Here is a 49801-nt window from a genome sequence, read left to right as displayed (position 1 = left end):
TAACTGACAATATGCGGAAGTGGCGGAATTGGTAGACGCACCAGATTTAGGTTCTGGCGCCGCAAGGTGTGAGAGTTCAAGTCTCTCCTTCCGCACCATTCTCTCTAGTTTGTGAAAGTCTTGTGTAAACAAGCGCTGTAGGTCTATCGCCAAGCGGTAAGGCAGCGGCTTTTGATGCCGCCATTCCCTGGTTCGAATCCAGGTAGACCTGCCATTATTTAAGATTGATTGTCTCGACGATTAATCATGCGGAAGTGGCGGAATTGGTAGACGCACCAGATTTAGGTTCTGGCGCCGCAAGGTGTGAGAGTTCAAGTCTCTCCTTCCGCACCATACACTAGAAACCCACTCTTTGAGTGGGTTTTCTTTTATCTAGCGATATATTATTAGATAAAGAAAAAGCCGATAGATCATGTCTCTCGGCTTTCTGCATTTCGTTATAAAAATAGCAAAATCTTTAACTAAAGACCCATCGCGTATTTCAATACTTGTTTTTTAATGCCGCCAGCCCCATCAGCTAAACGAAGTCCTGCATTACGAATAAACTTTAATGGCGTGATGTTATTACTAAATGTCACATAGAAAAAATCCATCCCTGTTTGCATTATAAGGTTATCAGGACGACGACGACGTTGGTACTTATCAAGTACCGAACTTTCCGCCCAATGCTCACCTGCCGCTTCTATTTCTTGAAGTAAAACATCAACATCTTTAAAGCCAAGATTCACACCTTGGCCTGCTAATGGATTAATCGTATGAGCAGCATCACCTAATAAAACGACATTTGGCTTGTAATAGGTTTGTGCGTGACGACGCGTTAATGGAAAAGATCCATGATCAACCACACTGAACTCACCAAGCTCTTCAGGAAAAACGGCAGAGATCTCTGCATGCAACTGTTCGGTAGTCATATGTGATAGGCGTCGAATACGTTCAGGGCTGTCATACCATACTAATGAACCTTGATGTCCTGGCAACGGTAAGAATGAACGAGGGCCTGCTGGCGTAAACTGCTGCCAAGTAATATCTTGTTGCGGCAATGCTGTTTCTATATTAATGAGCATGCAGTGTTGACGGTAATCCCACGCAGTAATACCAATACCGGCTTGTTGGCGTACTTGAGAATTAGCACCATCGGCACCAATTAATAATCGACACTGTAGCTGTTGAGTATTTTCTAGCTCAACGATATAGCCATTTTCAATCGATGTTGTTGAAACCATTTTTGATGGGCAATATAACGTCAAGTTCTCGATATTGTCGAATTGCTGCCAAAGCGCAAGTTGCAACAGGCGATTTTCAACAATATAGCCTAGTTGATCTAATCCCATATCATCAGCATTAAAGCGTGTACGACATTCTGGATTTTCCCATGTTTCCAATCGTTTAAAAGGACACAAACGCATGTTGAGCACCTCATTCCATGCGCCTAACCGATCTAATAATGCAACGGAATGAGGAGAAATTGCGGAAACACGTAAATCCATCGGTTGTGTGTTTGCAAAAGGTCGAGGGGCAAAGCCTTCTAATACAGCAACATCTAAACCTAACTTCGCTAAGCCAAGCGCGGTTGCAGCCCCAACCATACCGCCACCCGCAACGATGACATCATACTGCTTCATTATTTACCTACCTATTACGTTCAGGCTCATTATTTGGTTATAATCCAATAAACCATCATAGTAACTCGAATTGTATAAAAAATTTTAATATATAAGGAATGTCACTAAGATAAACATTCTTTTATTGTGCAATCACTTTGATAATCAGGAAACAGTCTTACCATGCTAAAACGTTTTTTTACTAAATTTCTTTTATTTGTACTTTTGTTTCCTATATTTCTCGTGATTATTTTTAAGTTTATTAATCCACCATTTTGGGGATGGGAGATTAGCCGAACACTATTTCCACCTCAAGGTTACCCTGCGCACACTCAACATCAGTGGGTTAATTTAGATGAAATATCAAAAAATATGCAGTTAGCGGTGATTGCTTCAGAAGATCAAACCTTTCCTGAGCATCACGGCATTGACATACAAGCGACACTGTCAGTGTTAAGACACGAAGGTAAAAATGGGCCTGTACGTGGAGCCAGTACGATTAGCCAGCAAGCGGCTAAAAATATGTTTCTATTCCCAATTCACTCATATATTCGTAAAGGTATCGAATTATACTTCTCTTTATTGATGGAAATAGTTTGGGGAAAAGAACGTATTCTTGAAGTTTACCTAAATATTATTGAATTCGGTCCTGGTATTTATGGTGTAGAAGCAGCAAGTGAACACTTTTTCCATATACCTGCCAGCCAACTAAGTATCCAACAGGCTGCACAGCTTGCTGCGGTATTACCAAACCCATATAAGATAAAAGCATCACCAATGAGTAATTACGTCTATCAACGTACTCTATGGATCCGCCGTCAAATGCACCAACTTGGTATGGTAACGCTCGATAAAGTCTATAATGAACAATCACTTTTTAAATCATTCCATCTTTACCCATAGCTTGGAATAAACCCACAATTTATTCAGGGTGGTGATGATCTGGTCAGAGCGAGTTTAAAGCAGTACAATACGCGGCTTGCTACAGGCGATGACTATCATGTCCCCTGTCAGCCCGTAATCTGAATGTAATGAAATCAACACTACGAGCGAAGAGTTAGAGATGGCGAAGAAACTGCTGATCAAAACCTGGGGCTGCCAGATGAACGAATACGATTCATCTAAAATGGCAGATCTTCTTAATGCAGCTAATGGCTTTGAGTTAACCGAAATCCCAGAAGAAGCAGATGTTGTGCTACTTAACACCTGCTCGATCCGTGAGAAGGCACAAGAGAAAGTTTTCCATCAGCTAGGGCGTTGGAAAAAATTAAAAGATAATAAGCCTGATCTTGTGATCGGTGTCGGTGGTTGTGTAGCCACGCAAGAAGGTGACTCGATTCGTAAACGTGCACCGTATGTTGACGTAATCTTTGGTCCGCAAACACTGCACCGTTTGCCAGAGATGATTAAGCGTTCACAATCAAATGAAAAAACCGTTATGGATATCTCCTTCCCTGAAGTTGAGAAATTCGATAGCTTGCCTGAGCCTCGTGCTGAAGGCGCAACAGCATTTGTATCTATTATGGAAGGTTGTTCTAAATACTGTACTTACTGCGTAGTACCTTATACTCGCGGTGAAGAAGTGAGCCGTCCACTAGATGATGTACTGTTTGAAATTGCACAACTTGCAGAACAAGGCGTTCGTGAAGTCAATCTACTTGGACAAAACGTAAATGCTTATCGTGGTCCAATGCACGATGGAGAACTAGCAAGCTTTGCCGAGTTACTGCGTTTAGTCGCTGCGATTGATGGTATTGACCGTATTCGTTACACAACTAGTCATCCTATTGAATTTACTGATGACATTATTGATGTGTACAAAGATACACCAGAATTAGTGAACTACTTACACTTACCAGTACAAAGTGGTTCAGATCGTATTCTGACGATGATGAAACGCCCTCATACGGCAATAGAGTACAAATCTAAGATTCGTAAATTGCGTAAAGTTCGCCCAGATATCACAATGAGCTCAGACTTTATCGTCGCGTTCCCTGGTGAAACGGATCAAGATTTCGAAGATACGATGAAGTTAATTCGTGAAATCGACTTTGATATTAGTTACAGCTTTATCTTCTCTCCACGTCCAGGTACACCAGCAGCTGATTACCCTTGTGATTTGTCTGAAGAAGTGAAGAAAGAACGTTTATACGCACTACAGCAACAGCTAAACAGCCAAGCAATGCGACATGCGCGTCAAATGTTAGGTACAGAACAACGTATCCTTGTTGAAGGTCCTTCACGTAAAAACGTGATGGAACTGCGTGGCCGTACTGAAAACAACCGAATCGTAAACTTTGAAGGTTCTGCTGATTTAATTGGTCAATTCGTCGATGTGAAAATTGTTGATGTATTTACCAACTCCCTACGTGGCGAATTAGTACGTACTGAAGCAGAAATGGATCTACGTGTTGCAATGTCACCATCTGAAATGATGGCAAAAACACGTAAAGAAAATGAATTGGGTGTAGGCGTATTTACACCAGAGTAAACCGTTAGCTCTTGCTCTACATTGGTAGGCATGTACGTTTTACCTGAGTACGTCTCCTGCCCTGAACCTATGGCCGTCATCATGGCGGCCTTAATGAGAGGCAAACCTTGAGCAAAATAATTACTGTAGAATTTCAACTAGAGCCGGCTGATAACCAACGTTTATCTAGTCTTTGTGGCCCTTTCGACGATAATATCAAACAATTAGAACGTCGATTAGGGGTTGAAATTAATCACCGTAGCAATAACTTTAGCGTAGTTGGAAAAAACTATTCCGTAGAGGCTGCGACAAATATCATCAAAGATCTCTACGTTGATACGGCGCCAGTTCGTAACGTTATTCCTGATATCGAACCAGATCAAATCCACCTTGCGATCAAAGAATCTGGCATATTAGAGCAAACAACAGAATCTTCTATCCCATACGGTAAAGAAATTCACATCAAAACCAAAAAAGGTGTAATTAAACCGCGTACCCCTAACCAAGCGCAATATATTGCTAATATGGTAACGCATGATATTACCTTTGGTATTGGTCCTGCTGGTACTGGTAAGACTTACCTTGCGGTTGCTGCTGCCGTTGATGCATTAGAACGTCAAGAGATCCGTCGTATTCTATTAACACGTCCAGCAGTAGAAGCTGGGGAAAAGTTAGGTTTCCTTCCTGGCGATCTAAGCCAAAAAGTCGATCCTTACTTACGGCCTCTCTATGATGCGCTATTTGAAATGTTAGGTTTCGAGCGTGTTGAAAAATTAATTGAACGAAATGTGATTGAAGTTGCCCCATTAGCATATATGCGTGGACGTACCCTTAATGATGCATTTATTATCCTAGATGAAAGCCAGAACACCACGGTGGAACAGATGAAAATGTTCCTTACTCGTATTGGTTTTAATTCTCGTGCCGTGATCACAGGTGATGTGACGCAAATTGACCTACCTCGTGGTGCACGTTCAGGGCTACGTCATGCTATTGAAGTATTGTCTGAAGTTGATGAGATCAGCTTTAATTTCTTCTTAGCCGATGATGTCGTTCGACATCCTGTGGTAGCACGTATTGTTCAAGCTTACGAAGTATGGGAAAGCGAAGACCAAAAACAACGTAAGCTTGCAGAGCAACGCCGTCGAGCAGAGCAGGAAGCAAAAGAAGCGGCATTAGTTGCCGTCGCTACTGCGGCAAAGATAGAATCAGAAAAGAGTAATTAATGGCTATTTACCTCGATTTACAACACGCCACTGAGAGCCTGGACGGGTTACCGACAGAAGCTGAGTTTCAACAGTGGTTAAATGCAGCCGTTATCCCTTTTCAAGCTGATGCAGAAGTCACGATCCGTTTAGTTGATGAAAAAGAGAGCCATGCACTAAATCTCGAGTACCGTGGTAAAGATCGTCCAACAAATGTGTTATCTTTCCCATTTGAAGCGCCTCCTGGCATGGAATTGGAACTGCTTGGCGATTTAATTATTTGTCGTCAAGTTGTAGAAAAAGAAGCCGTTGAACAAAATAAGCCCCTAAAAGCACACTGGGCACATATGGTTGTACATGGCAGTCTCCATCTGCTAGGTTATGATCATATTGAAGATGAAGAAGCTGAAGAAATGGAAAATTTGGAAACAGAGATCATGCAAAACATGGGATTTGTTGACCCTTATATTTCTGAGAAGCTGTAATCATTTATATCGCGATTCATCCAACGATGAATCGCATTTCCGTGGCATCGTCCACTTAGCTGACAAGCTATTTGCTGAAAGTAAATAATGAACGAAGATAACTCTCCAACATCTGAAGGTCCGAGTAGAAAGTCCTTCTTTGAACGTATTGGCCAACTATTTCAAGGTGATCCACAAAACCGTGAAGAATTGGTTGAAGTTTTTCGAGATTCAGAAGAAAACGATCTAATCGACCATGACACTCGCGATATGCTTGAGGGTGTTATGGAAATTTCTGAAATGCGTGTTCGTGACATCATGATCCCACGTTCGCAAATGATCACGATTGAACGTTCTCAGAAGTTAGAAGATCTGATTGATTTAATTGTTGAAGCCCAACACTCTCGTTACCCAGTTATCAGTGATGATAAAGACCACGTAGAAGGTATCTTACTTGCTAAAGATCTCCTGCGTTATCTGCTTCCTGATAGCGAGCCTTTTGATATGGATAAAGTGCTGCGTCCCGCCGTTGTGGTGCCGGAAAGTAAGCGCGTTGACCGACTATTAAAAGAGTTCCGTGAAGAACGTTACCACATGGCTATTGTGGTTGATGAGTTTGGTGGTGTTTCAGGCGTTATCACCATTGAAGATATTCTTGAACAAATCGTTGGCGAAATTGAAGATGAATTCGATGACGAGGAAGAGCAAGATGTCCGTCAGTTAAGTAAACATACTTTTGCGGTAAAAGCACTGACAACCATTGAAGATTTCAATGAACTATTCCAAACCTCATTCTGTGATGAAGAAGTCGATACTGTCGGCGGACTTGTGATGATGAACTTTGGTCACCTACCAACACGTGGTGAAGTTGTTGAAGTTAATGGTTACTCGTTTAAAGTGACTTCTGCCGATAACCGTCGTGTTATCCAGTTACAAGTAACGGTACCTGACGAAGCATTTCAACCGACTATTACTTCTTAAAGAATGACAAAAAAATCATTATTATCGTGGGGACAGCTGCTTGCAGCTGTACCTGCGGGTGCAATTGCAACACTTTCTTTTGCACCTTATAACTACTGGCTTCTCGCGCCATTATCTCTCATCGCTTTTTTCTTTTTACTCCAACATAAAACAGCCAAACGTTCAGCCCTAATCGGTTTTCTTTACGGTTTAGGTATGTTTGGTACTGGCATCAGCTGGGTACACGTGAGTATAGATAACTTTGGTGGTATGCCAAAGATTGCAAGTGTCTTCTTAATGACACTGCTGATCAGCTACTTAGCACTATACCCTGCGTTATATGGCTATCTCTACAATCGCTTTAATCGTACTCGCCCTTTCCACCAGCTACTGTTAACAGGCCCTGTGATCTGGTTAATTTTAGACTGGATACGTGGTTGGCTATTTACCGGCTTCCCATGGTTATGGATGGGTTACAGCCAAATTGATACTCCCTTGGCTGCTATTGCGCCAATCTTCGGCGTTGAGGGTATTACCCTTGCCTTAGTGCTTATTTCCGGTGCGATTGTTGCTGCGATAACCTACCGTAATTGGAAACCATTACTGATCCCTATTGTCATTATTGGTTTGTCTTTATGGGCAGGAAAAGCACAATGGGTGAAACCTGATCATAAACACAGCGTGTCTGTCGCTTTAATTCAAGGCAATATTCCTCAAGACCAAAAATGGCTACCGAGCCAACGTTGGCCAACCTTGATGAAATATATGGATCTCACCCGTGAAAACTGGGGATCCGACCTTATTATTTGGCCTGAAGCTGCAATCCCTGCACTCGAAGCACATATTCCTGTTTTTTTACAAGGCTTAGATAATGCAGCCCGTGCCCATAACAGTACAGTGATCACCGGTATTCTTGATCAAAAACCTGATGGTCAGTTCTTCAATAATATCTTAACTCTCGGTGTGGATGCTGATGGTCCGTATAACTACGACACAGCAACACGATACAGTAAGCATCACTTACTCCCATTTGGTGAGTTTGTGCCGTTTGGCAATTTATTGCGCCCTATTGCACCGTTGTTTAACTTGCCAATGTCATCATTTAGCCGTGGTGCTTATATACAACCGAATATTCAAGCCCATGGCTATTCAATAGCACCTGCATTATGTTATGAAGTGGCATTTAGTGAGCAAATGCGTGAGAACATAACCAAGCACACGGAAATGCTACTAACGCTTTCTAATGACGCATGGTTTGGTCACTCTATTGGTCCTTTCCAACATATGGAAATAGCCCAAATGCGCGCATTAGAATTGGGGAAACCACTCTTACGTGCAACTAATACAGGTATTACAGCGGTCGTTGATTATAAGGGGATGATCACTAAAAAATTACCTCAGTTTGTCACTGGAGTACTAAAAGCAACGGTGATCCCAACGATAGGTATGACACCTTATACTACCATGGGTAGTTGGCCTTTATATTTCTATAGCTTCTGGGCTTTCGCGTTATCTTGGATCCTTATCCGCCGTCAACGTGGACATTTCCGTGACACAAGGCAATTAGAAACAGAATAAGATACTCAAAAAGGTGAAGCTTTAAACTTCACCTTTTTTTTCAGCTCATGGTATGTTGAGTTGAATAACAAAATAAATATAGAAAGAACACTTAATAATGAGAACCTATGATTCGTAAGGCTTCCCTTGGTACTTACGCAACCCACAAGGATCGGATAATGAAAGCGATACATAAACTATTTGTAACCTTATGTGCCTGTGCCGTAATGCTGAGTTCAACGTCTGTGTTTGCACAAGATAGCGATACAAAAATCGCATTAGATCATTTTTACCAATCACCGCAAACACAACCTTTCTTTAACTCAGCCTATGGCTATGCGGTTTTTCCATCTGTCGGTAAAGGTGGCTTCTGGGTTGGTGGTGCTTATGGTAAGGGCGTTGTCTTTAAAGCGAATAAAGCCACTGGATTTGCAAAACTATTTCAAGTTTCTATTGGCTTACAATTCGGGGGGCAAGCTTACAGCGAGATTCTGTTTTTCCAAGACAAACGTGCTTATGACAATTTCGTCAGCGGCAGCTTTGAGCTAGATGCCCAAGCATCAGCAGTAGCCATAGATGAAGGCGCATCTGCAAAAGCGGGAACCGCGGGTGCCGGTGCTGGCTCTAATGGTAACTATGCAACAAAAAGTTACATCAATGGCGTAGCCATTTTCACCAAAACGAAAGGCGGTGCCATGGTTGAAGCATCACTGGCTGGACAAAAGTTCACTTTCGAGCCGATGACAGAAGCAACGCGAAAAGTAAAAGGTTACGATAACGATGTTCCCCAAGGGCTTCAGCAGCCAGCAAAACAGAAACAGCAAAAACCAGCAGCAACGTTAACTCAACCCCAAGATGATTCTGCTGTTGTGGTTGATACTATCGAGCGCCCTGACGATTTTTAACGCCTAAGCGTCATGACTTATTCTAAAATAAAAAACGCAGCCTATTCGCTGCGTTTTTATTTTTTACATTAATCCCCTATACATACGAAGATTAAGGCTCTAAAGGCTGACGATTAAACTCTACGCAACCGCACTTAATGCATGGCTCAATACGAGTCACATGCGTAATGGTTTGTTGATGACCACATTTTTCACAAACTAAATGTCCAAGTCCAACCAGCTCACCTGCGCGATACACTCCTTTATGTTTAATATCATCCATCACCTCAATCCACTCTAATTGTGTTTTGTCTGTGATCTCAGCAAGGTGTCGCCATACTGTTTCACTTACTAACTTATAGAATGGACTTTCTTTAAACGGTTCAGGGCTATTTTTCACTTCATCACTGAATGTTTTTAAATCACTTTTTAAATATGCTTCGATCAGTGCAAGTTCATCTTTGGTCATATCGCTGGCGGCTTTACCATACAGTTCAGTCGTCTCAATAAACTTCTTAAGCTCGTGTGGGCTATTCTTTAATGTCTCTGTTACTTTTTCTAATAGTGCTTCGTAATGTGCTTTTTGCTGAGTCATGATGTTTCTCCTTAGCCTATATTGACTAAAAGCGTGCTGAAATACCGCCAAATAGAAGATTAAAGGTACCGAATTGCCTTCAGCTATTGTTGACACCTTTACCTTTGGTTATTCTATGTCGATTAATTTTAATGTGTTTATATTAAACTCACAAAATCCCGGATGTCATCGATGCAAGAACAATATCGTCCACAGGACATTGAACAAAAAGTTCAAGAACATTGGGACAACAAAAAAACATTTGTTGTTAGTGAAGACCCTAATAAAGAAAAATTCTATTGTCTGTCCATGTTCCCGTACCCTAGTGGTCGACTGCACATGGGTCACGTGCGTAACTACACTATCGGTGATGTTATCTCTCGCTACCAGCGCTTACAAGGTAAAAATGTAATGCAGCCAATCGGCTGGGATGCATTTGGTCTACCTGCTGAAAATGCGGCAGTAAAAAATAAGACAGCCCCTGCACCATGGACTTACGAAAACATTGAGTACATGAAAAACCAGCTTAAGCTATTAGGCTTTGGTTATGATTGGAACCGTGAATTCGCAACGTGTACGCCAGAGTACTACCGTTGGGAACAAGAGTTTTTCACTAAGCTTTACAATAAAGGCCTAGTTTATAAGAAGACTTCATCTGTTAACTGGTGTCCTAACGACCAAACTGTACTTGCTAACGAGCAGGTTGAAGATGGTTGTTGTTGGCGTTGTGATACACCTGTTGAGCAAAAAGAGATCCCACAATGGTTCATTAAGATCACTGAGTACGCGCAAGAGCTACTTGACGATCTTGACAACCTTGATGGCTGGCCTGAAATGGTTAAAACCATGCAGCGCAACTGGATTGGTCGCTCTGAAGGTGTTGAACTAACATTTAACGTTAAAGGTCAAGACGATCTAGAAGTTTATACTACCCGTCCTGATACCCTTATGGGGGTTACATTTGTCAGCATTGCTGCAGGCCACCCGCTTGCTGCAAAAGCGGCTGAAAATAACCCTGCGCTTGCCGATTTCATTCACGAATGCCGCAATAACAAAGTTGCAGAAGCCGATCTTGCAACGATGGAAAAGAAAGGCATGGATACAGGCTTAACAGCTATCCACCCACTAGATGGTCGTGAAGTACCAGTTTACGTTGCAAACTTTGTACTGATGGATTACGGCACAGGTGCGGTAATGGCAGTACCTGCGCATGATCAGCGTGACTTTGAATTTGCAACAAAATACAACATCGACATCATGGCGGTTATCAAGCCTGAAGATGGTAGCGATGCTGACATTTCTGAGGCGGCATACACAGAAAAAGGTGTACTGTTTAATTCAGGTGAATTCGATGGCCTTAACTTCCAACAAGCGTTCGATGCAATTGCAACGAAACTTGAAGCTGAAGGCAAAGGTAAAAAGACAGTTAACTTCCGTCTACGTGACTGGGGCGTTTCTCGTCAACGTTACTGGGGTGCGCCAATCCCAATGGTCACAACTGAAGATGGCGAAGTTCACCCAGTACCTGCAGATCAACTACCCGTGATCTTGCCTGAAGATGTGGTAATGGATGGCGTAACGAGTCCAATCAAAGCGGATAAAGAGTGGGCAAAAACTACCTTTAACGGTGAACCAGCACTTCGTGAAACAGATACATTCGATACTTTCATGGAATCGTCTTGGTACTACGCGCGTTACTGTTCGCCACAAGCTGACGATATTCTAGATCCAGAAAAAGCGAACTACTGGCTACCTGTTGATCAATACATCGGTGGTATTGAACACGCATGTATGCACCTACTGTACTCTCGCTTCTTCCACAAATTGCTACGTGATGCAGGCTACGTAACGTCTGACGAGCCATTCAAACAATTACTATGTCAAGGCATGGTACTGGCTGACGCATTCTTCTATACCACAGAGAAAGGCGGTAAAGAGTGGGTTGCACCAACAGATGTAACTGTTGAACGTGACGGTAAAGGTCGTATCACGTCTGCTGTTGACTCTCAAGGTCACAACGTTGAACACTCAGGCATGATCAAAATGTCTAAGTCTAAGAACAACGGTATCGACCCTCAAGAAATGGTAGATAAGTACGGTGCTGATACCGTTCGTCTATTCATGATGTTTGCATCACCTGCCGACATGACACTTGAATGGCAAGAATCAGGCGTTGAAGGCGCTAACCGTTTCCTTAAGCGTGTTTGGAAACTCGTACGTGAACATACAGCGAAAGGCGCAGCTGAAGCAGTTGATACAGCAGCACTAACTGCAGATCAAAAAGCACTTCGTCGTGATATTCACAAAACCATTGCAAAAGTAAGTGATGATATTGGTCGTCGTCAGACATTCAACACTGCAATTGCTGCTATCATGGAGCTGATGAATAAGCTGGCTAAAGCCTCTCAAGAATCAGTTCAAGATCGCGCAATTCTTGATGAAGCACTAAAAGCAATTGTTACTATGCTTTACCCTATCACGCCACATATCTGTTTCGAAATGTGGGCGGCACTGGGCGAAACTGATATTGATAATGCGCTATGGCCACAAGCTGACGAAAAAGCATTAGTTGAAGATGAGAAGCTGATCATTGTTCAAGTTAACGGTAAGCTTCGTGCTAAGTTAACAGTTGCAGCAGATACAACAAAAGAACAAGTTGAAGAATTTGGTCTAAACGATGAGAACGTCATTAAGTTCACTGATGGTTTAACGATCCGTAAAGTCATTTACGTACCGGGTAAACTGCTTAACATTGTTGCTAGCTAATTAGGTTATTTTCTCTGTTAGTGCATCTAGCAGAGCGAGTAACCTTAAGATCCCCGCTTCTGCGGGGATCTTTATAATAACCGTTCAATTTTATTTTGCGCCTAGCGCACCTTCTTTTACTTCAAGGAGCTGACTTTCGTGAAAAGTTTTTTCTCGGCCAACAGCCTAACTCGACTACTTATCATTACTCTTCTCGCGCTAACAACAGCTTCTTGTGGCTTCCACCTTCGCGGTAATTACATGCTTCCTGACGGTATTGCTAAACTATCATTAACCAGTTTTGACCCTTACGGTCAGCTAACCCGTATGGTTAGATACCAATTTAAACTCCATGGTATTAGCGAAGTTGCACCTGCGAAAAATGTGCCGAACCTAAATATAAACAGTGAGTCTCAAGGTGAGCGCACTTTATCGATTTATCAAAACAACGGTAAAGCGGAATACGATTTAACCTTAACGGTTAATTACTCAGTCACTATCCCTAATCAAGGTCAGCAAACGTATACCACCAAAGTGACTCGTACGTTCCTTGATAACCCATTAACAGCATTAGCGAAGTCTGTTGAGCAAGATGAATTGGTTAACGTTATGCGTGAACAAGCCGCGCAACAAATTATGCGTAAATTAGCGCGTCTAACCGCCGTATTTAATAAGATTGAAGAAGATAAATTAGACTCTCAATTAAAAGAAATTCTTAACGAAGAAGATAAAAAAGAATCTTCAGATGAGACAGGTAAAACGATTATTACAACGTTACCTGCTAAGCAGTCAAATACAGTTATTGAGCATGATAGTCATAACGCGCAATGAGAGTTTATCCTGAACAACTGACGCAGCAACTCAATAAGGGCCTGCGTCAGGCTTACCTTTTATTTGGTAATGAGCCACTACTTAAACAAGAATGTGGTGACAATATTAAGCAACTTGCTCAACAGCAAGGCTTTCTTGAGCGCCACCGTTTTACCATTGATAACCAGTTAGATTGGAATCAAGTTCTCGATTGCTGCCAAGCCATGAGCTTATTCTCAGCCCAGCAAATCATTGAATTAGAATTTCCAGAAACAGGGCTTAATGCTAACCAAGCAAAAGCCTTGTTAGAGATTGTTGCACACTTAAACCCTGACATTCTTTTATTACTGACAGGCCCTTATTTAAATAAGAAGCAAGAAGCGACAAAGTGGTTTAAAGCACTTGATAGCTTAGGCTTATATGTGCCATGTAATACCCCCGACGCTAAACAAATGCCGCGCTTTATTCAAACCCGCTGTCGAATGCTCGGTTTAAAGCCAGATCATGAATCGGTACAAATGCTAGCGCAATGGCATGAAGGTAATTTACTGGCGTTAGCACAAAGCTTACATAAGCTGGTTTTACTTTATCCTGATGGTGAACTAACCATTATTCGCCTACAAGAAGCATTAAGTCGCCATAATCACTATACCCCTTTCCAATTGGTTGATGCGGTATTAGCAGGACAGGCAAAACGCAGCCAACGCGTGCTTCGTCAATTGCAAGGTGAGGGAGTTGAAGCCACGATCTTATTACGTACCTTGCAACGAGAGTTAACCCAGCTCTATAAGATGCAAGAGATGGGGAAAAAAGGGACACCACTTAATATCATTTTTGAGCAATTTAGAGTGTGGCAAAACCGCCGTGAAATTTATATTGGTGCACTTCATCGCTTACCGTTGTCGCGTTTAGTAAAGATCATTCGGCAATTAACTCAACTTGAAATCCAGGTTAAAACTGATTACGACACCACACCATGGCCAGCCCTTAGTGCCCTGTGTGCTGAAATCTGCGGCTTAGAAACTCACTTACAACACACATAATTCTATATAAATACGGTCTTCAGTCATTGTTGACCGTTTTTTTTATAAAACTAACCTTAAGCGGTCGAAAAATCACCGTCTGAACCATGTCCTTTTATCGCTGTCAGATAAGAGCGTGGTATACTTCCGATCTTATTACGGTCGCAACCTTTTTACCTATCCTAGCCAGTAGTAAAATAGATCATAACGACTAAACATTTATTAAACGCTTATTGAGGGAATCCCTTTGCAAGTTCAAGAACTACACGATTTCATTGTTGATAAAATTGACGACATTAAAGCACAAGACATCGTAACAATTGATGTTCGTGGTAAATCAAGCATCACAGATGTAATGGTTATCTGTACTGGTACTTCAAACCGTCACGTGAGCTCTATTGCTGATCACGTAAACAAAGAATCAAAGTTAATTGACTTCCCTCCATTTGGTATTAGTGGCGAAGAAGAAGGCCAATGGGTGATCGTTGATATGGGTAACGTAATGCTACATATCATGCAAGAAGATGCTCGCCAAGTATACCAACTGGAGAAGCTTTGGAGCTAAGTGAGTCATGAAGCTTCAATTAATTGCTGTTGGCACAAAAATGCCTAAATGGGTTGAGGAAGGCTATAAAGAATATAGCCGCCGTTTCCCTAAAGATATGCCTCTGGAATTGATTGAGATCCCAGCAGGTAAGCGCGGAAAAAATGCAGACATTGCTCGTATCCTTCAAAAAGAAGGTGAAGCGATGTTAGCTGCCGTTGCTAAGGGTAACCGAATTGTTACTCTAGATATTCCTGGCAAACGCTGGGATACCGAGCAACTAGCAGGTCAGCTAGAAGTTTGGAAACTTGATGGTCGCGACGTCTCAATTTTAATTGGCGGACCTGAAGGCCTTTCACCAGCCTGTAAAGCAGCTGCAGAGCAAAGCTGGTCACTATCACCATTAACACTTCCGCACCCGTTAGTGCGTGTCGTTATGGCAGAAAGTTTATACCGTGCATGGAGCATCACGGCTAACCATCCGTACCACAGGGAATAACCATCGATGAGACAAAAGCGAACCCAGATCCGCGACCATCGCGCTGAGTCGGCGCTGTTTTTCCGCCGAGCTCTTGTCTCATTTATTGGAATTATCATTCTGGTCAGTGTCTTATTGTTCAATCTCTTTAATATTCAGGTTGAACAACACCAAGACTATAAGACCCGTTCTAATGACAATCGAATCAAAATTGTTCCTGTCGCACCTAATCGCGGTCTTATTTATGACCGCAACGGTGTGCTTCTGGCTGAAAATCGACCTATCTATAACCTTGAAGTCACCATTGAAAAAGTACCAGACATGGAACAAACCTATGCGGATTTAAAATCAGTATTAGGTCTAACCGATGAAGACATTGAGCAATTTAAAAAAGAGCGTCGCCGTACTCGCCGTTTTAAGTCTGTGCCGATCCTTGAGGGATTAAACGAGCAGCAAGTTGCTTTGTTTGCCGTCAACCAACATAAATTCCCAGGCGTGGAAGTTAAAGCCTATTTAAAACGTTACTATCCATATGGTGATTCGCTCACGCACGTCTTGGGTTATGTCGCGAAAATTAACGATCGTGACCTTAAAAAACTCGATAAAGCTGAGAAACTCAGTAACTACAAAGCCACACGCGATATCGGTAAATTGGGTATCGAACGTTATTACGAAGATCTACTACATGGAACTTCAGGCTACCAAGAAGTCGAAGTTAACAGCCGTGGACGTATTATTCGTACCCTTAAGTACGTGCCTCCTATCCCTGGCAAAGATATTGCGTTAAATATTGATCTTCAGCTTCAGCTTTATGTACAAGAACTACTGACTGAACGTAAGATCGATCCTAAAACGGGTGAAGAGATCATTAAACACAAGCGTGGCTCTGTCGTAGTGTTAGATCCAAAAGACGATGCTATTCTCGCCATGGTTTCTAGCCCAAGTTACGATCCCAATTTATTTGTTCGTGGGATTTCCAGTAAAAAATATCGCGAATTATTAAATAATCCTGATCGCCCATTAGTTAACCGTGTCACGCTTGGCATTTATCCACCAGCATCGACGGTAAAACCGTTAATTGCAGTCGCTGCATTAACAGAAGGTGTGATCACGCCAAAAACCACCCGTAACGATCCCGGTTGGTGGCAGATCCCTAACACGACTAGCCGTAAATTCCGTGACTGGCTACGTTGGGGACATGGACGCGTCAACATTTATAAAGCCATTGAAGAGTCAGTAGATACTTACTTTTACCAAGTCGCCTACGATATGGGGATCGATAGACTTTCAACCTGGATGAATAAATTTGGTTATGGCGTCTATACCGGTATCGATATTCACGAAGAAAGTAAGGCCAACATGCCAACACGTGAGTGGAAACAAGCACGCCATAAACGTCCTTGGTATCAAGGGGACACCATTCCTGTCGGAATTGGGCAAGGCTATTGGACAGCAACACCATTACAAATAGCAAAAGCGACATCTGTACTGGTCAATAACGGTGTAGTTCATCGCCCTCATCTTCTAAAAGATGTTATTGACGAAGAAACAGTTAAACCAGCTGAATTTAAAGATTTCCCACCGATAACAGGCGTGACACCTGAAACATGGGAGATTGCTCGTGAAGGTATGCATCGTGTGCTTTATGGCAATCGTGGTACAGCACGTAAAGCATTTTATGATACGCCATATGAAGCGGGCGGAAAGTCAGGCTCAGCACAGGTATTCGGTTTGGCTGAAAACCAAAAATATAATGCTGATGAACTTGAAGAGCGTCTACGTGACCATGCGTTATTTACTGCATTTGCGCCATTTGATAAACCTGAAGTCGTCGTTGCTATGGTATTAGAAAATGCCGGTGGTGGCTCGAGTAATGGTGGGCCAATTGCACGTCAAATTTTTGATCATATGTTAATTAAACCAATCGCTGACAGCGATCTTAAATCAAAGCCTGAACTCACTGCAACACAACCAACAGAGGTACAATAATGAGTATTATGGCGGCAACCGGTACCAAGCGAACGTTAACTGATCGCTTACATATCGATATGCCACTATTACTAGGGATCCTTGCCTTAATGGGATTTGCCCTTATCATCATGTGGAGCGCAAGCGGACAAAACATTGCTATGATGGAACGCCAGGCAATGCGCATGCTGATGTCACTAGGGATCATGGTTTTACTCGCGCAAATTGCACCACGCCATTACGAAGCATGGGCACCTTACCTCTTTGGTATTGGCTTACTGCTGTTATTCAGTGTATTAGCTTTTGGTGAAGTATCAAAAGGTGCTCAACGTTGGTTAAATTTAGGTTTTGTTCGCTTTCAGCCATCAGAACTATTAAAACTCGCTGTACCTTTGATGGTGGCAAGATTCATTGGTAATCGTCCCTTACCGCCATCGATGCGTAATATCTTTGTTGCCTTAGTATTAATCTTCACACCGACCATCTTAATTGCTAAACAACCCGACCTTGGAACCTCCATTTTGGTGGCTGCATCAGGTATCTTTGTTCTGTTTCTGTCAGGAATGAGCTGGAGACTGATTATCGGGGCGTTAGTATTACTCGGTGCGTTTATTCCTGTGTTATGGTTCTTCCTTATGCACGACTACCAGCGAACACGAGTGTTGACTTTGTTTAATCCAGAGTCTGATCCGCTTGGTGCAGGATATCATATTATCCAATCCAAAATCGCGATTGGCTCTGGTGGAATAAGCGGTAAGGGTTGGCTCCATGGTACTCAATCACAGCTTGAATTTGTTCCAGAGCGACATACCGACTTCATTTTTGCTGTAATTGCAGAGGAATGGGGATTAACCGGTGTGATTGGTTTACTAACAATGTACCTGTTCATATTAGGACGAGGTTTATGGTTAGCCAGCCAAGCACAAACTGCATTTGGGCGTATGATGGCTGGTAGTATTGTATTAAGTTTCTTTGTTTATGTTTTTGTAAATATCGGCATGGTAAGTGGCATTCTGCCTGTGGTGGGTGTTCCACTTCCTTTGGTGAGCTACGGCGGCACATCCATGATGACCCTACTAGCTGGCTTCGGTATTTTGATGTCTATCCACACTCACAGAAAAATGTTGTCTAAGGCGACCTAAATGCGTTCACTTTTTTTATTGTTCTTTGTTCTACTTGCAGGATGTAGCTCCGCGCCAGATAAACCTCAACAGGCAGAGACAAAAGCAGATCAAGCCACACCCGGTTTACTGTTTAAACCCAATACTCCAACCAATGATGATCCCAACGCGGGCCGTTATTCATTAAAAGATGACCGTGCACCAAAGGTTGTACCTGATTTTAGTAAAGTGCCGCCAGTGGTACCGCATTATGAACCTTATAGCCGTGGTGGTAATAAAGACTACACATTACGTGGTAAACGCTACCATATTATAAAAAACACCAAAGGTTACACCGAGACAGGCTACGCTTCTTGGTACGGTGAAAAGTTCCACGGACACAAAACCTCTAATGGTGAAACGTACAATATGTTTGCTATGACAGCGGCACATAAAACCTTACCGCTTCCGAGTTTTGTACGCGTAACCAATACCCTTAATGGTAAATCGACCATCGTTCGAGTGAACGACCGTGGTCCATTCCATGACGGTCGTATCATCGATTTAAGCATGGCAGCTGCCGCAAAAATTGGCGTCATTAGTCTTGGCACAGCCCCAGTTAAGATAGAAGTGATAAATGTACCCAAGCCGACAAATAAAAGTACGATGAAGAACTCTCCAATTCCTCATCACTATTTTGTCCAATTAGCGGCGGTAAATAGCTTAGCAAAAGCCGAAGAGATGAAAAAAGAGCTAAAGCGTAACTTCAATACCGATATTGATATCGAAAAAATTGAGAGTCGTGCGGTATATCGTGTGCGCTTAGGCCCCTATATGGATCACCGAGATGCTGAAATACAACTTAGCAAAGTAAAATCTCATCACTATCCAAAAGCATTTATAACCACTGTTAATAGATAATGGGAACCTAATCGACATTTAGGACTCATAACATCGGCTTGTATGTTTACTCGTTTAACGTAATGAACATACAAGCTTTATTTTGTTCACAACAATGAGGTAATCACCAATCTTTGCGCACATTACGTCCGCTTAATGTCAATAATTGGGATTCTCCCCCCATTCAACTGATAGGTAAGGCGTTATCTGCTATAGTGAGCGTCATTTCTTGTCTTAGATAAACTAAAGTTATAATAATCATGAAGAAAACAGCTGCGCTTTTCCGTTCTGTCGCCATCTCAGCCACTTTGCTGGCTTCAGCTACTGTTGCTGCATCACCAGCAGTCGTACCTGAAGCTCCACAAATTGCGGCAAAAGGCTATATCCTCGTCGACTATAACTCAGGTAAAATCCTTGCCGGTCATAATGAATATGAAAAATTAGCGCCTGCTAGTTTGACAAAAATGATGACCAGTTACGTTATCGGTCAAGAAATTAAAAACGGTAACATCTCACCAGATGACACTGTTGTCATCAGTAAAAATGCATGGGCGAAAAATTTCCCAGGCTCATCTAAAATGTTCCTTGAGGTCGGTAAAAGCGTAAAAGTTTCTGACTTAAACCGCGGTATTATCGTAGATTCTGGTAACGATGCCTGTGTCGCAATGGCTGAGCACGTTGCTGGCTCTCAAGAGTCTTTTGTTGATTTAATGAATGGCTGGGCTAAAAATCTTGGCATGAAATCAACACACTTTGCAAATGTTCATGGCCTAGATCGCCCCGATCTATACACAACACCTTACGATCTTTCAATTCTAGCGCGCTCACTCATCCGTGACTTGCCTAATGAATTTAAAATCTACTCAGAAAAATCATTTACTTACAACGGCATCACCCAATACAACCGTAATGGTCTACTTTGGGATAAGAGCATGCACGTTGACGGTCTAAAAACAGGCCATACAGATAACGCAGGTTACAGCCTCGTAAGTACTGCCACAGAAGGCAATATGCGCCTGATCTCTGTTGTGATGGGCACTGCAAGTAAAAACGCTCGCCTTGCTGAGAGCAAAAAGCTACTGAACTTTGGTTTCCGTTTCTACGAAACACTTTCACCAAACAAAAAAGATCAAACCATTGAAACTGAAAAAGTTTGGATGGGTGACACTGATACAGTAAACCTAGGTGTGGCTGAAAACACCTACGTAACATTACCTCGTAGCCAAGCTAAAGATCTGAAAGCTAGCTTTGTGCTAACTAAAGAGCTAAAGGCGCCAATCACCAAAGGTGAAGTTGTCGGTAAATTAACTTACCGTGTTGGCGATCAAGACGTTGCTGAATACCCTCTTGTGGCATTAAACGATGTAAAAGAAGGTAGCCTATTTAGCCGTATGGTCGACTACGTAATGATGCTAGTACAAAGTTGGTTTAAGTAATTTAAACCATCGACTTCATCAACGACTAAGGGGCAACTTCGGTTGCCTCTTTGTTTTCATTACTGAATACAAACATTACCTCCTATATTCCCTATCCTCTTCATCCTTCCCTTGTTTTACAATCACTGACACATTAAGATGCCTGCAATACACTACTATTAACCATAATAGTAATGATGAAAGACACATTGAAAGCGAACTTTGGAGTTCTATATGCAAGAACAAGAGCAACCAAAACTAAAAGATCTACTGGAATTCCCTTGTATCTTTACTTTTAAAGTAATGGGCGAAAACAAGCCAGAATTGCCAGATCGTGTGGTTGAAGTTATTCAGAGTATTATCCCTGGTGATTACACTCCAACAACAAAACCAAGTAGCAAAGGAACATACACTGCAGTTTCTGTTGCTGTAAACGCGACCAATGTTGAACAAATTGAAACCTTATACAAAGAGTTAGGTTCAATTGATATTGTTCGTGTAGTGTTATAAGCACTATTTTTCAGGCGGTTATAATACCGCCTGTCTTCTATTCTCTTTACCTTTCTTATAATCCTCATTTATTATCCATAACTCCTTCATCAGTCGTTAACATTACATCCACAACAAGTTTAGGTATAATGCCCTGACCTGGCCTTCTTTATGATTGGCATCTTAATTATTATCTGGGTAGTACATTGCAAACAGCTCTTATTATTAAAAACCTTGGCCGTTGCGATTACCAAGCGACGTACGATGCCATGCATGAGTTCACCAATAATCGAACTGAAGACTCCGCAGATGAAATCTGGCTGGTTGAACATTCACCTGTTTTCACTCAAGGACAGGCAGGCAAAGTCGAACACTTGCTCAACACAGGCGATATCCCTGTTGTTCAAAGTGACCGTGGCGGTCAAGTAACCTATCATGGTCCTGGACAACAAGTGGCTTATATCTTGATCGACTTGCGCCGTAAAAAATTAGGTGTACGTGAATTAGTTACGCACATCGAAAATACAGTAATCAATACTTTATCCCGCTTTGGGATTAGCTCTAACGCTCGCCCTGATGCGCCTGGTGTGTATGTGAATAACCAAAAAATATGCTCATTAGGATTACGGATCAGACGTGGGTGCTCTTTTCACGGTCTGGCACTCAATATAAATATGGATCTGGCGCCTTTTCTTCGTATTAATCCTTGCGGTTATGCTGGAATGGAAATGACACAAACAGCGTCATTAAATGGCCCAACTGAACTGACGGAAGTTCAGCCTGTACTCGTTGAAGAATTAACTAAATTACTCGATTATCCGAAAATCGAGTGGATGACGGAAAGCAATCAACCATGAGTAAACCAATTAAAATTGAACAAGGCGTCAAATATCGCGATGCCGATAAAATGGCATTGATCCCAGTTCGTAACGTTGCGAATGAAGATGCGCCAAAAGAAGTATTACGTAAACCTGAATGGATGAAAATCAAGCTACCGTCTGATAGTAAGCGTATTCAGGAAATCAAATCTGCCCTACGTAAAAACAAACTTCACTCAGTTTGTGAAGAGGCTTCTTGCCCAAATTTAGCCGAATGTTTTAACCACGGTACAGCCACCTTTATGATCTTAGGTGCCATTTGTACCCGTCGTTGCCCATTCTGTGATGTTGCTCATGGTCGTCCTCTACCACCGAATGCTGAAGAGCCTGCGCATTTAGCACAGACAATCGCAGATATGAAGCTACGTTATGTGGTTGTCACCTCTGTTGACCGTGACGATCTACGTGATGGTGGCGCACAACATTTCGTTGACTGTATTACTGAGATTAGAGCCAAAAACCCAAGCATTCATATTGAAACATTAGTGCCTGATTTCCGTGGCCGTATGGACCGTGCACTAGAAATCTTCCGTGATACTGCACCTAATGTTTTTAACCACAACTTAGAAACTGCACCACGCCTGTACCGTAAAGCTCGCCCAGGTGCTAACTACCAGTGGTCACTAGATTTATTGAAAAAATTCAAAGAGCTTCATCCTGATGTACCGACTAAATCGGGTGTAATGATGGGCTTAGGTGAAACCAAAGAAGAAATCATTCAAGTATTAAAAGATCTTCGTGCTCATGGCGTTACCATGCTGACACTGGGTCAATATTTAGCACCAAGCCGTCACCACTTACCGGTTGAGCGTTATGTTCCGCCAGAAGAGTTTGATGAACTTAAAGCAATCGCTCTCGATCTTGGCTTTACGCACGCGGCATGTGGGCCATTTGTGCGATCGTCGTACCACGCCGATCTACAAGCACAAGGTGTAGAGATTAAATAATATCTCGACATTTTTGGCAGTAAGATAAAAATTAAATATAAAAAAACCGCTTTAACTAAAGCGGTTTTTTTTATGACAGAAATAACGAATTATTTCTGGAAACTTGCAGCAAAAGCGGGAGCCGCTGATTCTAAAATTTCACCGGTCACTGGCTTACCATCATTGTCAGTAATATTAATTGACGTACGATTACCAAGATCACCAACTAAAATACGGTACTTATCATCCGTTAATTTCATTGGTTTAGTCCCTAGTTTTTGCCAGAACTCATCATTAGGCTCACGGTACTTAACATCAATCAAACCTTGTGAACGGTTACGATCTTCAACAGTAAAGCCAAGTTTTTCTAACGCTTTCGGTAAACGTTCCCACATATCATTATAAGAGGCACGAGCAATAAGCACAGGGAAACCGCTGCGATCCATTCCCATTGAAATAGGGATATTTTTCAGCTGCTCAGCCGCTGCTAAACGTGCTTGCTCACGAATAGTCTCATCGTATTTCGACATCACCAAGTTAGTCATCAAAATGCTGTAACGACGTTTATTATTCGCCGTAACAGGCATCGTTTTACCATCTTCACGCCAATCCGTTAAGATAATGCGGTAACTATTCGTCGCTGGTGATTTCTCAATACTATAGCGACTGCTCACTTCATGATCTTCATCTTCATTTGTCCAGCTTACCCAATCAGTATCAATACGATCAGCGCTTTGCTTTGCAATTCCAATGTTATTTTTACTGATCAAATTTTGGGTAACTTGCCATAGTTTGGTTAAATCAGAAGTTCGAGGAAGTTGAACTGTTACACCATCTTGGTCCACGTTAGAGCGCATACCAGGGATCAGATTAAGAACCTGTTGCGGTGGGCGAATATCAACGCTAGCACCAACATCACCAGCAAATGCCTTACTCGGAATCGCGTAACTGGCATTACTAAAAGGCATAGCCCCTGACGGCAACGTCCATGATTCTAAGGGGTGAGTATCAAGATAGTTAAAATCTTGATTAGCTTGACGACGAGCCTCTGGCCCACCGGAACAAGCAGACAAACTGGTTACCACGAATGCAGCTAGTGCTAGTCGATATTTATAATTCATTTATGCTCCTGCGCTCCTACGCTTGTGCAACTTAAAGCACACCGGCATCCAAAAGAGCCTGTTTAACAACCGGTTGCTGTGACTCGCTTAATACAGTTAGCGGAAGTCGTAATTCACCATTATCAATCAAACCTAACTGATGAGCGGCCCATTTCACTGGAATAGGGTTAGCTTCAACAAACAGATGACTGTGTAATGGCATTAAACGCTGATTAATTTCTCGTGCAGCGTCAATTTGGCCACTTAATGCGAGTGTAAACATTTGAGCCATATCTGCAGCGGCAATATTTGCCGTAACAGAAATAACACCGTGACCACCTTCAGCGACAAAATCTACGGCTGTAGCGTCATCACCGCTTAATTGGATGAAATCTTCGCCACAAAGTTCCCGTGTTTTTTTCACACGAGATAAATCAGCTGTCGCATCTTTAATACCAATAATATTATCAATTTTAGCTAAACGTGCGACAGTTTCAGGTAATAAGTCTACCGCAGTTCGTCCTGGTACATTGTAAAGAATTTGCGGAATATCTGTTGCTTCAGCAATAGCTTTATAATGTTGGAATAAACCTTCTTGGGTTGGTTTATTATAGTACGGTGTCACACTTAAACATGCTGCTACACCCGTGCCAGAAAAAAGCTTGGTAATAGTGATGGCTTCATGCGTCGCATTTGCGCCTGTACCTGCAATAACAGGAACTCGTCCATCAACATATTCCAATGTTTTTAAAACAACCTTGATATGCTCATCAACGGTAAGTGTTGCAGACTCTCCCGTGGTACCCACGGCAATAATCGCATTTGTTCCTGCGTTAATATGATAATCCACCAGCGTTTTCAAACCGACGTAATCTACTTCGCCTGCTGAATCTAGTGGAGTTAATAGCGCAACCATGCTTCCTTTAAACATGTCCATCCCCCTCTTCTTATATATCCAAACGGCTTTCTCACCATTACCTTATGGGGCTGTATGCTAAAACCGTTAGGGTATAACTTTGTCATGGTACTTTTGAGTGACTATAAACTCAAGCAAAGGCTGATTGAAAACAGTGAACTAACAGGCTTTATCATCTTCTTTCATCACAATTTTGTACTTTGAAACTCAAATCTCAATAAACCCAATCCTGTTTCTCTTTTTTTGCTTAAAAATCAGTCAAATTTGATCTCAACAGCAATGACTATTGTCATTAAATTTGCCATCGTATCAATAGCAGTCTGTGCTAACATGTTTAAATTATAATTTTACAATGAAGACCAATATGGAACACTACCTTGTCATCACTGCTGTAGGTACTGATCGCCCAGGTATCTCTGATGAAATCACCCACCTTGTGACTCAATGTGGCTGTAATATCGTAGATAGCCGCATCGCCCTGTTTGGTTCTGAGTTTACCTTGATCATGCTGTTATCAGGTAATAACAATGCAATATCTCGAATTGAATCGACCTTGCCATTAAAAGGGCAAGAGCATGATCTTATTACTGTTATAAAACGTACGAGTAAACACCAACAACGTTTTTTCCCTTATACCGCTGATTTCCATGTCGAAGCTAATGATAGTCCAGGTTTAATTAAGCAATTTACTCACTTTATGGCGAGCCGACACATCGATATTTCGACGCTTAGTGCCAATACCGTTGAAAGCCAAACTGTGGAAACAATGAATAAACTTATTTTGCAAATTAGCACAAATTTACCTGAAGACTGTAATCTGATGACACTGCAAGAGGAATTTGAAACCTTGTGCCATAGCTTATCAGCAAAAGGGTCTGTGAATTTTATTAGTCATAAAAATTAACGAAAGCAAAAATAATAAGACTTTCATTATCAGCCTCATGTTCGTTCAACATGCAATGCATCGAGATACGATAACTAAAAGGATATTATACTTATGAATACGCTCACAGCAGGCATGCCTGCACCTGATTTTACTTTAATGAATCAAGATAACGAGCCTGTTAGTCTCAGTGATTTTAAAGGTAAGAAAGTACTTGCTTACTTTTACCCTAAAGCAATGACCCCTGGTTGTACGGTACAGGCATGTGGACTGCGTGACAGCAAAGCCGAGCTTGATGAAAAAAATGTAGTCGTACTGGGTATTAGTATTGATGCAGTAAAACGTCTACCAAAATTTATCGAGCGCGATAACCTAAACTTCACCCTTTTATCTGATGAAGATCATGCCGTCGCTGATCAGTTCGGTGTTTGGGGACTGAAGAAATTTATGGGCAAAGAATATGACGGCTTACACCGCATCAGCTTTTTAATTGATGAAAACGGTATGATTGAGCACGTATTTAATAAGTTTAAAACAAAAGATCACCACCAAGTGGTACTTGATTATTTAAATCAATGATCGCTTAGGTTTTAATTAGATATAAAAAAGGCCGTTTTCACGGCCTTTTTACTACACTTTTTCTGACACATCGGAGGATGATAAATTATTATCGCTCGCAGGTAATGCTCCCCACACGGCTTTAACTAATGTCGCTAATGGGATAGCAAAAAATACTCCCCAAAATCCCCATAAACCGCCAAAAAACAACACAGCAACAATAATTGCGACAGGGTGTAGATTTACCGCTTCAGAAAATAGAATAGGTACTAATACATTGCCATCTAACATTTGAATAATACCATATGCCAGTAATAGCCACCAAAAATCTGGCGTCCACCCCCACTGGAATAATCCAACCATAGCAACAGGAACCGTTACAGCAGCCGCGCCAATGTAAGGTATTAGAACAGAAAGCCCGACTAATACACCTAATAGTACGGCGTAGCGTAAATCCATAACTTCAAAAGTGATATAACTTGCAATGCCAACAATAATAATTTCAGTGACTTTACCGCGAATATAATTAGAGATCTGCTGATTCATCTCGCTGCCAACTTTGCTGGCTAAACGACGATTTTGAGGCAAAATGTTTAATAACGTGCGCAACATTTCGTCTTTATCTTTAAGTAAAAAGAAAACAAGCAATGGCACTAAGATCAGATATACCCCGATTGTTGCTAAACTGACTAATGATGCCAGTGAGCCTTTTACAACACTTTCGCCCAGTCCTAATACCTTCTCACGCAGTGTATTCATGAAATCAACCACTTGAGCCGGTTGAACAAAATCAGGGTAGCGTTCCGGTAAGCTAGATACATAGATTTGAAGATCGTTAAACATCTTCGGCACATCAGCACTTAAATTGGTAATTTGATGCCAAATCGTCGGTACTAAACCAAATAAAGCAAGCACCATTAACCCTGCAAAGACCAATAGTACGATAGCGACTGAAAGGGTTCTTGGCATCCCTAGTTTATGTAACCTTGCTACTGGCCACTCTAATAAATAAGCCAAAACAATGGCGACTAATAACGGCGTAATTAAACTGCCAAAAAAGTAAATAGTAAGAAAGCCGCCGAGAAGAATAACAACAAGGCTTACAGCGTGGGGGTCTGAAAATCGACGCTGATACCAGCGATTTAGCATGCGTAACATGTTGATTTCTATCCTTTTTCCACCATTATGATTAGTTGGGTATTATCATCAACTAAAATATCGGTAACATATCCATTATTATGCAAGAAACGAGGGATATCACTTCTTGCGCCGCTGTCTGAAATTCGTATTTCTAACCCTTGATAGGGAAGAAGTGTTGCGCATGCGCGTTTAGCTAACAATAAAGCCAGCGGACAACGTTCGGCCATTAGATCAAGTGATATAATTTCCATTTCATTTAAGTGACAGGTATTTTGTATTGCCGTATTGTAACCTCAGCACATATAAGATGCGAGATATCGAAAGGACATGAATCACATTAACGAACCTCTAAAGTATTTCGGTGTCCTAACTTATAGATATTAAAGATAACTCAACAAGGAGGTTGTATCATTCCCATGTTTCGATTTACCAAAGCACCGACCTATCTTTTGCTTTCTGCGCTTTTTAGTAGCAGTATTCCAGCTATTGCTAGTGATGATAATCGCTTACCTGAAATGGGAACGACAGCCTCTTCTACATTAACGATTGATAAAGAACGTGAATATGGCGATGCATATATGCGCATGCTAAGCGCCAGCCAGCCTGTTATTAACGACCCTTTACTCTCAAATTATGTTCAAGCTTTGGGCCATAAACTTGTTGCCAGTGCGGAAGATGTCCGAACACCATTCCATTTCTTTTTGATCCAAAACCCTGAAATTAATGCTTTTGCTTTTTTTGGCGGCTATGTTGCGATCCACTCTGGGTTATTTCTTCATGCCGAAACAGAAAGTGAGCTCGCCTCTGTTATGGCGCATGAAATTGCCCATGTCACCCAAAGACACCTTGCGCGAAGAATGGAAGCAGAGGCCAGAAATTCGCCTATCACGATGGCTGCACTGATTGGCTCACTGTTATTAACAATCGCAGCTCCTGAAGCAGGTTTAGCCGCCATTCATGCCACCACGGCCGTGGGAATTCAAGGACAAATTAACTTTACGCGCAGTAATGAAAAAGAAGCCGACCGTATAGGTATAACAACCCTCGCCAAAGCGGGGTTTGATGCCTATGCGATGCCACGTTTTTTTGGTCGTTTAGCCGATCAATATCGTTATACTTCAAAATTACCCGCAATGTTGTTAACGCACCCATTACCCGAATCACGGGTCACAGATAGTCGTATGCGCGCAAGAAAATATCCGCTTGTAAATTTACCCCCCTCTGAAGATTATTTACTCGCTCGTTCACGTATTGTCGCCCGTAATGCTGGTTTGAGCGATACTTCTGCGCTCAACTGGCTTAACCGTGAGTTAAAAAAAGCACCACCCAATCGCCGCAAAGAGCTCAATTACGGTAAGGCACTGATTTATTTAGATAATGATAAATACGAATTAGCGCATCAAATACTTGACCCATTATTGGCTGGCGAACCCAATAATTTATTTTTTATTGATGCTGCAACCGATCTCGATCTCAATCAAAAACAATTTGATCGTGCGATCACTCGCTTAAACAATGCGCTTAAAATGAGTCCTGACAGTAATGTATTGCGCTTAAACTTAGCCAATATTTACCTTGAATCGGGACAATATCAAAAGAGTATTCAAATTTTGAATCGTTACTCTTACGATCACCCTAATGATATTAATGGGTGGACATTATTAGCACACAACTACGCCAAAATAGGTGATCGTAGCGCAGAGCTTGCTGCCCTTGGGGAGCTATTAGCTTTGCGTGCTCAATGGGATAAAGCCATTCATAATTATACTCAAGCCGCACAAATGGCAAAGCTCGGCTCCATGGAGCAAGCACGTTATGATGCACGCATTGATCAACTTCGCTTTCAACGTCAAAAATTCAAAGCATTACAATAATGTATTGATTTATTATAGTTCATCGACAATAAATCAATCGTAATAAAATACACTAGCTAATACAGTCATCAGTTAGGAGACGACATGTCAGTCACTATTTATCATAATCCTCGTTGCTCTAAAAGCCGTGAAACACTGGCGCTATTAGAAGAAAAAGGGATCACACCGACTATCATTAAATACCTAGAACAAACACCAAGCGTCGCGGAACTAGAAACGTTATACCGCCAACTGGGCTTGGACTCTGTGCGTAAAATGATGCGTACCAAAGAAGCGGATTATAAAACACTGGGACTCGGTAATAATGACGTATCTGATGAGGCACTCTTCATTGCAATGAGTACTCATCCAAAACTAATCGAACGTCCAATTGTAGTAAGTGGTGAAAAAGCGGCATTGGGTCGCCCACCAGAGCAAGTGTTGGATATTTTATAATGCATAAAATCTTAGTTCTTTATTACAGCCGTCATGGTAATACACGTCAGTTAGCACGACATATTGGTCGCGGTATTGAGCAAGTAGCCGGTTGTGAAGCAGTGCTAAGAACGGTTGCTGAAATCGACACAAATGATCTTCAGCAATCGCCCCTTGATCCAATCGTCAGTCATGACGATCTGAAACAATGCATTGGTTTAGCAATGGGAAGCCCTGTTCGGTTTGGTAATATGGCTGCGCCATTAAAACACTTTATTGATAGTACTAGCCAAGAATGGTTATCAGGTACATTAATCGATAAACCAGCCTGTGTCTTTACCTCATCATCCTCTATGCATGGCGGTCAAGAAACAACGTTACAATCGATGATGTTACCGTTACTGCATCACGGCATGCTAATTGTTGGGATCCCTTATTCCGAACCCACTTTGCATACCACGCAACATGGAGGTACTCCCTATGGGGCTTCACATCTCAACATTGGTACTAATAAGCAGCTCCATAGTGATGAAATTGAACTTGCACAAGCTCTCGGTAAACGGCTTGCACTAACCGCGATGCAACTTCAGCGTTAACTCATATGGCAAACGAAAAGGGATATTCGATGCCTCCGATGCAACCGCAAACACAATATATTCACCGCTTTGCCGTCTGCGCGAATTTAACTCTTATGCTATGGGTCGCGTTATGGCAAACGATCCTCTCTCCCCACCCACATATTAATAACTGGGTAATGGCTGTTGTTTGGATCATTCCTTTACTATTGCCATTACGTGGGATGTTAGCTGCAAAACCTTATACTTACGCATGGTCTAACTTCATTTTAATGTTTTATTTCCTGCATGCTCTAACGCTACTCACTATTGATGAAGGAGAACGCGGGTTAGCAGGCATAGAGCTACTACTCGTAACCATAGCCTTTCTCAGTAACATACTTTTTGCACGCGTAAGAGCAAAAGAACTCGGCATAAAACTCCAGCGTCTATCGCAAGTGGAGCGACAAGAACGCGAACGTTTTGAACCACCTGAAGATTGAACCAATCGCTCGCTCTCTAATAATGAGATATTAAAAAGCCCTCATCGTGAGGGCTTAATTATTGTTATTAACACCAGATTTTAGTTATGCCATATATACATGTCATCAGGTGCAACATAGTTTTCAGGTTGAGTTTGCGACTGTGATTGTGTCGCTGTGACATCCAACGTATTAGGATCTTGCTTCACATCAGTATTTGGCATTGTCGTTGCGTTAGTATTAGTAACAGTAGAATCATCGGCGCTAATACGACTTTCATGGCTCAATTCGCGCTTAAACTCAGCATCAGATGCTGATAAGTTCATACGGAAAATCACCTTATCACCTTTAATATTTACCGCATTAGCACTACTTACTGTCGTCATCTGATTAAGCATACGTTCAAGCGTAAAAAAGTCTTCTGTTGAATTAACATTCTCCACTTCAATATTAACGCTGCCTGACGCGACACTACCTAATTCGATAGCATATTTCTGTGCTAAGTGGTTTGTCACTTGATTCATCATATCACGGCTAGCTTGTGCCAATGTACCGCTCGCTTTGCCGGTAATAGGTTGAGTATCGGCTGCAATCGTACTAGGCTGTTGAGCATACAGTTGCCATGTTAATTCAACCTTATCTGCGTCTTGTTGGTGAGCTTTTACTAACAATAAACCACCCGCATTATAACGTTGACTTGCGCTAGTGATGGTGTCGATAAAACTCCCCCAAAGATCGGATACGTGTACTGCCGTAACATCGTTAAAATCACCCACTGGGAAAGTAACGGGTAGACCACGATCATTTGCGGCTTGTTTGGTATCAGCGACGAGTGCATTGGTTGATTGATCCCATAAAATATCTCGGCTATTACCGTTATCATCAACCATCCAAACGAGAATATTAGGACGCTGAGCACTCCAAAAATTCGCTTTAGCTTGTGTTAATAGCTGCTTAATTTGTACCTTATCAAAGGTTAAATCTAGCGTCTTCTGTCCATTACATTGGCCATAACCAAACTGGCTGACGTAATTTGAACTGTTCGCTATCGCCTGAGCCACAACACTATTTTGGGTAATGTTTGGATTACCAGTCACTTTAACTAATACTTGCTTAAAGCCTTGCTCTCTTGCTGCTTGATCGGGGGTTTGACCATCAGTAGGCATCACTACTTGAGCCTGATATAAATCACTGACAGTAGCCGCTTTAATAGGTAAAGCCAGTAGAGCTAAAAATAACAACGCAAATCGCAACATATCGCACTCGTAATTTACAAAAATAAGTCGTCAAAAGATAAAAAGATAATCAAAAAGACCTAAAGACTCATTGATATTCAGTATAGCCACATAGTCTAAAATTAATTAGCTATACAATATGTACTTTTTCCTGAACCAACACAATACAACAGGCAAGAAACAAACCATTTGCTGAAAAATATTCTCTAGTGAGAAATAGTAGCGTTTACAAAATTAACATTGTGGCGGGGAATGGTATCGCCACTATTGTCGCATCTCTTAATTGCCGATCCAACAAATACGACTGAGTCAGAAGTCACGAGAGGGGTAATGTTAACGAAACCCTTTTATCCTGTGATCATCACATGAGCGACGATAACAGCATTGGTATTAGCGTTTGTCGGTAAATTAAGAGCCGTATTGCAATACGATTCTAGCCCTGTAATGAGCGGTATTGTTGCAGTTGTACTCAACCTAATTTCCCCCAAAGACTTGAGCGAGAATAATGTGGTAGACAATGCTCAAATCGAAGATACCGAGTACTTATAATTACTTACCTTAATATTTAGCACTTTTCAGAAATAAAAAACCGGACGTCATGTCCGGTTTTATTTTAATCTTGGCTACTAAGTTACTTAGTACCGAAGATTTTATCACCAGCATCACCTAAACCAGGAACGATATAACCTTTATCGTTTAGCTTCTCATCAATTGCAGCTGTGTATAGCTCAACATCTGGGTGTGCTTTTTCTAATGCAGCAATACCTTCAGGTGCTGCTACTAATACTAGTACTTTAAATTGCGTACAACCGTGCTCTTTTAACAAATCCAGTGTTGCAATCATAGAGCCACCCGTTGCTAGCATTGGATCAACAACAAGCGCAATACGCTCATCAATGTTTGATGCTAGCTTGTTGAAGTATGGAACAGGCTCAAGCGTTTCTTCATCACGGTAAATACCAACAACGCTGATACGTGCACTTGGCATATGCTCAAGTACGCCATCCATCATGCCAAGACCAGCACGCAGAATAGGCACTACCGTTACTTTTTTACCTTTGATCTGGTCAATTTCTACTGGACCATTCCAACCTTCAATCGTAACTTTTTCTGTCTCGAAGTCTGAAGTCGCTTCATATGTCAGTAGGCTACCAACTTCAGTTGCTAACTCACGGAAACGCTTAGTGCTGATGTCACCTTCGCGCATAAGACCAATCTTATGTTTAACCAGTGGGTGTTTTACCTCAACGACTTTCATCTCTGACTCCTGAGCAATTAAAAAATAAAATCGCATTATTATATACTAAGCCAAACGATTTCAGATAGTAGTAAACGTTTAACTGTTTACTTAATATCCAGCTAAAAAAATTGACGCAAACGTTTTCCTTTAGACGGTGACTGCTGTTATCATGTATTCGCTTTTTTTACTTTAATACGTTGAGGGATCATCTGTGAGCGACAAAAACTCTTCTCTTAGTTACAAAGATGCTGGTGTTGATATCGATGCCGGTAATGCATTAGTAGACCGTATTAAAGGGGTGGTAAAACGTACTCATCGCCCAGAAGTTATGGGGGGAATTGGTGGTTTTGGTGCACTTTGTTCACTACCAACCAAATATAAAGAGCCCGTTTTAGTTTCAGGCACGGATGGTGTAGGAACTAAACTTCGCTTGGCTATGGATTTAAACCAACACGATTCAATCGGTATCGATCTGGTTGCTATGTGTGTGAACGATCTTATTGTTCAAGGTGCTGAACCTCTGTTCTTCCTTGATTACTACGCAACCGGTAAGTTAGATATTGATACAGCAGCAAGTGTTGTAACAGGTATTGGCGAAGGCTGTATCCAATCAGGTTGTGCTCTAATTGGTGGTGAAACTGCTGAAATGCCGGGTATGTACCACGGTGAAGATTATGACGTGGCAGGTTTCTGCGTTGGTGTTGTTGAAAAAGCAGATATCATCGATGGCTCAAAAGTGACGGCTGGTGATGCACTTATCGCTGTCGGTTCAAGCGGCCCACACTCAAACGGTTACTCATTAGTACGTAAAATCATTGACGTTTCCAATGCCGATTTGAATCAAGAATTAGAAGGTAAAACACTTTCTGAACATCTATTAACACCAACTAAAATTTACGTTAAATCAACGCTAAAAATGATGGAAAGCTGTGACGTACATGCTATTTCACACATTACAGGTGGTGGTTTCTGGGAAAATATCCCACGTGTACTTCCTAAAGGCACAAAAGCGGTTGTAAATGGTGCAAGCTGGCAATGGCCTGCCATCTTCAACTGGCTACAAACTGCAGGTAATGTCGAAACTTACGAAATGTACCGTACGTTTAACTGTGGTGTTGGCCTTGTCATTGCCCTTCCACAAGATCAAGCACAACAAGCCATTGATATCCTAAATGCTGAAGGCGAAAACGCATGGCTACTAGGTGAAATTGCAAACGCTGCTGATAACGAAGAGCAAGTCGAGATCAAATAACTCTCAACAGTGCTGACTCGTAATAAAAAGAATGAGGACGCTATGTCCTCATTCTGCTATCTACATACCGATAACCTTTCAATAAATGGTAGTACCAAATATGAAAAATATCGTCGTCCTTATTTCAGGTAGCGGAAGTAATCTCCAAGCGATTATCGATGCATGCAGTGCAGGTTTGATTAAAAACAGTCAAATAACCGCTGTGATCTCAAATAAAGAAAATGCTTATGGGTTAGAACGTGCGCGTAATGCCAATATTGAAGCGATACATATTGCGCCTAATCAGTATACTGACCGTGAACAATATGATGAAGCCTTAGCGGATTGTATTGAACAGTTCAAACCCGATGTGGTTATTTTAGCCGGATTTATGCGTATTTTGAGCGCAGGCTTTGTTCGTCGCTTTAAAGGAAAGATGCTAAATATTCACCCATCACTCCTTCCTAAGTATCCCGGCTTAAATACTCACCAACGAGCGATGGATGCTGGCGATGACGTACATGGCACCAGTGTCCACTTCGTAACAGAAGAATTGGATGGCGGCCCTGTTATTTTACAAGCCAGAGTGCCTATTTTTGACAATGACACCGTTGAAGAAGTAACAGCTCGTGTTCAAAAGCAAGAACATGCTATTTATCCACTTGTAACTCAATGGTTAGCGGAAAATCGTTTGACCATGAGTAGTGACGGCAAAGCTATCCTAGATGGTATTGAACTCCCCGCTCAAGGATATGCAGCACAATAAAAAAGGCGATCGTAAGATCGCCTTTTTACTATTGCAGATAATACCACTTCAATAGTGACAGAAAATAACCATTATTCTGTTTTACCTTCAGCCACTAACTGGTTGAAAACAGGCTCACCAAAGTGAAACACAATAAACTCGCCTGTTGCCATTTTGTGCCAATTTTCATCATTGGTTAATGGCTGAGTAGCGATAACTGTCACAACATCATCAGGAGTTGTTTCTTGCTTAAAATCAATCGTGACATCTTCATCAATTAATGATGCTTGTCCAAATGGTGCTCGACGCGTGATCCAATGTAAATTATTAGTGCAATAGGTAAGTACGTACTCACCATTGCTTAACAGCATATTATAAACGCCAAGCTGACGTAACTGATCACAACACTGAGCAAAGTAACTAAATACTGGGTTTAAATCGTCAGGTAATTCTGGAAATCTAGACTCAAGTTGATTGAGTAACCAGCAAAAAGCAATTTCACTGTCGGTATCACCTACCGCTTTATGACGACCTGTTTCTAAACTCTCATAACCCGTTAGCTGACCATTATGAGCAAACGTCCAATAATTACCCCATAACTCACGCGTAAAAGGATGGGTGTTTTCTAAATTCACCGCTCCTCGGTTAGCTTGGCGAATATGGCTTACCACTGCACGACTTTTTATCGGATATTGTTGGACTAATTCAGCAATACGGGACTGACAGCTTGGATTCGGATCTTTAAAGGTTCGAAAACCTTTACCCTCATAAAACGTAATGCCCCAACCATCGCGATGAGGACCTGTATTGCCTCCTCGCTGCATTAATCCCGTAAAACTAAAACAAATATCTGTTGGCACATTTGCGCTCATGCCTAGCAATTCACACATTTTCCTTTATGCCCTTTATTATTGATTAACGATACTTATCGATAGCCAGAATGACCTAAGGCTTATTCTGCTGCCATTTCCTTTTCCACTAGCATAATTAAAATATGAATAATCTTAATATGGATTTCTTGAATGCGATCCGCATAACCAAAGTGAGGAACACGAATTTCAACATCCGCTAAGCCAGCCATTTGACCACCATCTTTACCGGTTAAGGCTATTGTCTTCATGCCTTTGGCCTTTGCCGCTTCAATTGCCTTTAAAATATTGCCTGAATTACCAGAAGTAGACAAACCAAACAATACATCACCTTTAGCGCCAACAGCTTCTAAATAGCGTGAAAATACGTATTCATAACCGAAGTCATTACTTACACACGATAAGTGGCTTGGATCAGAAATCGCAATACCAGGATAACCAGGGCGGTTTTCACGGTAACGACCTGTTAGTTCTTCAGCAAAGTGCATTGCATCACAATGCGATCCACCGTTACCGCAAGACAATACTTTACCGCCTTGTTTAAAGGAATCAGCCAATAACTTTGCTGCCGCCTCAATATCTGCAAGGTTTTTATCATCACTTAAAAAGCGATTGAGTACATCAGCTGCATCTGTTAATTCAGCGCGGATCAGATCCTGATACATAAGCGATTCTCTCTATTATTCTTTAGATACAAATCAAGCGGGTAAATACCCGCTTGATGTTTTAAATACACCGTTATTCGCAGTTTACATACAAATAACTTACAGTGTCGACTCCTGATCAGAATGATTGTGAGAATTAATCAGTAAAACTTGCTGTAATTGACTAACAGAGTGAGCTAAATGCACATTCTCAGCTTCAAATATTCCAGCATGGTAGAGTTTACGTTCAACATGCGGCTGCGTACCTAATAAATAGACAGGTAACTTAGACAAGCGATCTAACGCCATATCAAAGGCATGAATCGCCGTAATATCAATGGTTGATACATCACTAAAATCGAGCACAACCGCACGCGTTTCTGTCGTTGCATGTTCAATAACAGAAAAAGCTTTCTCACTCGCAGCAAAAAATAATGGGCCATTAATATCATAAACCACTACATCACCGCCAAAGTTGAGATGTGGATGCTCATCATGTGAAATCGTAACTGTCGTTAATGTCGCAATACGCTGAATAAATAACACGCCCGCAAGTAATAAACCGACAATAACAGCGACAACCATGTCAAATGCAACGGTTAAGATAAAGCATGTCATCAAGACGGCAACGTCACGACGAGGTGCAACCTTTAATGTATGCACAAAGTGAGGTGCTTCAGACATATTCCACGCAACCATGATCAGTAAGCCAGCCAACGCACTCATCGGAACAAACGATAGCGCTGGTGCTAATACAATCATCGCAGCTAAAACAAAAAGCGCATGCGTCATACCAGATATCGGTGAAAACGCACCAGAGCGAATATTGGTCGCTGTGCGAGCAATCGCCGCCGTTGCTGGAATTCCGCCAAAGAAAGGGACGACAATATTCGCGATCCCTTGACCGACAAGCTCTGCATTCGGATTATGCTTTTTACTTGTCATACCGTCTGCTACAACCGCACATAATAGTGATTCGATACAACCTAGCATCGCGATAGTTAATGCTGAAGGCATTAATTCAATTACGGTGGCCCAATTAAATGTATTGGACTTCCACAGCGCAATAAACTGCGGTGCTTCTTGTGGAATACCATGACCTACAAGGCTACCAATGGTGTAGCTAAATTTTTCACCCAGCAAAGTCACATGCTCAGGGCCAAATTTATTTAATGCTAAAGCTAAAACCGTCCCTACCAGTAATGAAACTAAATGGGGTGGAATACGCGTTTTTAATTTCGCCCAGCCAATAAAAACAAAAATGGTGACCACACCGACAATCGCATCAGCATAGTTCGTGGTAGGTAGTGCATGGGCATACGACATCACTTTTTCAGGAAAATGGATTGGGCTACCTTGAAGATGTAGGCCTAATAAATCTTTAAGTTGTAAAAAAGCAATAACAAAACCGATACCGGCAGTAAATCCGGTGGTAACTGGGTATGGTACATACGCCACCAGCTGTCCTAAGCGGAAAACGCCCATCAATAACAGGATAATGCCTGACATCATGGTCGCTAACATTAAGCCTGATAAGCCATATTTTTGAGTGATCGGTAAAAGGATGACTACAAAGGCTGCGGTTGGGCCTGTGATATTAAATCGTGAACCACCTAATAACGCCGCTAAAAAGCCCGCCACAATGACGGTATACAATCCATGTTGTGGTGGCACACCGACAGCAATTGCTAATGCCATCCCCAATGGAATCGCCACAATACCGACCGTAATACCCGATACAATATCGGCACGAAATTTAGAGAAGGAATAACCATCCTTCCACGCCTGTGATAAAGCATGAAATAACAACACAACAAGACCTCTTGTACTTTGCGTACATTTGATAAACAGGAATTGATGTCAACCCGATGTAAGGGAGTCCGGCGGGCATGTGTCAGTCGGAATCGGGAAAGGCAACAAAGGGAAATACCATTCAGTACAGATGGTCAGAACTCAACCACTCAAAATAACGTGAACAGTATCACAACACGGCGTATGTTAACGCTCTGCTAAAAATCTGCAAGTAAAAAAAATAGTCACAATGATTTCGATCAATCCCTTTAATAACCTGACCTCAGCCCACTTTGTACACATAACAGTTTACTTTCATATCAAAAAACTATTTTACATTTTGTTAAAAAACGCATTACAATAATTTAAAAGTGGTAAGACCTCTTACCTTAATAATAATTACCCTACAATTAACAATAAAATGTGTAGCAATGTACTGAACTCTTCATCATGAAATCAGGTGTCGCTCGATTATTCTTGATGATGTGTAAGTAGTCTTACTATACAGATTAAGGAGAATCACTATGGTTACGCTTGCGTATGTCATTGGTTTTATCGGTGTTATGTTCATATTGGCGTATCATCGCGCGTCGTTAAAAACCTTTACGGCAGTAATTGCTGCAACACTATTAATTGGTACTGTTTTTTCCATTACAGGTATTATTAGTTGGTTAATTTTCGCTGCGATTGCGATTCCTCTTAATATCCCAGCCTTACGTAAAAAATATCTCGCCGCTCCTGCGTTAAAAGCCTTTCAAGGTGTCATGCCAGAAATGTCTCGTACCGAAAAAGAAGCAATCGATGCGGGTACAGTGTGGTGGGAAGCTGATTTATTTGGTGGTAATCCAGACTGGAAAAAGCTCCATGATATCCCTGCACCAACCCTTTCAGCAGAAGAGCAAGCTTTTCTCGATGGACCAGTAAATGAACTTTGCCGCATGGTAAATGATTTTCAAATTACCCATGAACTTGCCGATCTACCACCCGAAGTATGGCAATACTTAAAAGATCATAAATTCTTCGCCATGATCATTAAAAAGCAATATGGTGGACTTGAGTTTTCTGCTTATGCCCAATCTTTAGTTCTGCAAAAATTAACCGGTGCTTCTGCGGTATTATCATCAACCGTTGGTGTGCCTAATTCACTAGGTCCAGGTGAACTGCTTCAACACTATGGTACTGAAGAGCAAAAAAACCATTATTTACCCCGCTTAGCAGCTGGCCAGGAAATCCCTTGTTTTGCCTTAACTAGCCCAGAAGCAGGCTCAGATGCTGGTTCTATCCCAGATTTCGGTATTGTGAAAAAAGGTCTGTGGCAAGGCGAAGAAGTTCTTGGTATGGAATTAACATGGAACAAACGTTACATCACTCTAGCACCGGTGGCTACGGTACTAGGTCTTGCCTTTAAACTTTCGGATCCTGACAACTTACTCGGAGATCAAAAAGATCTGGGTATCACTTGTGCATTGATCCCAACCGATCTAGAGGGCGTTGAGATTGGCCGTCGTCACTTCCCTCTTAATGTACCATTCCAAAATGGTCCTACTAAAGGTAACAAGATCTTTGTTCCTATTGATTTTATTATCGGTGGTCAGGAAATGGCAGGCCAAGGATGGCGTATGCTAGTGGAATGTCTATCGGTGGGTCGCGGTATTACGCTCCCGTCTAATTCAACGGGTGGATTAAAAACCGCAGCAATCGCAACAGGGGCTTATGCTCGTATTCGTCGACAATTTAAAATGCCTATTGGTAAAATGGAGGGGATTGAAGAGCCACTTGCACGTATTGTGGGTAATGCTTATGTCTTAGATGCAGCCAGTACTCTAACCGTCGCGGGTATCGATCTTGGTGAAAAACCTTCCGTTATCTCTGCGATTGTAAAATACCATTGTACCCATCGTAGCCAACGCGGTGTGATTGATGCGATGGATATTGTCGGTGGTAAAGGGATTTGTATGGGACCGAGCAACTTTATTGCTCGTGCTTATCAAGGAGCACCTATTGCAGTCACCGTTGAAGGAGCGAATATTCTAACACGTTCAATGATCATCTTTGGACAAGGCGCCATCCGTTGTCACCCTTATGTGTTAGAAGAGATGAACGCTGCTTATAATGATGATAAAAAACAAGCCTTAGAGAGCTTTGATAAAGCCGTATTTGCGCATGTTGGCTTCGTGATAAGTAACATGGCACGCTCTTTCTGGTTAGGTATTACCGATGGCTACGGTTCATCCGCACCACGTAAAGATGCAACCACACGTTATTACCAACAACTCAACCGCTACAGTGCTAACCTTGCTCTACTGGCTGATATTTCTATGGCTGTGCTTGGTGGTTCATTAAAACGTAAAGAGCGTTTATCTGCCCGTTTAGGTGATGTGCTTAGCCAGCTTTATTTATCATCAGCAACACTAAAACGTTATGCCGATGATGGTTATCAACAGCAAGATCTTCCATTAGTACATTGGGGTCTACAGGATTCATTATACCAAGCAGAAACAGCCCTTGATGACTTCCTAAGTAACTTCCCTAATAAGTTCATTGCTGGCGCACTACGTGTTGTATTGTTCCCATTAGGTCAACGTCGTATCAAACCAAGTGATAACTTAGATCATGCCGTTGCTCGTTTAGCACAAACACCATCAGAAACTCGAGATCGCCTAGGTCGAGGTCAATTCTTAGAAGCATCTGAAGGGAATCCAGTCGGTATGATGGAAGCTGCACTTAACGATATTCTTGCCGCTGAGCCGATTTATGATCGAGTGTGTAAAGCTGCGAACAAAAAATATCCGTTTGTACAGTTAGGTAATGTTGCAGATAAAGGGCTTGAACTCGGTGTAATTGAACATGCTGAAGCTGAGTTATTGCGCCGTGCAGAATTAGGTCGTTTACGTACGATTAATGTTGATGACTTTGAGCCTGAACAATTAGCAGCAAAGACAAACCCTGATTACTCAATCAATCACGCGGCTTAAGCACGACATATTTCGTTGTTTGAAGTCAGTTAAAAATACAAAAGGGAAGCTAGCGCTTCCCTTTTCTTTGTTCTCTGACCATTGTTTATAAGGGTAAAACAAGGGCTTCTTTTTTCTCTTTTCGACGCTTTTTAAATACTCGCCAGCCCCATATTCCACTAATGACCAATACGATTACCGCTATATTCCCCATTACCATCACGCTAAGTGTTTTTTCACGTGAGGTTTTTTGCAATTCAATTTCTTTCAATATCTGTTGTCGTTCAAGTTCCGCTTTATCGATAGGCGTGATCTCAACATGAGTTTCTGAACGAATATTATTAATCACCGCAAAATGGCTCTCAACTAACGGAAATATCAGCTCGCGTTGATACAAACGATCAGTACCATAGATCCAACCTTCCCACGAATATTTCCCCGCCTCACCATCAAAAGGTAATCCCATCGACAGCTTAGTTTCATTTGGTAATGTTCGTTGCTGAATAATTTGCTGCTTGGTCTTTGGTGTACCGTAGCGAATATAAGCAGCTAACGATCCTGCGACCAACGCATCATCTTGTGGTAATACGACTAACTGGTGAGGTTCTTGCGGCTTATGACTTTTAATGAGAGTGGCAGAAAACGGTTTAGGGTAAACTAATACTTCTTGCTCTATGGCTCGCGTAAAAACACCATTCATTGATTTAATCACAACCCGGTATTTACCCGGTGCAACCGTTACAGGAAGAGAAACAGTAAAGATACCATCCCCTGCCACTTCATCACGATCTTGACCATTATCTTCAAAATTACCCACCACTATTGGCTCAGGCTGTACATCATGAACGAGTTGCTGCTCTTTCGATATATAGGGGTAAAATGACACACGCAATTTAACCCGATCTAAAAAGTCACGGACGGTTAAAGGTTGGTCATTCTGCAACAGTTTTGCTGAGAACTTTAACACTTCAGATTGGTATAAATTCTGCGGCAACGTATCTGCTGTTAGGTGAAGATTAGACAGCAAGGTAATACGGTTATCTTGCGACACACGTCCAATTGCTTGCCAAGGTCCAGCCATTGGCTCATCAATCGAAATAATGTCGAGATCATTTTCAGAATACCAAGAGACATGCTTAGGATGACGACTGGAGTAATATTTCGTGCCATCCGGCGCAACCAACACCACAGGGCGACTTGGTTGCTCTCGTTTAACCATGAAAGACACTTGTTTTATCGTTGGATCCACACGGAAACGGTTATCAAGCCACGTCATCCGATCATTATCTTGCGCCCAAGCAAATAATGGCCAGACAGCCATACATATTAATAACCGCTTCAGCATAACTCTCCTACAGACGCCAAAGAACGTCAGCTTTTTTTCCGATCAAATCGAGTCTTTCTTCGTGTGAAACTAATTCATCGGCAGAAGCACAGATAACCTTTAGCCCTTTTCTCTCTCCGACTAAACGCTTTATCGCAAATTCTTTCTCACTATCCCCTTCGTTATCGCCACTTAATTTCAATGATGTTTGACCACCCGTCATCATTAAGTAAACATCAGCAAGGATCTCGGCATCGAGCAAAGCCCCGTGGAGCGTTCGATGCGAGTTATCTATGCCATAACGTGAACAAAGAATATCAAGGTTATTACGTTTACCAGGAAAGAGGCGTTTTGCCATTTCCAAGGTATCCGTTACTTTGCAGATATCTTCCGTTTTCTTAAGATCAGATCCCATTAACTGGAATTCATAATCCATGAAGCCAATATCGAACGATGCGTTATGAGCCACCAGCTCTGCACCATCAATAAAGTCGATAAACTCTTGATGGATGTCAGCATAGCTCGGCTTACCGATTAAGAACTCATCCGTAATACCGTGAACATCAATCGCTTCAGGATCGATTGGACGATCGGGCTTGATATAAACATGGAATGTTTTACCGGTTAATTTACGATTAATAATTTCAACCGCACCAATTTCAACAATCCGATGCCCTTCATAATGCGGGCCCGTCATATTCATACCGGTGGTTTCTGTATCAAATACAATAATGCGTTGGTTAGTGGCTTTCATAGTGGCTTATGTGTCAGACTTAAGTTTTTATCTAGGGCAATACTACCAAATATGATGAAGCAGGTAGAAATTTACACAGACGGTTCTTGTTTAGGTAATCCAGGTCCCGGTGGCTATGGCGCAGTACTTAGGTACAAGCAACATGAAAAAGAATTAAGTGACGGCTTTTTCATGACAACTAACAATCGAATGGAGCTACTTGCAGCCATTGAAGGGTTAGCAAGCCTTAAGGAATCATGTTTAGTTGATCTTACCACTGATAGCCAGTATGTGCGTCAAGGAATTACCCAGTGGATCCATAATTGGAAAAAACGGGGCTGGAAAACAGCCGATAAAAAGCCGGTAAAAAATGCAGATTTATGGCAACGTTTAGACACAGAAACCCAACGTCATCAAGTGCAATGGCATTGGGTAAAAGGTCACGCGGGTCATCCAGAAAATGAACGTTGCGATGTATTAGCTAGAGCCGCGGCAGAAAAACCCACCTTTACTGACGAAGGTTACCAAGCCAATTAGTTTGACTTTTTATACGCCTCATCTCTCTTCTCCATTTTATTACAGGCTTCGGTACGACAATTTACTTGTAACGGAGCCAATTGACGTCTCACTTTCCATTTTGGTTCTATCGGTTTTAATGGAAAAGTACGCTTTCTAGCCACGATAAAGTACAAACTTCCGACTGCAGATAAGGGTTCTGATAAGATATTTTCCAGCCATGCTGAACACGTTAAATGACGCGTAGAAGGTAATACCGCAAATGTTTCGTGATATATCACCTCATAGTTTAACAACCTAAGCCAATCAATCACTCGAGAGGATAAATACATTCGTCCATTCCATGGCGCTTTTTTTCTATTCCACGGCAATAATCCACAAAACCCATTAACACTTAATGGATTATTACCACTAAGTAACAGGTAACCATCATCAACAGTAACTCTATCAATTTCACGCAATAATCGATGAGGATCCGTTGAATAATCGAGCTGATGAATCAGCAAACACGCATCAAATGACTTTTCAATAAAGGGCAATTCAAAAGATTCAGCCTCGACGTTACGATAACTACTGAATTTATCTACACTAATTTGATGTTGGATATTACAATGGTGACTGGTCAGCTCTGCACTTAAGCCACCAAGCTTTAACATATGGTAACCAAACAGCTTCGGACACCACTCATCGATTCGAGCTTGTAATAATTGTGCCGCCCATTCACCATTGGTCACATTAGACCAAGAATAAGGCACTTCAATATGTGTTACTGTACGCGCTGGCTTCATAATAGTACTGCTCAACACTTGAATAAGGCTGGAGAAGAAATTCATGCTAACAGTTAAAAGCATACCCGCATTTAATGACAATTACATCTGGCTCATTCACAACAAAGATAATCACTGTGTCGTTGTCGATCCCGGTGATGCAACTCCGGTTTTAGAAACCATCGATAAATTCGGTTTTACCCTTGATGCGATTTTAATCACTCACCATCATCATGATCATATCGGGGGGATCAGTGAACTAAAACGCCGCTTTCCATCAACGAAAGTCGTTGGACCGGTTAATGAGCCAATCCCTGGGCTAACGCAGCCAGTAGAAGATGGCGACCAAGTGGATATTTTTGGTGAACGTTTTATGGTGCTTAGTGTTCCAGGTCATACCTTAGGTCATGTCGCTTATGTCGGGGATGAAAAACTCTTTTGTGGTGATACCCTTTTCTCGGCGGGTTGTGGACGCTTATTTGAAGGCACGCCAGCACAAATGTTCGATTCACTACAAAAAATTGCTAGCCTTCCTGATGAAACAGAAGTTTTTTGTGCTCACGAATACACCGCAAGTAATCTCGCTTTTGCTCTTGTCGCTGAGCAAGATAATCCCCACCTACAGCAATACCGCGATAAAGTGATTCGACTTCGTGCCAACGGAAAATCAACGCTTCCATCAACACTAAGTCAAGAAAAACGCATCAATCCTTTTTTACGTTGCGATCAACCTAGCATCAAGCGTTCTGTTGCTGATAAAGCATATGATAACTCCGATCTTGAGACTTTCGCAGCACTTCGACGTTGGAAAGATAAGTTTTAACATACTAGACCTTGTCACTAAGGTGGTTGGACACGTATTATCTCCAGCCACTTTAGCAATAGACGACAGTTATGAAATCACGGATTCTTTTAGCAAGCGTGCTTTTATTAGTTGGCTGTGAAACATCACAGCCTATCACCAAAAAAGCCGAGACTAACGATGTAAATACCGTCGTTGTAAAACCGACAAATGAAGTCATTCCCCCCTTGTTTGAATCCCAACCAGACAAGGTAACTTCAGAAGTAAAAAAAATCACACCCCAACAACAAAAAAATGTCTGGGATCGCATTGGCATGCAAATCGATACCCACATCCCAAATAATAAACGTATCCGTTATTACCGTAACTGGTACTTAGAACACCCTCGCAATTTAGAAATCATTGCAGAGCGTGCTCAACCTTTCTTGTACTACATTACAGAACAAGTTGAGAAACGCGGTATGCCATTAGAAATTGCCTTACTGCCTATTGTAGAAAGCTCATTTGATCAAAACGCCTACTCTAATATGGCAGCGGCAGGTTTATGGCAAATTATCCCCGATACAGGTCGTCGCTTTGGCTTAAAGCAAAATAGTTGGTACGACGGTCGTCGCGATATTGTGAAATCAACAAATGCTGCATTAAATCTACTGACTTATCTTAATAAAAAGTTTGATGGTAATTGGCAGTACGCACTTGCTGCATACAATACCGGTGAAGGCCGAGTATTTAATGCCATTAAGAAAAATAAAGCGCTTGGTAAATCAACCGATTATTGGGATTTAGATCTACCGGATGAAACCAGTAGTTATGTGCCTAAACTTTATGCTGTTGCTGATATTATCAAAAATCAGAAAAAATACGGCATCACATTACCCGCAATTAGTAACAAACCTGCGGTTGCAATAGTTAAGCCCAATACACAAATCGATCTTAATATTGCAGCAAAGTTTGCAGGTATCAGCACAGCTGAAATAAAAGCGCTAAATCCGGCTTATCGTCGAGGCGTTACGGCACCTAATGGGTTAAACGATTTATTATTGCCAATAAACAGCGTCAATAAATTTAATCGCGCATTAGCTAATAATAGGAATAAAGCCTTAAGAACTACGACTTACACAGTTAAGTCTGGCGATAGCTTAGGTGTAATAGCCGCTCGTCATAACACAACAATCAGTGCGATTAAACAAACAAACCACCTCAAAACGAGCAATATACGTATTGGCCAGCAACTTAAACTGCCAACATCAAGTTATGCCTTAGTTCGTACTCAGCACAGCAATGCGGTTGCTCACACACACCATACCGTTCGTAAAGGTGATAGCTTGTGGACAATTGCACGTCAATACAACACCTCTGTTAACGCACTAGCGAAAGCGAATAAACTCTCCACGAAATCAACGTTACATTTAGGTCAAAAAATAAAAGTTTCTGATAATAAAGTATCGACAAGTACTGGAAAATCAACCAATAAAGTCAAAACAATTAGCTATAAAGTAAAAAATGGCGATAGTTTAAGTGTTATTGCACAACGTCACAAAGTGACAGTAAAACAAATAGTAAAATGGAATAATCTCAATAGTAAAAAGTATCTAAAACAGGGCCAAACACTTAAACTGGTTATAGATACAAGCAAGGTTAAAGCATGACACCGTCCAAAAATCCATTAATTGCTCTTGTTGATCTTTTCCGTTCGCCGATTGATTGTTTTGCAGCGGTTTATGAACGTCCAAAGTGGGCGTTCTTACCCTACATCATCATTATTTTCGGCTCATTTATCTTATGGGGGAGTTACTTTAATCACGTTGATCTACCTTGGTTACAGCAAGCCTTACAAAGCCAACTGGGTAGTGTGGATGAATCCGTAAAACAAGCGTGGTTAACAAAAGAAGTATTACTAGCAGGAGAAGTATTTAGCGATTTTTCAGGCAGAACTGCGGTTATTTTTCTACTGGCATTATGGTTAAAAATGGCCACTAAAGGAAGTCAATATCAACACAGTTACGGTAAATGGTTAGCAGCCTCTTGCTTTATCATGTTACCTGCATTTATTGGTGATATTGCGAGTTATATAAATGTTATCTTTAATTCTGCAAATATTCTGCCCAATGCCGCTGATTTAAACAGCATTAATGGGCTATTAAAGTTACCGTTAAACAATCCATGGGCACCGTTTGCGACCACAATACCATTGTTAGCGCCTTGGTATATTGCACTCACTTATGCAGCTGTAGGCGCTTGGACTGACTTTGATCGTCCTAAAGCAATTATTGTTGCCGTATTACCTTGGGCATTAACACTTATCGTTTGGCCACTACTGATTATTGTGGCCTAGCAACTTCGTCGCTCGTCTTGTTACTTCAACCTAAAGGATGCAAGTAGCGGATTATGATCAGAAGCATCAGTTCTTGGTGCTTCTGATTTAACTAACGTTAAATCACGATAATACAAATGATCAAGTGGCTTGCCTAAGATACGAATACGTTGATCATCTGCAAATGATACTTCTTTCAATCCTAATGAATGTGCAAACGACTTTAGCACCTTGATCCGCCCCTGACGCCAAGTATTAAAATCCCCAGCCAAAATGATTGGACCAACATGATTGGACAACACATCTTTTAAACTATTGAGCTGTGCTTTGTACTCATCAAGCCCTAATGCAAAGTTCACACCGTGCAAGTTCACAACAACCAGTGTTTGCCCATTAGAAAGCGAAAACTCTGATAACAATGCTGACTTTGGTAATCGTAACCAAGGCTCCATGGCTAGATAAGCGCACGTCTGCTTAGAGTCTACTCGAGATAAATTCATCACCCCTGCCGGCGTATCTAGGAAACGAAAAGCATTCGCCATCCGTACCATCCAGCTATTATCATCAAGGTATGATTTTAAATCAGTATTTAAGCTCGCTTCTTGCAGTAAAACTAAATCCGTTCCTGCTGAAAAAGACTCTAAAGCCTTACGCCAATTACTGCGTTGTTGTTTATAGATGTTCCAGACCGCTACCGTTAATTCACCATCAATATCCAATGGCGGCGCAATAACACTTTCCATACAACGATACGAGAGGTGTGGAGCAAAGACCTCATTAGTAACATCAGGTTGGGTTGATATATCAAAAGAAGCATTAAAAGCCCCAAGGCCTAACGCCCCTGCCACCACCCCGACACCAGCAACAAGCTTCGTTTTTGTATAACGTGCCATACGACCCCTTAAACAGAGTAAGTCAGCCTATTGGATATAAGCTGACTTATAAAAATGAATACTTAAACGTTTGAATATCTGTTTTAGAGAGGAATATTAATAATGTTCGCCATTATCATAATAAGCGGTTGCCGTTAATGCAGTAAAAATGACGGCAACATCCTGATCTTTATCATCCAGTACTTTACGTATAGAAGCGGTTATTACCGCTGCAACTTTATCTTGCGTTTCTTGTCCGCGCTCAAACCACAAAACTTCTACAAACGGGTAAGCATCAGATACTTCTCCGTCAAAGATAAAAGATGCCGGAATATGCTCTAGAGTAAAATCTTCGCGAGGACATGACATAAGTGGTTGAAGTTCATCAACAAGATCTGTTGATAATGTTTTCACTGCATCAAACTCTACAGCACGGAAACGAAGATGAGGCATGAACTCTCCTTGATTGATCAATGTTAGCAGCACTAGATTATCACTTAATCTTACCTAAGCTCGAGATTTTATTGTTAGCGATGGGTCAATCTCTTTGCTTATAAGCGTAATCATACCCCTCCTTTTTTGCTTTTACACCAAGCAATACAATATCAACAGCAGAATACATTGAAGAATGAATACAATGATAATTTACATTCGATAAAAGAAATCAATAAACGAGAGTTAAAAAGAACATAGCGGACCTAATAATATCCAGACGTAAAAAAGCCCCGTCATTTCTGACGAGGCTTTCTTGAAGATGGCAGGGGTGGAGAGATTCGAACTCCCAACACGCGGATTTGGAATCCGCTGCTCTGCCAATTGGAGCTACACCCCTGTAGTTATTTTAAAGACTTAA

General features: G+C 41.6%; 48 protein-coding genes, 4 tRNA genes and 1 pseudogene. 36 read left to right on the top strand and 17 right to left on the bottom strand.

What is annotated here, in order from left to right:
* Nucleotides 1–13: 13 nt before the first annotated feature.
* From C9J42_RS19285 to C9J42_RS19275, 3 genes are all read left to right on the top strand, one after another.
* Nucleotides 14–98: transfer RNA gene (locus tag C9J42_RS19285), tRNA-Leu, on the top strand.
* A 41-nt stretch (nucleotides 99–139) separates the two neighbouring features.
* Nucleotides 140–214, top strand: a tRNA-Gln gene (locus tag C9J42_RS19280).
* Nucleotides 215–248: 34 nt separating this feature from the next.
* Nucleotides 249–333 (top strand) — tRNA-Leu (locus C9J42_RS19275).
* A 128-nt stretch (nucleotides 334–461) separates the two neighbouring features.
* Here the strand turns inward: C9J42_RS19275 and C9J42_RS19270 are convergent.
* Nucleotides 462–1622 carry a 2-octaprenyl-3-methyl-6-methoxy-1,4-benzoquinol hydroxylase gene (locus C9J42_RS19270; RefSeq protein ID WP_107205380.1) on the bottom strand — a complete coding sequence of 387 codons (1161 nt, stop codon included), beginning with the start codon at nucleotides 1620–1622 and terminating at the stop codon, nucleotides 462–464.
* A gap of 162 nt (nucleotides 1623–1784) precedes the next feature.
* On the opposite strand from C9J42_RS19270, the gene mtgA reads away from it, so the two are divergent.
* From mtgA to C9J42_RS19235, 7 genes are all read left to right on the top strand, one after another.
* Nucleotides 1785–2504 (top strand): monofunctional biosynthetic peptidoglycan transglycosylase, encoded by a 720-nt coding sequence (gene mtgA / locus C9J42_RS19265; RefSeq protein WP_107205379.1) that lies wholly within the window; start codon nucleotides 1785–1787, stop codon nucleotides 2502–2504.
* Nucleotides 2505–2664: 160 nt separating this feature from the next.
* A complete protein-coding gene (gene miaB, locus C9J42_RS19260; RefSeq protein WP_107205378.1) occupies nucleotides 2665–4092 on the top strand; it encodes a tRNA (N6-isopentenyl adenosine(37)-C2)-methylthiotransferase MiaB in 1428 nt (475 codons plus the stop codon).
* A gap of 107 nt (nucleotides 4093–4199) precedes the next feature.
* On the top strand, nucleotides 4200–5297 hold the full coding sequence (locus tag C9J42_RS19255) for a PhoH family protein (RefSeq protein WP_107205377.1): 1098 nt from the start codon (nucleotides 4200–4202) through the stop codon (nucleotides 5295–5297).
* A complete protein-coding gene (ybeY, locus tag C9J42_RS19250; protein WP_107205376.1) occupies nucleotides 5297–5761 on the top strand; it encodes an rRNA maturation RNase YbeY in 465 nt (154 codons plus the stop codon). The genes C9J42_RS19255 and ybeY overlap by 1 nt, the downstream gene beginning before the upstream one ends.
* 87 nt (nucleotides 5762–5848) lie before the next feature.
* Nucleotides 5849–6721, top strand: coding sequence for a CNNM family magnesium/cobalt transport protein CorC (corC, locus tag C9J42_RS19245; RefSeq protein WP_107205375.1), 873 nt, complete (start codon nucleotides 5849–5851; stop codon nucleotides 6719–6721).
* 3 nt (nucleotides 6722–6724) lie between these two features.
* The gene (lnt, locus tag C9J42_RS19240; protein ID WP_107291343.1) at nucleotides 6725–8278 is read left to right on the top strand and encodes an apolipoprotein N-acyltransferase; all 1554 of its coding nucleotides are present in this window, start codon (nucleotides 6725–6727) and stop codon (nucleotides 8276–8278) included.
* A 158-nt stretch (nucleotides 8279–8436) separates the two neighbouring features.
* Nucleotides 8437–9162 carry a YSC84-related protein gene (locus C9J42_RS19235; RefSeq protein WP_107205373.1) on the top strand — a complete coding sequence of 242 codons (726 nt, stop codon included), beginning with the start codon at nucleotides 8437–8439 and terminating at the stop codon, nucleotides 9160–9162.
* Nucleotides 9163–9253: 91 nt separating this feature from the next.
* Here the strand turns inward: C9J42_RS19235 and C9J42_RS19230 are convergent, their stop codons facing one another.
* Nucleotides 9254–9736, bottom strand: coding sequence for a zinc ribbon-containing protein (locus C9J42_RS19230; RefSeq protein ID WP_107205372.1), 483 nt, complete (start codon nucleotides 9734–9736; stop codon nucleotides 9254–9256).
* A 171-nt stretch (nucleotides 9737–9907) separates the two neighbouring features.
* Here C9J42_RS19230 and leuS point away from each other — a divergent pair, with 171 nt between their 5' ends.
* The 12 genes from leuS (at nucleotide 9908) to lipA (ending at nucleotide 23011) form a co-directional block, all read left to right on the top strand.
* Entirely contained in the window at nucleotides 9908–12481 is a 2574-nt protein-coding gene (gene leuS / locus C9J42_RS19225) for a leucine--tRNA ligase (RefSeq protein ID WP_107294883.1), read from the top strand.
* Nucleotides 12482–12619: 138 nt separating this feature from the next.
* Nucleotides 12620–13291, top strand: coding sequence for an LPS assembly lipoprotein LptE (gene lptE, locus C9J42_RS19220; protein WP_105060815.1), 672 nt, complete (start codon nucleotides 12620–12622; stop codon nucleotides 13289–13291).
* Complete coding sequence (gene holA / locus C9J42_RS19215; protein WP_107205369.1) at nucleotides 13288–14313, top strand: DNA polymerase III subunit delta; 1026 nt, start codon at nucleotides 13288–13290, stop codon at nucleotides 14311–14313. Before lptE ends, holA begins: the two co-directional genes overlap by 4 nt.
* Nucleotides 14314–14539: 226 nt before the next feature.
* A complete protein-coding gene (gene rsfS / locus C9J42_RS19210) occupies nucleotides 14540–14857 on the top strand; it encodes a ribosome silencing factor (protein ID WP_005363382.1) in 318 nt (105 codons plus the stop codon).
* Between the two features lie 7 nt (nucleotides 14858–14864).
* Complete coding sequence (rlmH, locus tag C9J42_RS19205; RefSeq protein WP_005363385.1) at nucleotides 14865–15335, top strand: 23S rRNA (pseudouridine(1915)-N(3))-methyltransferase RlmH; 471 nt, start codon at nucleotides 14865–14867, stop codon at nucleotides 15333–15335.
* 6 nt (nucleotides 15336–15341) lie between these two features.
* On the top strand, nucleotides 15342–17303 hold the full coding sequence (mrdA, locus tag C9J42_RS19200; protein WP_107205368.1) for a penicillin-binding protein 2: 1962 nt from the start codon (nucleotides 15342–15344) through the stop codon (nucleotides 17301–17303).
* On the top strand, nucleotides 17303–18424 hold the full coding sequence (mrdB, locus tag C9J42_RS19195; RefSeq protein ID WP_105060818.1) for a peptidoglycan glycosyltransferase MrdB: 1122 nt from the start codon (nucleotides 17303–17305) through the stop codon (nucleotides 18422–18424). Before mrdA ends, mrdB begins: the two co-directional genes overlap by 1 nt.
* Nucleotides 18425–19303, top strand: coding sequence for a septal ring lytic transglycosylase RlpA family protein (locus C9J42_RS19190; protein ID WP_107205367.1), 879 nt, complete (start codon nucleotides 18425–18427; stop codon nucleotides 19301–19303). It begins immediately after the preceding gene.
* 239 nt (nucleotides 19304–19542) lie between these two features.
* Nucleotides 19543–20718, top strand: a complete 1176-nt coding sequence (locus C9J42_RS19185; protein WP_107205366.1) for a serine hydrolase — start codon at nucleotides 19543–19545, stop codon at nucleotides 20716–20718.
* 213 nt (nucleotides 20719–20931) lie between these two features.
* Entirely contained in the window at nucleotides 20932–21207 is a 276-nt protein-coding gene (ybeD, locus tag C9J42_RS19180; RefSeq protein ID WP_105060821.1) for a DUF493 family protein YbeD, read from the top strand.
* A 185-nt stretch (nucleotides 21208–21392) separates the two neighbouring features.
* Nucleotides 21393–22043, top strand: a complete 651-nt coding sequence (gene lipB / locus C9J42_RS19175) for a lipoyl(octanoyl) transferase LipB (RefSeq protein ID WP_107205365.1) — start codon at nucleotides 21393–21395, stop codon at nucleotides 22041–22043.
* Complete coding sequence (gene lipA / locus C9J42_RS19170) at nucleotides 22040–23011, top strand: lipoyl synthase (RefSeq protein WP_107205364.1); 972 nt, start codon at nucleotides 22040–22042, stop codon at nucleotides 23009–23011. Before lipB ends, lipA begins: the two co-directional genes overlap by 4 nt.
* Nucleotides 23012–23100: 89 nt before the next feature.
* On the opposite strand, the gene bamC is transcribed toward lipA, so the two are convergent.
* Complete coding sequence (gene bamC, locus C9J42_RS19165; RefSeq protein ID WP_107205363.1) at nucleotides 23101–24111, bottom strand: outer membrane protein assembly factor BamC; 1011 nt, start codon at nucleotides 24109–24111, stop codon at nucleotides 23101–23103.
* 31 nt (nucleotides 24112–24142) lie between these two features.
* The gene (gene dapA, locus C9J42_RS19160; protein WP_107205917.1) at nucleotides 24143–25021 is read right to left on the bottom strand and encodes a 4-hydroxy-tetrahydrodipicolinate synthase; all 879 of its coding nucleotides are present in this window, start codon (nucleotides 25019–25021) and stop codon (nucleotides 24143–24145) included.
* A gap of 349 nt (nucleotides 25022–25370) precedes the next feature.
* Between dapA and C9J42_RS19155 the strand changes: the two genes are divergently transcribed.
* Both C9J42_RS19155 and bcp read left to right on the top strand, forming a co-directional pair.
* Nucleotides 25371–25910, top strand: a complete 540-nt coding sequence (locus C9J42_RS19155; RefSeq protein WP_107205362.1) for a glycine cleavage system protein R — start codon at nucleotides 25371–25373, stop codon at nucleotides 25908–25910.
* A gap of 93 nt (nucleotides 25911–26003) precedes the next feature.
* On the top strand, nucleotides 26004–26468 hold the full coding sequence (gene bcp / locus C9J42_RS19150; protein WP_107261813.1) for a thioredoxin-dependent thiol peroxidase: 465 nt from the start codon (nucleotides 26004–26006) through the stop codon (nucleotides 26466–26468).
* A 51-nt stretch (nucleotides 26469–26519) separates the two neighbouring features.
* Here the strand turns inward: bcp and C9J42_RS19145 are convergent, their stop codons facing one another.
* Nucleotides 26520–27605 carry an AI-2E family transporter gene (locus tag C9J42_RS19145; protein ID WP_107247688.1) on the bottom strand — a complete coding sequence of 362 codons (1086 nt, stop codon included), beginning with the start codon at nucleotides 27603–27605 and terminating at the stop codon, nucleotides 26520–26522.
* A gap of 8 nt (nucleotides 27606–27613) precedes the next feature.
* On the bottom strand, nucleotides 27614–27814 hold the full coding sequence (locus C9J42_RS19140) for a sulfurtransferase TusA family protein (RefSeq protein WP_233220336.1): 201 nt from the start codon (nucleotides 27812–27814) through the stop codon (nucleotides 27614–27616).
* Between the two features lie 189 nt (nucleotides 27815–28003).
* On the opposite strand from C9J42_RS19140, the gene C9J42_RS19135 reads away from it, so the two are divergent.
* From C9J42_RS19135 to C9J42_RS19120, 4 genes are all read left to right on the top strand, one after another.
* A complete protein-coding gene (locus C9J42_RS19135; RefSeq protein ID WP_107205358.1) occupies nucleotides 28004–29461 on the top strand; it encodes a M48 family metalloprotease in 1458 nt (485 codons plus the stop codon).
* Between the two features lie 84 nt (nucleotides 29462–29545).
* Complete coding sequence (gene arsC / locus C9J42_RS19130) at nucleotides 29546–29896, top strand: arsenate reductase (glutaredoxin) (protein ID WP_107205357.1); 351 nt, start codon at nucleotides 29546–29548, stop codon at nucleotides 29894–29896.
* Nucleotides 29896–30471, top strand: a complete 576-nt coding sequence (wrbA, locus tag C9J42_RS19125; RefSeq protein ID WP_107302241.1) for an NAD(P)H:quinone oxidoreductase — start codon at nucleotides 29896–29898, stop codon at nucleotides 30469–30471. The genes arsC and wrbA overlap by 1 nt, the downstream gene beginning before the upstream one ends.
* A 29-nt stretch (nucleotides 30472–30500) precedes the next feature.
* Complete coding sequence (locus C9J42_RS19120; RefSeq protein ID WP_107205355.1) at nucleotides 30501–30932, top strand: DUF2069 domain-containing protein; 432 nt, start codon at nucleotides 30501–30503, stop codon at nucleotides 30930–30932.
* A gap of 80 nt (nucleotides 30933–31012) precedes the next feature.
* Here the strand turns inward: C9J42_RS19120 and C9J42_RS19115 are convergent, their stop codons facing one another.
* Nucleotides 31013–32167 (bottom strand): DUF2066 domain-containing protein, encoded by a 1155-nt coding sequence (locus C9J42_RS19115; protein ID WP_107302240.1) that lies wholly within the window; start codon nucleotides 32165–32167, stop codon nucleotides 31013–31015.
* A 221-nt stretch (nucleotides 32168–32388) separates the two neighbouring features.
* Here C9J42_RS19115 and C9J42_RS19110 point away from each other — a divergent pair.
* Nucleotides 32389–32695: pseudogene (locus tag C9J42_RS19110) on the top strand (solute carrier family 23 protein); the annotation flags it as partial.
* Nucleotides 32696–32777: 82 nt separating this feature from the next.
* Here C9J42_RS19110 and upp read toward each other — a convergent pair.
* Entirely contained in the window at nucleotides 32778–33404 is a 627-nt protein-coding gene (gene upp / locus C9J42_RS19105; protein ID WP_045129097.1) for a uracil phosphoribosyltransferase, read from the bottom strand.
* Between the two features lie 193 nt (nucleotides 33405–33597).
* Between upp and purM the strand changes: the two genes are divergently transcribed.
* Nucleotides 33598–34638, top strand: coding sequence for a phosphoribosylformylglycinamidine cyclo-ligase (gene purM / locus C9J42_RS19100; RefSeq protein WP_107205353.1), 1041 nt, complete (start codon nucleotides 33598–33600; stop codon nucleotides 34636–34638).
* A 100-nt stretch (nucleotides 34639–34738) separates the two neighbouring features.
* Complete coding sequence (gene purN / locus C9J42_RS19095; RefSeq protein WP_107302239.1) at nucleotides 34739–35383, top strand: phosphoribosylglycinamide formyltransferase; 645 nt, start codon at nucleotides 34739–34741, stop codon at nucleotides 35381–35383.
* Nucleotides 35384–35454: 71 nt separating this feature from the next.
* Here purN and C9J42_RS19090 read toward each other — a convergent pair whose 3' ends face one another.
* The 3 genes from C9J42_RS19090 to dauA form a co-directional block, all read right to left on the bottom strand.
* Nucleotides 35455–36252 carry a class II glutamine amidotransferase gene (locus tag C9J42_RS19090; RefSeq protein ID WP_107205351.1) on the bottom strand — a complete coding sequence of 266 codons (798 nt, stop codon included), beginning with the start codon at nucleotides 36250–36252 and terminating at the stop codon, nucleotides 35455–35457.
* 62 nt (nucleotides 36253–36314) lie between these two features.
* Nucleotides 36315–36896: a D-sedoheptulose 7-phosphate isomerase gene (gene lpcA / locus C9J42_RS19085; protein WP_006647091.1), complete on the bottom strand. Its 582-nt coding sequence runs from the start codon at nucleotides 36894–36896 to the stop codon at nucleotides 36315–36317.
* Nucleotides 36897–36995: 99 nt separating this feature from the next.
* Complete coding sequence (gene dauA, locus C9J42_RS19080) at nucleotides 36996–38687, bottom strand: C4-dicarboxylic acid transporter DauA (RefSeq protein WP_107302238.1); 1692 nt, start codon at nucleotides 38685–38687, stop codon at nucleotides 36996–36998.
* Nucleotides 38688–39190: 503 nt separating this feature from the next.
* Between dauA and fadE the strand changes: the two genes are divergently transcribed.
* The gene (gene fadE, locus C9J42_RS19075) at nucleotides 39191–41641 is read left to right on the top strand and encodes an acyl-CoA dehydrogenase FadE (RefSeq protein ID WP_107302237.1); all 2451 of its coding nucleotides are present in this window, start codon (nucleotides 39191–39193) and stop codon (nucleotides 41639–41641) included.
* An 85-nt stretch (nucleotides 41642–41726) separates the two neighbouring features.
* On the opposite strand, the gene C9J42_RS19070 is transcribed toward fadE, so the two are convergent.
* Nucleotides 41727–42965 (bottom strand): TIGR03503 family protein, encoded by a 1239-nt coding sequence (locus tag C9J42_RS19070; protein WP_233219139.1) that lies wholly within the window; start codon nucleotides 42963–42965, stop codon nucleotides 41727–41729.
* Nucleotides 42966–42972: 7 nt separating this feature from the next.
* Nucleotides 42973–43698: a DNA polymerase III subunit epsilon gene (gene dnaQ, locus C9J42_RS19065; RefSeq protein ID WP_006647095.1), complete on the bottom strand. Its 726-nt coding sequence runs from the start codon at nucleotides 43696–43698 to the stop codon at nucleotides 42973–42975.
* A gap of 51 nt (nucleotides 43699–43749) precedes the next feature.
* Between dnaQ and rnhA the strand changes: the two genes are divergently transcribed.
* Nucleotides 43750–44214 carry a ribonuclease HI gene (gene rnhA / locus C9J42_RS19060; protein WP_045084816.1) on the top strand — a complete coding sequence of 155 codons (465 nt, stop codon included), beginning with the start codon at nucleotides 43750–43752 and terminating at the stop codon, nucleotides 44212–44214.
* Here the strand turns inward: rnhA and C9J42_RS19055 are convergent.
* Nucleotides 44211–44981: a methyltransferase domain-containing protein gene (locus C9J42_RS19055; protein ID WP_107205916.1), complete on the bottom strand. Its 771-nt coding sequence runs from the start codon at nucleotides 44979–44981 to the stop codon at nucleotides 44211–44213. The genes rnhA and C9J42_RS19055 overlap by 4 nt on opposite strands.
* Nucleotides 44982–45024: 43 nt before the next feature.
* Between C9J42_RS19055 and gloB the strand changes: the two genes are divergently transcribed.
* From gloB to C9J42_RS19040, 3 genes are all read left to right on the top strand, one after another.
* Nucleotides 45025–45783 (top strand): hydroxyacylglutathione hydrolase, encoded by a 759-nt coding sequence (gene gloB / locus C9J42_RS19050; protein WP_005363468.1) that lies wholly within the window; start codon nucleotides 45025–45027, stop codon nucleotides 45781–45783.
* Between the two features lie 71 nt (nucleotides 45784–45854).
* Nucleotides 45855–47411 (top strand): LysM peptidoglycan-binding domain-containing protein, encoded by a 1557-nt coding sequence (locus tag C9J42_RS19045; protein WP_107302236.1) that lies wholly within the window; start codon nucleotides 45855–45857, stop codon nucleotides 47409–47411.
* Nucleotides 47408–48097, top strand: coding sequence for a YIP1 family protein (locus tag C9J42_RS19040; RefSeq protein ID WP_107247698.1), 690 nt, complete (start codon nucleotides 47408–47410; stop codon nucleotides 48095–48097). The genes C9J42_RS19045 and C9J42_RS19040 overlap by 4 nt, the downstream gene beginning before the upstream one ends.
* Before the next feature lie 20 nt (nucleotides 48098–48117).
* On the opposite strand, the gene C9J42_RS19035 is transcribed toward C9J42_RS19040, so the two are convergent.
* The 3 genes from C9J42_RS19035 to C9J42_RS19025 form a co-directional block, all read right to left on the bottom strand.
* Nucleotides 48118–48969, bottom strand: coding sequence for an endonuclease/exonuclease/phosphatase family protein (locus C9J42_RS19035; protein ID WP_107247699.1), 852 nt, complete (start codon nucleotides 48967–48969; stop codon nucleotides 48118–48120).
* Between the two features lie 96 nt (nucleotides 48970–49065).
* Nucleotides 49066–49401, bottom strand: coding sequence for a DUF1904 domain-containing protein (locus tag C9J42_RS19030; RefSeq protein ID WP_107205344.1), 336 nt, complete (start codon nucleotides 49399–49401; stop codon nucleotides 49066–49068).
* 302 nt (nucleotides 49402–49703) lie between these two features.
* A tRNA-Trp gene (locus C9J42_RS19025) sits at nucleotides 49704–49780 on the bottom strand.
* Nucleotides 49781–49801 lie beyond the last annotated feature (21 nt).

The sequence above is a fragment of the Photobacterium sp. GB-56 genome (assembly GCF_003026105.1).
Classification (GTDB): Bacteria; Pseudomonadota; Gammaproteobacteria; order Enterobacterales; family Vibrionaceae; genus Photobacterium.
Note: the sequence above shows the minus strand (reverse complement) of the source record. Positions and strands in the feature narration are given on the sequence as shown.

What these genes read in the sequence shown, in the direction of transcription:
- C9J42_RS19145 (WP_107247688.1), bottom strand. Translation starts at nt 27,605, where the DNA reads ATGTTACGCATGCTAAATCGCTGGTATCAGCGTCGATTTTCAGACCCC.
- C9J42_RS19035 (WP_107247699.1), bottom strand. Translation starts at nt 48,969, where the DNA reads ATGGCACGTTATACAAAAACGAAGCTTGTTGCTGGTGTCGGGGTGGTG.
- C9J42_RS19270 (WP_107205380.1), bottom strand. Translation starts at nt 1,622, where the DNA reads ATGAAGCAGTATGATGTCATCGTTGCGGGTGGCGGTATGGTTGGGGCT.
- mrdB (WP_105060818.1), top strand. Translation starts at nt 17,303, where the DNA reads ATGAGTATTATGGCGGCAACCGGTACCAAGCGAACGTTAACTGATCGC.
- leuS (WP_107294883.1), top strand. Translation starts at nt 9,908, where the DNA reads ATGCAAGAACAATATCGTCCACAGGACATTGAACAAAAAGTTCAAGAA.
- rlmH (WP_005363385.1), top strand. Translation starts at nt 14,865, where the DNA reads ATGAAGCTTCAATTAATTGCTGTTGGCACAAAAATGCCTAAATGGGTT.
- arsC (WP_107205357.1), top strand. Translation starts at nt 29,546, where the DNA reads ATGTCAGTCACTATTTATCATAATCCTCGTTGCTCTAAAAGCCGTGAA.
- ybeD (WP_105060821.1), top strand. Translation starts at nt 20,932, where the DNA reads ATGCAAGAACAAGAGCAACCAAAACTAAAAGATCTACTGGAATTCCCT.
- dnaQ (WP_006647095.1), bottom strand. Translation starts at nt 43,698, where the DNA reads ATGAAAGCCACTAACCAACGCATTATTGTATTTGATACAGAAACCACC.
- C9J42_RS19070 (WP_233219139.1), bottom strand. Translation starts at nt 42,965, where the DNA reads ATGCTGAAGCGGTTATTAATATGTATGGCTGTCTGGCCATTATTTGCT.
- fadE (WP_107302237.1), top strand. Translation starts at nt 39,191, where the DNA reads ATGGTTACGCTTGCGTATGTCATTGGTTTTATCGGTGTTATGTTCATA.
- mtgA (WP_107205379.1), top strand. Translation starts at nt 1,785, where the DNA reads ATGCTAAAACGTTTTTTTACTAAATTTCTTTTATTTGTACTTTTGTTT.
- C9J42_RS19155 (WP_107205362.1), top strand. Translation starts at nt 25,371, where the DNA reads ATGGAACACTACCTTGTCATCACTGCTGTAGGTACTGATCGCCCAGGT.
- C9J42_RS19045 (WP_107302236.1), top strand. Translation starts at nt 45,855, where the DNA reads ATGAAATCACGGATTCTTTTAGCAAGCGTGCTTTTATTAGTTGGCTGT.
- C9J42_RS19135 (WP_107205358.1), top strand. Translation starts at nt 28,004, where the DNA reads ATGTTTCGATTTACCAAAGCACCGACCTATCTTTTGCTTTCTGCGCTT.
- gloB (WP_005363468.1), top strand. Translation starts at nt 45,025, where the DNA reads ATGCTAACAGTTAAAAGCATACCCGCATTTAATGACAATTACATCTGG.
- lipA (WP_107205364.1), top strand. Translation starts at nt 22,040, where the DNA reads ATGAGTAAACCAATTAAAATTGAACAAGGCGTCAAATATCGCGATGCC.
- ybeY (WP_107205376.1), top strand. Translation starts at nt 5,297, where the DNA reads ATGGCTATTTACCTCGATTTACAACACGCCACTGAGAGCCTGGACGGG.
- C9J42_RS19140 (WP_233220336.1), bottom strand. Translation starts at nt 27,814, where the DNA reads ATGGCCGAACGTTGTCCGCTGGCTTTATTGTTAGCTAAACGCGCATGC.
- lpcA (WP_006647091.1), bottom strand. Translation starts at nt 36,896, where the DNA reads ATGTATCAGGATCTGATCCGCGCTGAATTAACAGATGCAGCTGATGTA.
- C9J42_RS19040 (WP_107247698.1), top strand. Translation starts at nt 47,408, where the DNA reads ATGACACCGTCCAAAAATCCATTAATTGCTCTTGTTGATCTTTTCCGT.
- C9J42_RS19055 (WP_107205916.1), bottom strand. Translation starts at nt 44,981, where the DNA reads ATGAAGCCAGCGCGTACAGTAACACATATTGAAGTGCCTTATTCTTGG.
- C9J42_RS19190 (WP_107205367.1), top strand. Translation starts at nt 18,425, where the DNA reads ATGCGTTCACTTTTTTTATTGTTCTTTGTTCTACTTGCAGGATGTAGC.
- C9J42_RS19120 (WP_107205355.1), top strand. Translation starts at nt 30,501, where the DNA reads ATGCCTCCGATGCAACCGCAAACACAATATATTCACCGCTTTGCCGTC.
- bcp (WP_107261813.1), top strand. Translation starts at nt 26,004, where the DNA reads ATGAATACGCTCACAGCAGGCATGCCTGCACCTGATTTTACTTTAATG.
- purN (WP_107302239.1), top strand. Translation starts at nt 34,739, where the DNA reads ATGAAAAATATCGTCGTCCTTATTTCAGGTAGCGGAAGTAATCTCCAA.
- C9J42_RS19230 (WP_107205372.1), bottom strand. Translation starts at nt 9,736, where the DNA reads ATGACTCAGCAAAAAGCACATTACGAAGCACTATTAGAAAAAGTAACA.
- rnhA (WP_045084816.1), top strand. Translation starts at nt 43,750, where the DNA reads ATGATGAAGCAGGTAGAAATTTACACAGACGGTTCTTGTTTAGGTAAT.
- mrdA (WP_107205368.1), top strand. Translation starts at nt 15,342, where the DNA reads ATGAGACAAAAGCGAACCCAGATCCGCGACCATCGCGCTGAGTCGGCG.
- bamC (WP_107205363.1), bottom strand. Translation starts at nt 24,111, where the DNA reads ATGAATTATAAATATCGACTAGCACTAGCTGCATTCGTGGTAACCAGT.
- upp (WP_045129097.1), bottom strand. Translation starts at nt 33,404, where the DNA reads ATGAAAGTCGTTGAGGTAAAACACCCACTGGTTAAACATAAGATTGGT.
- lnt (WP_107291343.1), top strand. Translation starts at nt 6,725, where the DNA reads ATGACAAAAAAATCATTATTATCGTGGGGACAGCTGCTTGCAGCTGTA.
- C9J42_RS19235 (WP_107205373.1), top strand. Translation starts at nt 8,437, where the DNA reads ATGAAAGCGATACATAAACTATTTGTAACCTTATGTGCCTGTGCCGTA.
- C9J42_RS19030 (WP_107205344.1), bottom strand. Translation starts at nt 49,401, where the DNA reads ATGCCTCATCTTCGTTTCCGTGCTGTAGAGTTTGATGCAGTGAAAACA.
- corC (WP_107205375.1), top strand. Translation starts at nt 5,849, where the DNA reads ATGAACGAAGATAACTCTCCAACATCTGAAGGTCCGAGTAGAAAGTCC.
- C9J42_RS19090 (WP_107205351.1), bottom strand. Translation starts at nt 36,252, where the DNA reads ATGTGTGAATTGCTAGGCATGAGCGCAAATGTGCCAACAGATATTTGT.
- holA (WP_107205369.1), top strand. Translation starts at nt 13,288, where the DNA reads ATGAGAGTTTATCCTGAACAACTGACGCAGCAACTCAATAAGGGCCTG.
- C9J42_RS19115 (WP_107302240.1), bottom strand. Translation starts at nt 32,167, where the DNA reads ATGTTGCGATTTGCGTTGTTATTTTTAGCTCTACTGGCTTTACCTATT.
- C9J42_RS19185 (WP_107205366.1), top strand. Translation starts at nt 19,543, where the DNA reads ATGAAGAAAACAGCTGCGCTTTTCCGTTCTGTCGCCATCTCAGCCACT.
- miaB (WP_107205378.1), top strand. Translation starts at nt 2,665, where the DNA reads ATGGCGAAGAAACTGCTGATCAAAACCTGGGGCTGCCAGATGAACGAA.
- dapA (WP_107205917.1), bottom strand. Translation starts at nt 25,021, where the DNA reads ATGTTTAAAGGAAGCATGGTTGCGCTATTAACTCCACTAGATTCAGCA.
- wrbA (WP_107302241.1), top strand. Translation starts at nt 29,896, where the DNA reads ATGCATAAAATCTTAGTTCTTTATTACAGCCGTCATGGTAATACACGT.